Annotated in this window: 32 protein-coding genes; 15 read left to right on the top strand and 17 right to left on the bottom strand. The window is 67.2% G+C overall.

The features are described from left to right. Window positions 1-165: 165 nt before the first annotated feature. The 4 genes from HMPREF2791_RS08440 to HMPREF2791_RS08455 are packed head-to-tail and all read right to left on the bottom strand — an operon-like array spanning window position 166 to window position 12,877. Window positions 166-1,962 carry an acetyl/propionyl/methylcrotonyl-CoA carboxylase subunit alpha gene (locus tag HMPREF2791_RS08440; RefSeq protein ID WP_070845012.1) on the bottom strand — a complete coding sequence of 599 codons (1,797 nt, stop codon included), beginning with the start codon at window positions 1,960-1,962 and terminating at the stop codon, window positions 166-168. Between the two features lie 12 nt (window positions 1,963-1,974). Next, on the bottom strand, window positions 1,975-2,163 hold the full coding sequence (locus tag HMPREF2791_RS08445; protein WP_070476000.1) for a hypothetical protein: 189 nt from the start codon (window positions 2,161-2,163) through the stop codon (window positions 1,975-1,977). Between the two features lie 24 nt (window positions 2,164-2,187). Next, window positions 2,188-11,220, bottom strand: a complete 9,033-nt coding sequence (locus HMPREF2791_RS08450) for a type I polyketide synthase (protein ID WP_070845013.1) — start codon at window positions 11,218-11,220, stop codon at window positions 2,188-2,190. Between the two features lie 22 nt (window positions 11,221-11,242). Next, on the bottom strand, window positions 11,243-12,877 hold the full coding sequence (locus tag HMPREF2791_RS08455) for an acyl-CoA carboxylase subunit beta (RefSeq protein ID WP_070476006.1): 1,635 nt from the start codon (window positions 12,875-12,877) through the stop codon (window positions 11,243-11,245). 124 nt (window positions 12,878-13,001) lie between these two features. Here HMPREF2791_RS08455 and HMPREF2791_RS08460 point away from each other — a divergent pair, with 124 nt between their 5' ends. Next, window positions 13,002-13,394 carry a holo-ACP synthase AcpS gene (locus tag HMPREF2791_RS08460; protein ID WP_070476009.1) on the top strand — a complete coding sequence of 131 codons (393 nt, stop codon included), beginning with the start codon at window positions 13,002-13,004 and terminating at the stop codon, window positions 13,392-13,394. A 205-nt stretch (window positions 13,395-13,599) separates the two neighbouring features. On the opposite strand, the gene HMPREF2791_RS08465 is transcribed toward HMPREF2791_RS08460, so the two are convergent. From HMPREF2791_RS08465 to HMPREF2791_RS08470, 3 genes are all read right to left on the bottom strand, one after another. Beyond that, complete coding sequence (locus HMPREF2791_RS08465; RefSeq protein ID WP_168160633.1) at window positions 13,600-14,202, bottom strand: type 1 glutamine amidotransferase; 603 nt, start codon at window positions 14,200-14,202, stop codon at window positions 13,600-13,602. An 83-nt stretch (window positions 14,203-14,285) separates the two neighbouring features. After that, window positions 14,286-14,447, bottom strand: a complete 162-nt coding sequence (locus HMPREF2791_RS11905) for an RNA helicase (RefSeq protein ID WP_141741409.1) — start codon at window positions 14,445-14,447, stop codon at window positions 14,286-14,288. Then, window positions 14,444-14,857, bottom strand: a complete 414-nt coding sequence (locus tag HMPREF2791_RS08470) for a hypothetical protein (RefSeq protein WP_141764952.1) — start codon at window positions 14,855-14,857, stop codon at window positions 14,444-14,446. The genes HMPREF2791_RS11905 and HMPREF2791_RS08470 overlap by 4 nt, the downstream gene beginning before the upstream one ends. A gap of 83 nt (window positions 14,858-14,940) precedes the next feature. Here HMPREF2791_RS08470 and trpS point away from each other — a divergent pair, with 83 nt between their 5' ends. Both trpS and HMPREF2791_RS08480 read left to right on the top strand, forming a co-directional pair. Beyond that, window positions 14,941-15,951 (top strand): tryptophan--tRNA ligase, encoded by a 1,011-nt coding sequence (gene trpS, locus HMPREF2791_RS08475; protein ID WP_070845015.1) that lies wholly within the window; start codon window positions 14,941-14,943, stop codon window positions 15,949-15,951. Between the two features lie 241 nt (window positions 15,952-16,192). After that, window positions 16,193-17,287, top strand: a complete 1,095-nt coding sequence (locus HMPREF2791_RS08480; RefSeq protein ID WP_070476021.1) for a YhjD/YihY/BrkB family envelope integrity protein — start codon at window positions 16,193-16,195, stop codon at window positions 17,285-17,287. Here the strand turns inward: HMPREF2791_RS08480 and HMPREF2791_RS08485 are convergent. Together HMPREF2791_RS08485 and HMPREF2791_RS08490 are read right to left on the bottom strand one after the other, a co-directional pair. Next, window positions 17,247-18,488 carry a D-alanyl-D-alanine carboxypeptidase family protein gene (locus HMPREF2791_RS08485; RefSeq protein ID WP_083327946.1) on the bottom strand — a complete coding sequence of 414 codons (1,242 nt, stop codon included), beginning with the start codon at window positions 18,486-18,488 and terminating at the stop codon, window positions 17,247-17,249. The genes HMPREF2791_RS08480 and HMPREF2791_RS08485 overlap by 41 nt on opposite strands. After that, the gene (locus tag HMPREF2791_RS08490; protein WP_210400165.1) at window positions 18,489-19,625 is read right to left on the bottom strand and encodes a trimeric intracellular cation channel family protein; all 1,137 of its coding nucleotides are present in this window, start codon (window positions 19,623-19,625) and stop codon (window positions 18,489-18,491) included. Window positions 19,626-19,789: 164 nt separating this feature from the next. On the opposite strand from HMPREF2791_RS08490, the gene HMPREF2791_RS08495 reads away from it, so the two are divergent. From HMPREF2791_RS08495 to HMPREF2791_RS08505, 3 genes are read left to right on the top strand one after another with little or no spacing between them, the layout of a single operon-like run. Beyond that, complete coding sequence (locus HMPREF2791_RS08495; RefSeq protein WP_070845016.1) at window positions 19,790-20,353, top strand: DUF4956 domain-containing protein; 564 nt, start codon at window positions 19,790-19,792, stop codon at window positions 20,351-20,353. Beyond that, entirely contained in the window at window positions 20,354-21,070 is a 717-nt protein-coding gene (locus tag HMPREF2791_RS12195; RefSeq protein WP_070845017.1) for a polyphosphate polymerase domain-containing protein, read from the top strand. It begins immediately after the preceding gene. Continuing rightward, the gene (locus HMPREF2791_RS08505; protein ID WP_210400166.1) at window positions 21,063-22,883 is read left to right on the top strand and encodes a carbohydrate-binding domain-containing protein; all 1,821 of its coding nucleotides are present in this window, start codon (window positions 21,063-21,065) and stop codon (window positions 22,881-22,883) included. Before HMPREF2791_RS12195 ends, HMPREF2791_RS08505 begins: the two co-directional genes overlap by 8 nt. Here HMPREF2791_RS08505 and HMPREF2791_RS08510 read toward each other — a convergent pair. Genes HMPREF2791_RS08510 through HMPREF2791_RS08525 form a run of 4 tightly spaced genes read right to left on the bottom strand, consistent with a single transcriptional unit; the run spans window position 22,880 to window position 26,046 of the window. Then, window positions 22,880-23,407 carry a MarR family winged helix-turn-helix transcriptional regulator gene (locus tag HMPREF2791_RS08510; RefSeq protein WP_070476027.1) on the bottom strand — a complete coding sequence of 176 codons (528 nt, stop codon included), beginning with the start codon at window positions 23,405-23,407 and terminating at the stop codon, window positions 22,880-22,882. The two genes, HMPREF2791_RS08505 and HMPREF2791_RS08510, sit on opposite strands and share 4 nt — an antisense overlap. Window positions 23,408-23,424: 17 nt before the next feature. Beyond that, window positions 23,425-24,663 carry a hypothetical protein gene (locus tag HMPREF2791_RS08515; RefSeq protein ID WP_070476030.1) on the bottom strand — a complete coding sequence of 413 codons (1,239 nt, stop codon included), beginning with the start codon at window positions 24,661-24,663 and terminating at the stop codon, window positions 23,425-23,427. Window positions 24,664-24,673: 10 nt separating this feature from the next. Continuing rightward, window positions 24,674-25,768, bottom strand: coding sequence for a C40 family peptidase (locus HMPREF2791_RS11645; RefSeq protein ID WP_246825491.1), 1,095 nt, complete (start codon window positions 25,766-25,768; stop codon window positions 24,674-24,676). After that, window positions 25,765-26,046 carry a hypothetical protein gene (locus tag HMPREF2791_RS08525; RefSeq protein ID WP_141764953.1) on the bottom strand — a complete coding sequence of 94 codons (282 nt, stop codon included), beginning with the start codon at window positions 26,044-26,046 and terminating at the stop codon, window positions 25,765-25,767. Before HMPREF2791_RS08525 ends, HMPREF2791_RS11645 begins: the two co-directional genes overlap by 4 nt. A gap of 86 nt (window positions 26,047-26,132) precedes the next feature. On the opposite strand from HMPREF2791_RS08525, the gene upp reads away from it, so the two are divergent. Further along, window positions 26,133-26,768 (top strand): uracil phosphoribosyltransferase, encoded by a 636-nt coding sequence (gene upp, locus HMPREF2791_RS08530; RefSeq protein WP_070476205.1) that lies wholly within the window; start codon window positions 26,133-26,135, stop codon window positions 26,766-26,768. A gap of 105 nt (window positions 26,769-26,873) precedes the next feature. Then, entirely contained in the window at window positions 26,874-27,293 is a 420-nt protein-coding gene (locus tag HMPREF2791_RS08535) for a helix-turn-helix transcriptional regulator (RefSeq protein ID WP_070845019.1), read from the top strand. A gap of 11 nt (window positions 27,294-27,304) precedes the next feature. Here the strand turns inward: HMPREF2791_RS08535 and HMPREF2791_RS08540 are convergent, their stop codons facing one another. Beyond that, on the bottom strand, window positions 27,305-27,760 hold the full coding sequence (locus HMPREF2791_RS08540) for a hypothetical protein (RefSeq protein WP_070845020.1): 456 nt from the start codon (window positions 27,758-27,760) through the stop codon (window positions 27,305-27,307). A gap of 110 nt (window positions 27,761-27,870) precedes the next feature. On the opposite strand from HMPREF2791_RS08540, the gene HMPREF2791_RS08545 reads away from it, so the two are divergent. Both HMPREF2791_RS08545 and HMPREF2791_RS08550 read left to right on the top strand, forming a co-directional pair. Then, window positions 27,871-29,052, top strand: a complete 1,182-nt coding sequence (locus HMPREF2791_RS08545) for an amidohydrolase (RefSeq protein ID WP_070476042.1) — start codon at window positions 27,871-27,873, stop codon at window positions 29,050-29,052. Window positions 29,053-29,117: 65 nt separating this feature from the next. Next, complete coding sequence (locus HMPREF2791_RS08550) at window positions 29,118-30,524, top strand: NAD(P)H-quinone dehydrogenase (protein ID WP_070476044.1); 1,407 nt, start codon at window positions 29,118-29,120, stop codon at window positions 30,522-30,524. Window positions 30,525-30,531: 7 nt separating this feature from the next. On the opposite strand, the gene HMPREF2791_RS08555 is transcribed toward HMPREF2791_RS08550, so the two are convergent. After that, a complete protein-coding gene (locus HMPREF2791_RS08555; RefSeq protein WP_070476047.1) occupies window positions 30,532-31,791 on the bottom strand; it encodes a helix-turn-helix domain-containing protein in 1,260 nt (419 codons plus the stop codon). Between the two features lie 168 nt (window positions 31,792-31,959). On the opposite strand from HMPREF2791_RS08555, the gene prpD reads away from it, so the two are divergent. From prpD to HMPREF2791_RS08575, 4 genes are all read left to right on the top strand, one after another. After that, window positions 31,960-33,471 (top strand): 2-methylcitrate dehydratase PrpD, encoded by a 1,512-nt coding sequence (prpD, locus tag HMPREF2791_RS08560; RefSeq protein WP_070476050.1) that lies wholly within the window; start codon window positions 31,960-31,962, stop codon window positions 33,469-33,471. Continuing rightward, window positions 33,471-34,394, top strand: coding sequence for a methylisocitrate lyase (gene prpB, locus HMPREF2791_RS08565; RefSeq protein ID WP_070476053.1), 924 nt, complete (start codon window positions 33,471-33,473; stop codon window positions 34,392-34,394). The genes prpD and prpB overlap by 1 nt, the downstream gene beginning before the upstream one ends. 37 nt (window positions 34,395-34,431) lie before the next feature. After that, complete coding sequence (locus tag HMPREF2791_RS08570; protein WP_070476056.1) at window positions 34,432-35,577, top strand: bifunctional 2-methylcitrate synthase/citrate synthase; 1,146 nt, start codon at window positions 34,432-34,434, stop codon at window positions 35,575-35,577. A gap of 155 nt (window positions 35,578-35,732) precedes the next feature. Further along, a complete protein-coding gene (locus HMPREF2791_RS08575) occupies window positions 35,733-39,161 on the top strand; it encodes a pyruvate carboxylase (RefSeq protein WP_070845021.1) in 3,429 nt (1,142 codons plus the stop codon). 290 nt (window positions 39,162-39,451) lie between these two features. Here HMPREF2791_RS08575 and HMPREF2791_RS08580 read toward each other — a convergent pair whose 3' ends face one another. Next, window positions 39,452-39,955 carry a GNAT family N-acetyltransferase gene (locus HMPREF2791_RS08580; protein ID WP_070476209.1) on the bottom strand — a complete coding sequence of 168 codons (504 nt, stop codon included), beginning with the start codon at window positions 39,953-39,955 and terminating at the stop codon, window positions 39,452-39,454. A gap of 23 nt (window positions 39,956-39,978) precedes the next feature. Between HMPREF2791_RS08580 and HMPREF2791_RS08585 the strand changes: the two genes are divergently transcribed. Continuing rightward, a complete protein-coding gene (locus HMPREF2791_RS08585; protein ID WP_141741412.1) occupies window positions 39,979-40,911 on the top strand; it encodes a chymotrypsin family serine protease in 933 nt (310 codons plus the stop codon). Between the two features lie 9 nt (window positions 40,912-40,920). Here the strand turns inward: HMPREF2791_RS08585 and HMPREF2791_RS08590 are convergent. Beyond that, window positions 40,921-42,362, bottom strand: a 1,442-nt coding sequence (locus HMPREF2791_RS08590) for an acetyl/propionyl/methylcrotonyl-CoA carboxylase subunit alpha (protein WP_070845023.1), incomplete at its 5' end; no start/stop codon positions are given.

Consider the following 42,362-nt stretch of genomic DNA (forward strand, 5'->3'; position numbering starts at 1 on the left):
GCTTACCCCAGGATGCTTACTTCTCGAGTGTGGTCGGCCGGTGGGGAGCGCGCTACTCGACAAGTAAGCATCCTGGGGTAAGCATCCTCGGACTGGGGGCGGGGAATGTGCCGCGGAATGGGCGTGGATTGGCCCCGGATTCGGGCGAGCTAGGCCGTGCCCGGTCTAGCTCGCCGACGAGGCGTCCGAGATTTCGAGCAGCGCCTCGCCCTTCTTCGCGTTCGCGCCCTGTTGGACGCAGACCCTGCGCACCACGCCGTCGCGATGGGCCTTCACCGGGTTTTCCATCTTCATCGCCTCCAGCACGACAACGACGTCGCCGGCAGAGACCCGGTCGCCCTCGCCCACGTTGAGCTTGACCACGGTGCCCTGCATCGGGGCGGCCAGCGCGTCGCCGGACGCGCCGCCCTTGGCGCCGCCGGAGCCTGCGCGTGCGCGGCGCTTGCGTTCGCGCCGACGCTGCGCCACCGCGCCGAGGAGCAGCGGCTCCGGCAAGGTGATGTCGATGGAGCGGCCGTTGACGCTCACGGACACGGTCCGGGTGCGCCGGCCTGAATCGGGTTCGGTGTCCTCGGCGGAGTTGCCGTCGTAAGGCGAGATGTCCGGGTCCCACTCCTCCTCGATCCAGCGCGTGTACACCGAGTAGTTGCCGTCCGGGGCGGCAAACGCCGGGTCTGCGAGCGTGCGCTGGTGGAACGGGATGACGGTGGGCACCCCTTCGACCTGGAACTCGGCGAGCGCCCGTCGAGCTCGGGCGATGGCCTGCTCGCGCGTCTCGCCGCGCACGATCAGTTTGGCCAGCATGGAGTCGAACTGCCCGCCGATTTCGGCGCCTTCGCGGATACCCGAATCCACGCGCACACCAGGGCCCGCGGGCTCGGCGTAGCGCGTCACGCTGCCGGGTGCGGGCATGAAGTTCGCACCCGCGTCCTCGGCGTTGATGCGGAACTCGATGGCGTGGCCCGTCGGGGCAATATCGCCAGCGAATCGTAGGGGTTCGCCTGCAGCGATGCGGAACTGTTCCAGCACCAGATCCACCCCGGTAGTTTCCTCCGTGGTGGGGTGTTCCACCTGCAGGCGGGTGTTGACCTCCAGAAACGAGATCAGCCCGTCGGCGCCCACCAGGTACTCCACGGTGCCGGCGCCTTGGTAGCCGGCCTCGCGGCAAATAGCTTTGGCGCTGTCGTGGATGCGATGGCGTTGCTCGTCGGTGAGAAACGGGGCGGGGGCTTCCTCAACGAGTTTTTGGAAGCGGCGCTGCAACGAGCAGTCGCGAGTGCCAGCAACGACGACGTTGCCATGCTGGTCCGCCAGCACCTGGGCCTCCACGTGGCGGGCGCGGTCCAGGTAGCGCTCCACGAAGCACTCGCCGCGGCCGAACGCCGCTGTGGCCTCACGGGTGGCGGACTCGAACAGCTCGCGCACCTCGCCGCGGGTGCGTGCGACCTTCATGCCGCGGCCGCCGCCGCCGAACGCCGCCTTAATCGCCACGGGCAGGCCGTGTTCGTCGGCGAATGCGAGTACCTCGTCCGCGCTGGAGACAGGCTCCTTCGTGCCGGGCGCCATCGGCGCATCCACGTCTTCGGCGATGCGCCGGGCGGTGACCTTGTCGCCGAGCAGGTCGATCGCCTCCGGCGGCGGGCCGATCCAGGTCAGGCCGGCGTCGATGACGCGCCGGGCGAACTCGGCGTTCTCGGACAAAAACCCGTACCCGGGGTGGACGGCGTCCGCGCCGGAGCGGGCGCACGCGGCAAGCACCTTGTCGATGTCCAGGTAGCTCTCCGCGGAGGTTTCCCCGCCGATGCTCAGTGCCTCATCGGCGAGCTGCGTAAACGGCGCGTCTTTGTCCGGGTCGGCGTAGACGGCCACCGACGCTAGTCCTACATCGCGGGCAGCGCGGATGACGCGGACGGCGATCTCGCCGCGATTGGCCACAAGGACCTTGGAGAAGGGGAATTGCATGGGCGGTCCTTCCTAGAAGTAGGTGACGTTGCCAGCCGCGGCAGCCGGCGCGAAAGCAGGGACAGCAGCAGGGCAGGGAAGCGGTGACGGCGCCAGGGACGCGTCGACGAGCTGTGCTTGCGCCTCGGCGATCACGGTCGTCAGGGCTGCCAGCTCATCGTCGGTCAGCGAGTTGTCCGGTGTGCTGAAGATCGGGGTCATGAAAGTTTCTCCTTCTCTGGGGGGTTACCGGGTAGCGGCGGGGTAGGTGCCGTCGGCGCCCAGGCGGGCGTCCGGGTTGAGTAGCAGGGCGATCTCTGCGTCGTGCAGCGCGTCGGCGTCGCCGGTGAAGCGGCGGTTGTCCACCGGCTCGAACAGGGCGGCGCGGCCGACCATGCCGGCCTCTAGGCGCGCGGCGCCGTCGCGAAGCCTTTGCGCGGCCCGCTTGCGCCAGGCGCTCGCCGCGGCCTCGCCGGAGGCAGTGGTGAGTGCCGCTTCGAACACGCCCGGGTGGGCGAGTACGACCAGCGCGCCGACATGGCCGAAGCCGAGCGACGTCAGCGCGGCGGCCTTCACTTGGCCCGCGCCGAGGGCGAGCGGGGCGCGCAGCCACACCAGGTTGGCGGCCTTGTCGTCGATCAGCGGGTCCACGCAGTCCAGCGACGCGTTCGGAGGCAGCTCGCCGGTGGCCAGCACATCGACAAGCCCGCCGATCTGGAACAGCGCGGCGCCGGCCTTCGCGTGCCCGGTGAGCGTCTTCTGGCTGATCACGTACAGCGGGGCGCGCACGTCGCGGCCGACCGCCGGCCACAGCAGCGAGTGCAGCTCCGACTCGTTCGGGTCGTTCGCGTTGGTGGAGGTGTCGTGCTTGGACACCACGCGAACATCGTCGGGGCTCAAGCCTAACGACGCCAAGGAGCGCGCCAGCCTCGATTTTTCCCCGCCGCGGCCGGCTGCGAGCACGCCGATGCCCGGCGCGGGGATGGAGGTGTGCGCGCCGTCGCCGAAGGAGGAGGCGTAGGCCACCACGGCACGCACCGGAAGACCCAACGCGGCTGCCAGCGAGGCGCGGGCGAGGAGTACGGTGCCGCCGCCTTCGCCCTCGAGGAAGCCGCCGCGGCGACGGTCGTTGGCACGGGAGATGAAGCGGTCGTCGATGCCCTGCGCGGTCATTTTCGCGGTCTCCGCGGTGGCGTTCATGTCACCGAAGCCCTGCAGGGACTCCACCTGCACGTCGTCGATGCCGCCGGCGACGACGAAGTCGGCCTTGCCCAGCGCGATCTTGTCCACCGCCTCTTCGACGGAGACGGCGGCGGTGGCGCACGCGCCCACCGGGTGGATCATGGAGCCGTAGCCGCCCACAAGCGACTGCATGGTGTGCGCGGCAACCACATTCGGCAGCGCCTCCTGCAGGATGTCGCTTTGGCGTTCCTCGCCGATGAAGCGGGAGACGAACACCTTGTGCAGCGACTCCATGCCGCCGATGCCGGTGCCTTGCGTGGTGGCCACGTCCGCCGGGTGGATGGCGCGCAGCAGCTCGGCGGGGGAGAACCCGGCGGTGATGAACGCGTCGACGGCGGTGACCAGGTTCCACGCGGCCATGCGGTCCATCCCGTCGGCCATCTGGGTGGGAATACCCCAACGCACCGGGTCGAATCCGTCCGGGATCTGCGCGGCGACGGTGCGGGTGAGTGTGGCCTTGCGCGGCACGTGCGCGGTGGCGCCGCTGAAGCGGGTGACCGTCCACTCGCCGTCGACTTCGCGCACCTGCGTCTTCTCCGGGTCGGCCCGCTCGATGTCGCAGGCCTCGGCCTCCGTGGCCACGGTGAAGGTGATGTCGCGGTCCAGGTAGACCTGCTCTAAGTCCACGGAGCCCTGGTCCGTGAGGAAGTACTTGTCCGTCAAGCGGCGTACGCCGGAGCGGGCGACGACCTCGTCGCGGAAGCGGTCGTAGATGTCCTCCTCGGCGACCTCGGCGCCGTCCGTGTCGTACCAGCCCGGGCGAGGGTCCTCGGCCCAGCTGATCAGCCCCATCATCCACGCGAGTTCCAGCACACCGGCGGCAGTGAGTTCCACGCTGCCGTCGCGGCCCATGCCGTACTCCGCCTCCCGGCGGGTTCGGCCGGAGCCCCAGCTGGAGACCTCGCCGACGCCGACAACGACGACCATGTCGTCGAGCGGGCAGGTCACCTCGCCCACCTCGGCCGGTTCCGGCTGGGTGGTGCGCGCCGCGTTCGGCAGGGCCCGCACCGTTGCCGGTGCGCCGGTCGCGGCGCCGGTGGTGTCGGCGGCGTCGTGTGCGCGCTGCGCGGTGCGGGCAAGCTCCGCGATGGAGACCCCGGAATCAGCCAGCCCGCCGGTGAGATCCAAATCAAGCGGGGCCGCCAACGCCTGCTCGCGGCTTTCCGGCGAGGCCAGCCCCATCAGCTCCTCAGCGATCTCGTCCGGGCTCCAGACGTGGATGCCGGCGGCCTCGGCTTCCGGCACGAGTGCGTCGTTGCCGCCCATCAGGTGCGTGCCGGCAACCCAACCGATGCGCGCCTGCGCCAGGGTGACACCGTCGGGCCAGCCGGCCTCGGCGGACCACTTGTTCACAATCGCGTCCATAGCCGCCTTGACCTCGCCGTAGGCGCCGTCCCCGCCGAAGGTGCCGCGGTTCGGCGAACCGGGCAGCACCACGTGGGTGCGGGTGTGCGGGAAGCCGTCGCCGGCCTGCGCCAGGTCGGACAGCCCGGCGATGGTGCGCTCCACCGACCACAGCAGCAGGCGGGCCTGCGTCTCCGCGTTACCGCCGACATCCGCCAGCGAGCCGCTCACACTCGGTGCGGCGAAGGGGAAGGCCAACGTCGGCGTGAGCGCAGGTTTGATCACCTTGACGTCCTTGCCCACGGTTTCCTTCTGCTCGGTGCCGATCCAGCTCAGCAGCGCGTCGATGTCGCGGTAGGACGACAGGTTCGCCGGCACCAGCCACAGCGCCGCGTTGACAGAAGCGTTGTCGGCGTACAGCGTGCGCGCGAACTCCTTGCGCGCCTGCGAGACGTTGGAAGCCGTCATGATCACTGTTGCGCCGCCCGCGAGCAGTTTCTTCACCAGTGCGGTGGCGATCGAGCCCGGCGCCGCGCCCGTGACCAGAGCGATGTCTTCGGCGTAGGGCTCTTCGGGTGCTTCCAAAGCCGCAGCAGCAATCTCCGCCAGCGGGCCGGCATAGCCGTTGTCCGCGTACCACCGCGCCTGCTGCGCCACCGTGTCCCCGGTGCCGGCGAAGTGCGCGGGTTCCAGCGTGTCGTGGCCGAGCGCGACTCGGGCGAGGTCTTCGCGGGCGGTCGCCCACTTGTCGTCGAAAAGCACGGCCCTGCGGGCGTCGAAAACGGGGCTGACCTGCCGCGCCCAGCCAACGCCGAGCTCCGCCTCGATCGTCTCTACCACCGTGGTGTCCGGGGCCTCGACCTCGACGGATTCGTCTTCGATGCCGAGCTTGAACAACAGCGTCCGGGCGGTGGCGACCAGCGTGTCGGTGACTTCCGATTTGTACGCGTCCAGCGCCGCGGAATCCACCACACCGCCAGAGGTCGCGCCACCCGCGGACACCGGGGCGACGTCCACGCCGTGGCGGGCGGCGACGTTTTCCACCGCGCGGTCGATCAGTGCGTGCACCTCCGCCTTCGACGAGGCCTCAGGCAGCGTGGCAAGCGCGCCGCCGCGCACCGATTCTTCCGTGCGTGTGCCCAGCAGGATCTCCGCCTCCACGTGCGCGGTCCACGAGTCCGGCAGCGCCCACACCGCAGCCAGGTGCTCTCCCACGAACGCGGGTTTCAGGCCCGCGCTGCCGAGCAGCTGGCGCAGGCGCGCTCCCACGGCTTCGCCGAGCACCGGGCCGAACGGGCAGTAGCCGGGCGCGGCCGTGCTCACACGCTCGCGCAGCGTGGCCACATCCGACTCGGCGGCGCCGTCGATGGCGGGAACGCCCAGCTCCGCGGACATGTCCATGAGCAGCTGGTTGCGCCGCGAGGACACACCGCCGGTGAGCTCCTCGATCGTGTCGGAGGTGTTGATCTGCTCTGGGCGGATCTTGTTCTGCAGCGCGAACAGCACCCCGATCGCCTCCGCTGCGTCGAACGGCAGGTCCGAAGCAGGGGCGGCCTGCTTGGCGACGGCCTCCGCCGCAGGCTGTTCCGGTGCAGCCTGCTGCGAAGTCTGCTCAGTCTGCGCAGCCTGCTCCGTCTGCTCGGGCGCAGCTGGCGCGGGGGTGGCGGAGCCGTCGTCAAGCAACTGCTCCTCAGGCTCCGGGGCGGCGACCGCATCGGCGAACATCACCTGCTCCTGGTTGACCTCCACGTTGTAAACCGGCACGTGGATGCCAATCACATCCATCTCGCGTTTAGCCAGGTTGGTCAGCGTCGGCGAGGAGGACAGGCCGACCTCGATGATCTGGTCCACCCGGGAAAGCAGCAGGTCTTGGGTTTCAATCCAGCGCACAGGGGAGGCGAACTGCCAGGCCAAAAGCTCGATGAGCAGCACGCGGGCGAGCTCGTTCTCGCCCGTGTTGTCAGGCGTGACGCCTGCGAGGCGCTGCGACGGCACCTCGGCGCACACGGCGTCGATGAAGTCCTGGGTCAGCTCGAACGGGCGCGCCACCAGGTTCGGGATGTAGCGGCCCACCAGGCGCTCCACGTCGATCTGCGCGGGCAGCATTTCATCCAGCTTGGCGGCGAAGTCCGGCACCCCGTCGCGCAGCACGCGGGAGTGGAACGGCACGTCGATGCCGGGGACGGTGACGTAGGCGCGCGGGTTGACCGCGTTGGCCTTGGCCTTCAGCGCGGCCAGGCCGCGCTTCGAGCCGGCGACGGAGTACTGCTGGCCGGAGATGTTGTAGTTGACGATTTCCAGGAACTCGCCGGTGTCCGCCGCGATACCGTCCACGTACGCGCGGACCTCGTCCGGGCCGACGCCGATCATGTTCGGGCGCAGCGCGCCCATGCCGTAGTCGGAGTTGCCCTCGGCGTCGCGCGGGACCAAGGTGCCCATGGCGGAGCCGCGGGAGTACACCACGTCGATGACGGCCTCGAGGTCGAAGATGTTGGCCAAAGACGCCAGTGCGGTGTACTCGCCCAGCGAGTGACCGGCGTAGAACGCGTCCGCCGCCAAGCACTCGGCCTCGCGCAGCCGCTCCGTTTGCGCGTAGGCGACCACCGCCAGTGCCACCTGGGTGAACTGGGTCAGGTGCAGCACGCCGTCCGGGTGCTTGAACTCGGTGCCGCGGACCGTGATGCGGGTGGGGTTGTCGTCCACGATGCGCTGGATGGAAAAGCCGTGCGTCTGGCGCGTGTGGCGGTCCGCGCGGCGCCAGATCTCGCGCGCCGCCGCGGACGCGCCCCGGTCGCCCGCTCCCATGCCCGGGGTCTGGATGCCCTGGCCGGGGTAGACGTACGCCGTGGTCGGCTGCGCTAGCAGCGCCTGGCCACGCGAGACCACCTCGCCGCCGATGCGGCAGGTGACTTCAACGGCTTGCCGCACCCCTGCGCGGCCGACGCGCTCGGCGGTGATCTCCACCACGTCGCCCAGCTGCACCATCCCATACATGGAGTAGGTCCAGCCGATGACCTTGCCGTGGCGGCCGGCCACGTGCTGGGCTGTGGCGGACAGCCACATCCCGTGCACCAGCGGCGCCTGCAGGCCCACCAGGTGGGAGGCGTTATATGAGGTGTGGATGGGGTTGTAGTCGCCGGAGACCAGCGCGAACGGGGTCATGTCCGCAGGCGCGTGCACCACGGCCCGGTCCACGAAGGAGCGCGGCGTCGGCTGCACCTCATCGGCGAGCGCGCCGCCGCCCCACTGCGGCGCGGGCACCGGCGTGGCGCTGCCCGTGGCGCGGCCGCGGATGGCGAACCGCTGCATCTGCGTGGCCACTACCTGGTCCCCGGAGCGCAGCTCGAGCTCCACGGTGACGATGCGCCCGGAGACGGATTCGGCGATGGATGTGCACTTGGAGGCCACGTCGATGCGGCGGCCGTCCGCAAGCTGGGCCAGCGGCACGCGCAGGTCGATGACGTGGTCTAAGTGCACCGCGTTGAGCAGGCCCTCGATGACGGGGTAGCCGTCCTCCAGCAACCCGGATCCCAGCGCGGTGTAGATCGCCGGCCAGCACGGCCCGACCAGTGCGTCCGGGGTGCCCACGCCGCAGTCTTCGCCGAGCGCAGCGCCGGTGACCGCCGTGTGTGCGCTGAGCAGCGACGCCGGCAGGGTGAACGAATCGTGCGCCACGCCGAACGGCGCGTCCTCGCTGACGGAGCCGTCTTCGATCACGGGCATCGTCTCGATAACGTCGCCCGCCTCCGAGGTCGAGCCCACGCCGGCAAGCCCCTCAAGCAGCGTGAACACGCTCTCCGGCAGCCGCTCGTCGGACACGACGGGGGAAGCGCCCGTGCCCGCGCCGGCCGGGATGTCCACCGGGATGGTCACCTCGCGCACGTAGAAGGGGCGCTGCTGCTCGGGCAGGTGGCCCCAGGCGGAGTCGGAGATGATGCGGATCGACCACTGCCGTTCGCCGTCTCCCTCCTCGGAGACCAGCTCGAACGCGTCGGGCGCCATGGTGTGGGCCGGGTTGTCCATCAGATGGCCGTGCCACATCAGCGTCGGAGCGGCGCGCAGGTACGCCTGCTCATCCGCCGCGTTGTTGAGGCGCGCGAAACGGGGCTCGGGGGCGGCGCCTTCGTCGAGAAGCATTTGCGTTGCGGCGTCCTCGAACCTGCCCAAAAGCTCCGCGACCGGCTCGTTTTTCTTCGTGATGCCCGCGACCGCAACCGGGCCGGGGATGATGCGCACCTGGTCCGCGGTGTAGCGCGGATCCTGCGCCTGCCACAGCGTGTCCTTGCCAAACCACATTTTGAGGTCCCCGTCGAGCGCCGGCACCCACGGCATCGGCTTCGGGTATTCGTAATGCAACCCGATCCACCAGGCGGCGTCGCGCGGGGAGACCAGCGTCTCGCGTGCTTGCGGGTAGGTGCGCAGCAGCTTTGCGACGTCCTCACGGGGATCCCCGCCAGCCGCAAACACCGACGCGATCTCGCCGTGGTCCTGCGGGTGCAGCCTCGCCTCGATGCGGCGCAGCAGGGCGGTGAAACGTTTGTTCCAGCTCTCGTCGATGAACGGGTGGGCCAGCTCCACGAAGCGCTCGACCCATTCGGCGTACGTCATTTCCTGCACGTCGCCGAAGTACGGCTTGGACGTTGTCGCCAACGCCGCGATGATTTCCTCGCGGTGCTCGTCGTACGCGTCGATGTCGAGCGAGGCGATCAAGCGGGAGGCCTTGGCAAAGGAGTTGTCCAGGTCGTGCAGGTCCGCCAGCAGGTGGGACTGGCTTGAGGCAACACCGTGGTTGCCCGTGCCGCGCGCGACCCAGCCGCCGTTGACGTCCGGACTGAGCCCGGGCGTGTCCACCAGCAGCTGCTTGACCGAATCCGTGGCCTTGGCTTCCTTCGTGGCCATCGCCACCGTGCCCACGAACACGCCGTCCACCGGCATGTCCGGCAAATGGTGCCTTGCGGCCCAGCGGCCGGTGATCAGCTCCGCGGCGCGGTCCGGGGAGTACACCCCGCCGCCGACGGTGAGCACCACGTTGTCCAGCGCTCGGATCTCCGCGTACGTCTCCAGCAGCATGTCCTCTAAGTCCACCCACGAGTGGTGGCCGCCCGCGTGGCCGTCTTCCACCATGAGGATCACGGCGTCGCGCGGATTCGCTTCCGCGATTGCCAGCGCGTCGCGGATCTGCTTGGTGGTGCCGGGCTTGAAAGCGATGAACGGGAAGCCGTCGGCGTGCAGCTGCGCAATCAGCTCGGTGGCTTCCTCCACTTCCGGGATGCCGGCGGAGACGCACACGCCGTTGAACGGAGCGCCGGCCGCGCGGGCCTTGGGCACCATGCGGTGCTGCCCGAAGTGCTGGTTCCACAAGAAGCGGTCGAAGAACATGGTGTTGAACTGGGCGGTGCGCCCCGGCTCAAGCTGCGCGATCAGCGTGTCCTTGTGCTGCTTGAACACCTCCTCGGAGTACATGCCGCCGCCCGCGAGCTCCGTCCAGTAGCCGGCGTTAGCGGCCGCGGCGACAATCTCGCCGTCCGCGGACGTCGGCGTCATGCCGCCGAGGATGATGGGAGACAGGCCAGTCAGCGCGGAGAACTTCGTCTGCGTGTAGGTCTTGCCGTCCGGCAGCGTGATCACGCGCGGGGCGAAGCCGGAGTAGTCCACCGCCTCCGGCAGCGTGAAACCCGGGCGCGCCAAGTTGTCGCGCTTGGCTGGGGTGGACGCGTCGATGACGGGCACCCCGGCGCCCTGCATCAGCTGGGTGGTCATTTTGTGCAGCGCGGGATCCAGCGACAGCAGGTGCGTCGCCCCGGCGTCCACCAGACCGCGCACGGTCGCGGTGAAGTCGAACTGGTCCACCAGGATGTGTTGGGCGAGCTCGCGCGGGGTGGTGGTGTCGAAGGTGATGCCGCAGGCATCCGCCCACTCGGCGGCCAGCTCCACAGCGGCGTGGTTGCCGTGTTCGTGGAAAGGGTAGGCGACGTCGAGGAAGTCGAATGCAGGCTGCATCTCGGAGCCGCCGAACTCCGCCTTCTCCAGCCGCGCGTTGTACGCGGCCGCGTCCTGCGCAATTGCGCGTTGTGCCTCGGCGAGCTGCTCCGGGGCGCCGGAAAGCACGACGTGGTTACGGCCGTTGACCACGGCCAGCGACGGCGCACCGCCCGCAGGGAAACGCTCCGCGAGGTTTCTGGCAGAAAGGCCGCGCACGGACAGCATGCGGCTGCGCGAATCCGTGGCCCCGTAATTGTGGGAAGCGGCGGCGCCCATGATGAACGCGAACGCGAGCGCCTTCGCCGGTGCGTCGTCGCCGCCGCGCATGGCGACGGTGCCCAAGATGCCCTGTGAGTGGCCGTCCATCAACGCGGCGTCGAGGTCGAGCCCGAGGTCGCGCAGTTGCTCTGCGGCCGCGATCTGCGCCAGCAGGATACCCGGCGCGCTGACGGCCGGAAACGCGTCAACGTCGCTGCGCTGAGTGTTGCCGTCCAACCCGGCGCGCAGCCGTGCCTCCGCGCCGGGGACCACAGAGGCAAGCGGCCTGGCGACGGGGCCGGTGAGCACTCGAGCCTGGTCGAGCAGCGCTTCCATCCGGGCACGCGCGTCGGGAGCGGCGGCTGCGTCGGCGAGCGCCTGCTGCCAAGCGGTTGCCTGGCCCGGGAAGATCAGCGCCGGGCGGGTGAGGGAGGAAAGAGGAGTCGGGTTCATCGAAGAGAAGTCCTTTTGGGAATTAGAGGGGAATGTTGCCGTGCTTGCGGTTCGGGCGGGCTACAACCTTGTCGCGGTAGAGGCGCAGGTTGGCGGCGATGTGGGCTCTGGTTTCGGACGGCAGAATGACGGCGTCTATCAGCCCGCGTTCTGCGGCCTTGTAGGGGTTGAGCACGGTGTCCTCGTACTCGCGCTCGAACGATGTGACCAGGGCGGCGAGGTCGGTCTCGCTCATTCCCGATTCGCGTGCGGCTGAGATCTCCTTGCGGTTGATGAAACCAACGGCGCCGGCCGCGCCCATCACTGCAATCTGGGCCGTCGGCCACGCCAGGTTCACGTCCGCGCCGAGGCCTTTGGAGCCCATCACGCAGTAGGCGCCGCCGTAGGCCTTGCGCATGGTCACGGTGATTTTTGGCACGCTGGCTTCGCCGTAGGCGTAGAGCAGCTTCGCGCCGCGGCGCAGAATGCCCGCGTGCTCCTGGTTCGCGCCGGGGAGGAACCCCGGGACGTCGACGAGCATGACGATCGGGATGTTGAACGCGTCGCAGGTGCGCACGAAACGCGCGGCCTTTTCGGAGGAATCGATGTCCAAGCAGCCGGCCAGCACCATCGGCTGGTTGGCCACGAAACCGACCACCTCGTCGTGGATGCGCCCGTACGCGCACACCACGTTGTCGGCGCGCTGCTCCATGATTTCGAAGTACTCGCCGTCGTCGACCACGCACTCGATCACGTCGCGCACGTCGTAGGGGGTGTTCGGCGAATCCGGAATGAGGGTGTCCAGCTCGTCGCAGCTGTGGTCCGTCTCCGGTTCCGGAAGAACCTGGGCGGTCGCGGTGCCAGGGCTGCGCAGGCGGTTGTTGGAGGGCAGGTAGTTCAGCAGCTCCGCCACCCAGTCGAGCGCGTCCTCGTCGTTGTCGGCTACGTAGTGGCAGTTGCCGGCGTCGCGCATATGCGGCCAGGCGCCGCCGAGTTCTTCCTGCGTGATCTCCTCGCCTGTGACCGTCTTGATCACGTCGGGGCCAGTGACAAACATCTTTGAGCTCTGGTCCACCATGACCACGAAATCGGTCAGAGCGGGGGAGTAGGCGTTGCCGCCGGCGCAGGCGCCCATGATCACGCTGATCTGGGGGACCACGCCGGATGCTTCGATGTTGTGGCGGAAGGTGCGCGCGATCCAGTCCAGGGAAACGGCGCCGTCCTGGATGCGCGCACCAGCGCCCTCGTACAGGCCGATCAGTGGGCGACCGGTGGCCACGGCAAGCTGCTGGATCTTGGTCATTTTCTCGCCGTAGACCTCGCCGAGCGCGCCGCCGAAAACGGTGCCGTCCTGGGAAAAGACGCACACTTCGCGGCCGTCGATGGTGCCGTGGCCGCACACGATGCCGTCTGTTGCCGGGCGCTTGGCCTGCATGCCGAAGTCGTGGGTGCGGTGGCGGACCAGCTGGTCGGTTTCCACGAAGGAGCCCTCATCGAGCAGATAGTCCAGACGCTCGCGTGCGGTGAGGCGGCCGGTGGACCGGACTTTGTCCAGGGGTTTCGGCCCCAGCGGTTCGTGTGCCTCGGTGCGCAGGCGCCGCAGTTCCGCTATTTTGTCGGCTGTTGACGCCGGTGGTTTTTCATCCAAAATAGTTTCTGGTGCAAAATTAACTGCCATGCGGGCATAGTAAACCTACTGAGCCGTAAGTAAAAGAATTGACCCCGATTCACAGACAATGGCCAGTATTTCTTGCGCAATCGCAAACGAACCGAAACCGCAACTATCGACGGAAGGAACGCCCATGCACATCGGCACCGACCTGGTCCATATCCCCGGATTCGCGCAGCAGATACAGCTTCCGGGATCCACTTTCGCGCGGGTGTTTACGGACCGGGAGTGGCGTGAGTGCGCCACTAAGTCGAACGCGAACGCGTCGCTCGCCGGCCGCTGGGCAGCGAAGGAGGCCTACGTCAAAGCATGGGCCTCCACCCGTTTCGGGCAGCCGCCGGAAATCCCCCGCGACGACTTCGACTTCGCAGAGGTGGAGGTGGTCCAAGACGCATTCGGCCGCCCAGCGATTCGGCTGCGCGGCCGCGCCGGGGAGGTTGGGCCGCCGGTGTCCAGCGTGAGCATCAGCCACGACGGCGACTATGCCGTGGCGGTGGTTGCGGTGTCGGGCTCCGGAATGCCCTAGTCGCTTACCCCAGGATGCTTACCGGGCCTAGATGCTTACCCCAGGATGCTTACCCTTCGAGAGCGGTCGGCCGGTGGGAAGCGCGGCACTCGAGAAGTAAGCATCCTGAAGTAAGCATCCTCGGAATGGGAGCGGAATGGGGGCGGAATGGGGCACAGGGGCCGGGGGAGCGGCGGCCGGGGAGCGGGGGCGGCGACCAGAGTGGTCAGCGCCAGGCGCGGGCCGCGGCGACGAAGCCCTCGGCCAGCGTTTCGCCGGTGCGGGTGAGATGGTCGTCGTGGCGCAGCAGCTCCGCTTCGACCACGGCACCGTCGTGGCCGCCGTTCGCCGCCCATCGGCCGGCCACCTCCGGGGAGCATTCCGGGTGAAACTGCACCGAGACGATCGACCCCAGCCGCATGGCCTGGACAGGGCAGCGCTCGCTGGATGCCAGTAGCGTCGCGCCGGGTGGCATCGTCACCACCGCGTCGTGGTGGGATTGCTCGACCACTAAGGATGCGCCGAGCGGTCCGAGCAGGGGATCGCCCACGCCAGCGTCGGTCAGCGTCACCGGGGTGGCGCCTTCCTCGTCCTGCGTCGCTAGGCCGACGGAGACTTCGCCGCCGAAGCAGTCGGCGATGATCTGGTGGCCCAAACAAATGCCGAGCACGGGCGTGCCCGATTCAAAGGCGCTATGTAGTAACTCGTGTACCGCCGGCAGCCAGGGCGAGGCGTGCGTGTCCAGCGCATCTGCGCGTCCGCCGAGGAGGATGAGGGGGTCACCGGAGGCGTCGATAGGCAATGGCTCCCCGAGATCGGCGGTGCGCAAGGTGGCGCCGGCGCGCTCGAGCCACGGGCCGAGGCGTTGCAGTGGCGCGAGAGAATCGGGCTGCAGGACGGTGATGCGCATGGCTAGAGGTCGAAGGATGCTGTGCGGAGAATGTCCGGCGTCATGGGGACCTTGCCTTTTCCTTCCTTATCGCGCTTCACGATGAGCTTGGCCGCGGCGATCTGGCTCCGGGAAAACTCCGGCTTCGGAGACTGAATTTCTCTAGCTTTGGATCGGGCTGTCATCGCTGCTCCTCAAAAGGCGTGTTGGGATTTCGAAACACGGCGGTCAAGATCGCGTCGATTACCTCGTGCTGGTCGGCAGGGATTTCCTGCTGTCTGTCGATGGAATCGAGAATAGCAATCCCCGCCTCAACTTCACGCTCGCTCGAGGCGTTGCACATGTCAGTCGCCCAGCGAAGCATCGTGTGCCACTCCTTAACGTGGTCCAGCTTTTGCGAGTTATCGAGTGGTTGCGAAACCCCGAGCCAAGCAATGCAAGCAGCTCCAAGAGGCCCGGTGATGCGAGACGCGAAGTCGAGCACCATCCAGGCTTCTTCGGCCGAACGTGTCGCATTACTGACAGCAAACCCGAGAGAAACAGCAACTGCGAGCGCTGTAAGCAACCAAGGTCTGTCAGATTTTGTAAGAGGCAACGTGTGCTCCTTCTGTGGACGGCTATAAAGAGTTAGACGCGTCCGCACCGCCCCCGGTTCCCTCCACGCACCGGCCCACTACTATGAACCCCATGCAACGCGTGCTTTCCGGAATCCAGCCCACCGCCGACTCCTACCACCTGGGTAACTACCTCGGTGCGCTGAAGCAGTGGATCGACCTGCAGGACGGCTACGACGCCTTCTACTTCATCCCGGATCTGCACGCAATCACCGTGGACCAGGACCCGGAGGAGCTGCGCCACCGCACCCTCGCCGGCTGCGCCCAGCTGATCGCGCTCGGCATCGACCCGGAGCGCTCCACCTTGTTCGTGCAGTCGCACGTGCCCGAGCACGCCGAGCTGACTTGGGTGCTGCAGTGCCTGACCGGCTTCGGCGAGGCCAGCCGCATGACGCAGTTCAAGGACAAGTCGGCGAAGCAGGGCCAGGACCGCACCTCCGTGGGGCTGTTCACTTACCCGGTGCTCATGGCCGCGGATATCCTCCTGTACTCCCCGCAGCTCGTGCCGGTGGGCGAGGACCAGCGCCAGCACCTGGAGCTGACCCGCACGTTGGCGGAGCGCTTCAACTCCCGCTACGGCACAACCTTCACTGTGCCGGAGGGCATGATCGTCGAGGGTGCGGCGAAGATCTACGACCTGCAGGATCCCACCTCGAAGATGTCCAAGTCGGGCGCGAACCCGAAGGGCATCGTCAACCTGCTCGACGAGCCGAAGACCTCCGCCAAGCGCATCCGCTCCGCTGTCACCGACAACGACGGCGTGATCGCGTTTGATAAGGAGAACAAGCCGGGCGTGTCCAACCTGCTGGTCATCCAGTCCGCGCTCACCGGCAAGCCTATCGACGAGATCGTCGCAGGCTACGAGGGGCAGGGCTACGGTGCGCTCAAGGTCGACACCGCAGAAGCGCTCGAAAGCTTTACGACGCCGCTGCGCGCCTGTTTCGACGAACTCATGTCCGACCGCGGCGAGCTCGAGGCCATCCTGGCCCGCGGCGCTGAACGCGCCCGCGAGGTTGCGGCACCGCTGCTGGCGGACGTGTACGACAAGGTCGGTTTCCTCGCGCCGAAGCGCTAGGGGCCGCGCACCCCGATCTCATCCGCGGATCCAGCTAGTAGGACCTCGTTTTTGGCCCAAAAACGGCGATTAGCTGGGTCCTGATAGCTGGAAACTCGCGCGGGGTGGGGTCGAGCGCGCGCGGAGGCTGTCTCCGGCGCTGTAGAGCGCGCGCCCAGTACGCGCAACGCACCTCGCGTCACCATCACACAGCCTCCTCTACGATGTGTTTGGTAAATGACACATATTTGAAGGGACGTCGATGGCTACCTCGACCGCGCCGCGCAAGGCGTACACCGACGAACACGGCATTGAGCGCGCCTCGAAGCAGCAGAAGGACGGCTTCGAGGACAAGGTGGAGAAGAAGTCTCCCGCCGCCGCTCACGTGCTGCGCATGAACGAGCGTTTCGGCGCTGAGGGCGGAAACCAGATGGCCGCCGGCATCACGTACTTCTCGGTGCTGGCTTTGTTTCCGCTGCTGATGCTTGTTTTTGCGGGACTCGGTTTCTTCCTCAACGCCCGTCCGGATCTGATGGACGACATCCAAAACCAGATCGCCAACTCCCTGGACGGGGACTTGGGCGACATGGTCAACGAGCTGGTGCAAACCGCCATCGACCAGCGTGGCGCAGTCGCCGGCATCGGCCTGCTCACCACCTTGTGGTCTGGCCTGGGGTGGATGAACAACCTGCGCGTCGGCGTGTCCGCGATGTGGAAGGTGGACGCGAATGAGGGCGGCAACTTCGTGACCAAGAAGCTCGCGGACCTGGTCGGCCTGATCGTGCTGATCGTGCTGTTCCTGGTCGCCGCCGCGGTGACCGCGGTGGGCTTGTCCAGCTGGACAAGCACCGCCATGGACCGGCTGGGCATCGGCGATTTCCCGGGATCCCGCGCGGTGGTGTGGGTTGTCGGCTTCCTGGTCAGCGTGCTGGCCAGCTTCCTGGTCATGCTGTGGGTGAACATGTACATGCCGCGCACGAAGGTGCCGGCGAAGTCCGGTCTGAAGGGCGCGCTGCTCGGCGCGGTCATCTTCGCCATCTTGCAGCAGTTCGCAGGTCTGGTCATTTCCTCGGCGACCGGCAACCCGGCGGGTGCGATCTTCGGCCCGATCATCACGCTGATGGTCATGCTGTACCTGATCTGGCGCGTGGTGCTTTACGTCGCGGCGTGGACCGCCACCACCGACGAGTCGCTCGCCTTGGCGCCGGCGGAGGTGCCGGAGCCGGCCGTGATCAACGTCCGCGCGGGTGCGGTCCGCGGCAAGGAGGAATCCAAGCCGTCCGGCAAGGCGCTGGGCGTCGGCGCGGCGCTGGGCGCTATCGGCGTCGGCGTGGTTTCTCTCCTGTCCCGAGACTAAACGCGGTGGTCAGTGCGGCGAGCGCGAGCACGGCCGCCACAATCACATAGGACCACCAGCGGTTCCAGGTCGTCTCCTCCCCAGCCTGCTCAGGTGCAGGCTCTGGGGTGGGGGCGGCCGTTGTCGTTTCGGGGGTCTTCTCAGCGAGGGGCTCAAGCTTTGCGACGGAGCTTCGCACCCCATACGCCTCGTGCAACAGCATCTGCGCCTGCTCCCATGGGCGGTGGTCGTAGGCCGTGGTGTCCAGAATGATCGCCACGAGGCGGCGGCCCTCGTGGTTGACGGCGCCGACGAACGTGTGGTTGGCGTCGTCGGTGTAGCCGGTTTTGCCGCCGATGCCGTCCGGGTCGTTGAGGTAGAGCTGGTTGTCGTTCCACAGCTCGAAGGGCGGCAGGTCGTCGAAGCCGGGGAAGGTGGTGTGCTCGGTGTCCACGATGCGAGTGAAGGTGGGGTCGGCGAAGGCCGCGGTGTAGGCCAGGCCCATGTCCCAGGCGGAGGTGGACATGCCGGCGCCGTCCAGGCCGGAATACGACGTGGCACGGGTATCGGCCATACCGAGTTTCTTGGCCAGCGCGTTGACCTTGCCGAGAGCCAGCTCGTCGCCGCCGAGGGCCTGGGCGAGTGCGTGGGCGCAGTCGTTGCCCGAGGCCAGCAGCAGCCCGGTGAGCAGGTCTTCGACGGTGTAGTCGCCGCCCTCGCCGATGCCGGCGGCGGAGCCTTCCTGGCCGGCGGATTCCGCGGAGACCGGGACCTTCTGGTCCAGCGGCAGCTCGTCGATGACGGTCAGGGCAAGCAGCACCTTGATGATGGAGGCGGGCCGGTAGCGCCCGTGCGGGTCCTTCATCGCCACCACGTCGCCGGAATCTAAGTCGGCCACCAGCCAGGAGGAGGCGACCACGCCGTCGGGAGCGGTGTAGCCGTCGGCGGCGGTGATGCCGCACGGGCCGTCGAAAAGCACGGGCAGCGGGGAAGGGGAGGACGCGGCGCGCTCGGAGGTGGACACCGGCTCCGGCGGCCAGGTGGCCTGCGGGCAGTTGTCGGTGTCGGGCGCGCGGCCGCGGCTGGGCGGGACCCAGTTGCCGCCCTCGTCGTAGTAGCCGACGGTCGGGCCTGCCGAGGAGGTGGTTTCGGCGTCTTGGGCGTGAGCTGCCGTCGCAAAGCAAAAGCTCAATGCTGTCGCCGCTGCGAGCGCACGCTTCATCTAGGACTCCTTTTGGTCGTAGCGGGCCGCGAGCCGCTCGATGAGCTCGTCGGTCAAAGCCTCGTCGGAGAGAATGATATCCAGCATGTCGGCGTGCATCGCCTCCGTCTCGGCAGGGTCCGGCTCCACGGCGGCGTCCTCCTCGTAGGAATCGCCGGCCAAGTCCACGCCGATGCTGTCGAAGAGGCTTTCGTCCTCCGCCGCGTCCTGCGACGTGGTGCCCACGGCTTCCGCCAGCACCTCGGCGTCGATGGCGGGGAACTGGGTAGTGAACTCGGTGAGGAAATCGTCCGCGTCGCTGACCGCCTCCGCCGGGCGCTTGCCCTTGCGGATCTCCGCTTCAATGCGGCGCTGCAGCGCCTTTTCCATCTGCCGGTGGCGCCAGGAGCGCACACGGGTGGGCTCAAGCTCGCGGGCCACCGCGCGCGACTTGTTCTCCGCCTTCTTGGCCAGGTGCGCCACCTGGGTCGCGGTGGCGTTGACAGTGGTGTTCACCGGCGCGAAATCGGAATCGGTGGAAATGCGCCAGTTGCCCCAGTAGCCGGCGAGGAACAACGCGAAGCTCACCACGGGGCCGACGATCATGCCCAGCGCCAGGTAGCCGGTGGCGTTGCCCAGCAGCGTGATTACCGCGCACGCCACAGCCGGGATCACAGTGGGCTGGTTGCCGCCGAACACAGCTGGCTCGCGCCCGGTGACCACGTCGCGGATCATGCCGCCGCCGGTGGCGGTGAACACGCCCATCATGATGGTGGGCAGGACAGGCAGACCGTACTGGATGGCCTTGGATGCGCCGGTAGAAGCCCACAGGGCGGACACCAGCGCATCACCGTGCGACTGCAAAAACTCCCAGGCTTTGCCCTTGAAATAGGTGAACCGGGCGATCAGCGCGCCGGTAAATGCCAGAATCAGGTATTCCGGCTGACTCATAGCGGCGACGGTGCCCTGGTTGATCAGCACGTCGCGCAACATGCCGCCTCCGAGGGCGGAGAGCATCGCGATGAAGAAGAAGCCCACGATGTCGTAGCCGAGCTGGCGGGCGAGCGTGCCGCCGATGATGCCCATCAGCAGTACGCCGGAGATATCCATCCAGTGATAGATGGAGCTGATGAGGGGGTCGACCTGGTCCACTGCCATAGCTGAAAATTGTAAAGGTGGCACGTTTTGCCGGCATGTCGGGGCAGGGCAGCTCGGCGTACAGCAAACGTACAGTTTTCGCCCTGGAACTCAGCGCGATCTTCTGTGTGACACGTCAGCGAGATACGTGGGTACCTACATAGTTGGGGCGCATACTTCGAGTCATGTTCAATTCACTGACTCTCGCCGCTATCGATCTTGCGGCCATGGCCGTGCTTGTGTGCGGCGTCTACTACCCCCGCTACCGCCGTGGCGACTTGGTCGTCGCCTTCCTCGGCGTCAACGTCGGCGTCCTTGGTGTGGCCACTGTGCTCGCCGCCACCGACGTCGGCGCGGGCATCGGCATGGGGCTCTTCGGCGTCCTTTCCATCATCCGTTTGCGCTCCACTGAAATCTCGCAGCGCGAGGTCGCGTACTTCTTCGCGGCGCTGGCACTCGGCCTAGTGTGCGGTGTCGCCTCCACACCGGCGCTCGCAGGCGCTGTCGCGGTCTTGATTGTGGCGACGCTGGCGATCGCAGACGGCGCGATGAAGGCGACAGATTCGCAACAGGTCGTGGTGGACCGGGCGATCGCGGACATCGACGAACTCACCGAGCGCGTCGAAGCGCTTACAGGAGCCAGCGTTGCGCACCTGGAAGTGCTCAAGCTCGACACCGTCAAAGACACCACGCTCGTCGATGCGCAGTTTCGCCCCAGCAAAATTTCCAACCTTCCGGTGGGGGTCTAAATGGAAACCATCACCCTCGACGAACTCACCAGGGAAGACGCGATGATGACCCGCGTCGACCGGAAGTACCTGCTGCGCACCCGCGACATGGAGCAATTCTGGGAGGAGCTGCCCGGCGGCACGCGCGTCCTCGAGATCGGCGGATCCGTGCACCACGGCTACGAGACCACCTACTACGACACCGACAGCCTCGACTGTTACCTCGACGCCGCCCGCAAGCGCCGCCGCCGGTTCAAGGTCCGCACCCGCACGTACTGCGCCACCGGGGCCAGTTTCCTGGAGTTGAAAACCAAAGGCCCGCGCGGTGTCACGGTCAAAAAGCGCACACCTATCGACGCCTCCGGAAACCACTGGGACTGGTTCAACACGCACGCCAGCGGCACTGGGTGCCGGGCCGAGGATCTCGAGGCGGTGCTGGAGAACACCTACACCCGCACAACGCTCTCGCCGCCAGACACTGGCCGCGCCACCATCGACACGGACCTGGTGTGGCGCAACCAGCACGGTGAGATTGCCGGCCTCGACCTGGTCATCGTGGAGACGAAATCGGGCGCGACCCCGTCTCTCATCGACCGGCTGCTGTGGCACCACGGGCACAGACCGAGACGGCTTTCCAAATTCGGGTGCGGCATGGCCGCGCTCAACCCCGATCTTCCCGCAAACAACTGGCACCGAACGCTTGCCGACCACTTTGAAAGGACCACCACTCATGCGTAAACCCACCCTTGCAATCGCCGCCGCAGCCGCGCTGTCGTTGTCACTGGCGTCGTGCTCCACGGAGGCGCAGATCGAGCCGACGGCGGGTGTGACGTCGATTAGCAACGGCTTCGACACCACCAACCCGCCGACCGCAGACGAGCAACTCGCCGCCCTGTACGAACCCGATGTCGTCACAGCGTCGAGCGACGACGCCGCGGATTGGGACGGCGAGACGATCACCGCCGGTGGCACCTACTGCATTACTGGAGACGTTGCAGATATACACGTCGAAGCCCCAGACGAGACGGTCGTTCTCGTGCTCGACAACGCGAAGGTCGCGGGCCGCATCAACATCGATGCGGGTGCGGCCGCGCTTGTGCTCGAAGGCGATTCCACCATTGCGGCGGCAGGACTGGCCACCGACGAAGGCGCGGTCCATGCCACCGGTGATCTGACCGTCACCGGAACCGGGGCCCTTGTAGTCGAGTCCGACGGCGACGGCATCGTGGCCAAAGACGACCTTGTGATCGCGGGCGGTTCGTTGACGGTCAACGCCGGCGACGACGCCATGCGCGGCACCGACTCCGTCACCGTGCGCGACGGTGCGTTGCTCAACCTGACCGCGGCCGGCGACGGCATTACCGCCACGAAAGATGACGACGAGGCCAAGGGCTGGATCCACATCGACGGCGGTGAGGTGACGATTGACGCGGGCGACGACGCGATCAGCGCCTACAACGACGTCATCCTCACCGGCGGCGACCTCGATGTGACCGCAACGGACAAAGGCATCAACGCTGGCCGCTACATCCTGACTTCGGCCGGGCAGGTGCGTGTTGACGCCGCCGACGACGCCGTCCACTCCGACGGTGCGCTCCGGCTTACGGGCGGCGACGTCGAAGTCACCGCGCAGGACGATGGTGTGCATGCCGAGGTCGCAGCGGTACTTGACGGGGCGAAGCTCACAGTGCTGAATTCCGAGGAAGCGCTCGAAGCCGGACTCATCACCATTTCCGACGGCGAGATCGACCTCACCGCCACCGACGACGGCATCAACGCCTCCGGGTCCACAACCGTCGAGGACGGCCTCGCCGCCAAGGAGTCAGCGGACTCGAGCACGGAATCCCCCGCAGAAGGAGATGTCGGGCCCACCGGCATGGAGCGAGGCGAGATGCCGGAGCCGCCGAGCGGAATGCAAAGCATGCCGGAGCCGCCGAACGGCGGCGGGAAGGCGGGCGGTGGCCCCATGGGCGAGAACACCGGCGAGCAGCTGACGATCACTGGGGGAACGGTGGTGGTCGATGCAGGCGGCGACGGGCTGGATTCCAACGGCGACGCCACCATCTCCGGCGGTGCGGTGACAATCTTCGGCCCGACCAACAACGGCAACGGCGCACTCGACACCAACGGAGGGTTGAGCGTCACTGGCGGCGAGCTGTGGGCGGTCGGTTCTTCCGGGATGGCCGAGACGCCGAACAGCGCGGACGGTCAGGCGTGGGTGCAAGCGGGTGTCGACGTGCAAGCTGGCGATGACGTGACCGTGACTGATACGGACGGCAACACGATCGCGACGCTGACCGTTGAGAAGGACGCGCAAAACGTCGTCTACTCGTCGCCCTCGATCGATGCAGATGGGACGTACACGGTCAACGGCACTGAGACACAAGCCAACACTGCCACCCAGGGCAGCGCGGGTGGGCCTGGCGGCATGGGACGTGAGCAGGGCGGAGCCGGTTTCGACGGGATGCCCAACGGCGCGCCGGGCGCCCCGCCCGCACGGGGCAACCGGCAGGCGGCGGTGCTGCCCCAAGATCGGCGCGAAACCGCCTAGCGCGGAGGCTGAAGGCCGGGTGGAGGCGGGGGCGGTCCCCAAGTCCTTCCCGGCGGCGGAGGTGGGGGCCACTGCAGCGGAGCGGGAGGAAACTCCGACGGGGACATCTCCGCTTCAACCCCCGCGATGAGCTTGCGCAGTATCGTGTCGAGCTCGGTACGTTCGGTATCGCTAAGCGTCGAGAACGGGTCGAACTCGTCGTCTGTGCTCCGCTCCAGCTCGCGAGCAGCAACCTGGCCGTCTTCGGTAAGCGACACGATGCTCGTGCGGCGGTCTGCCGGGTTCGGTTCCCGGGAAACGAGCCCTTTCGCCTCCATCTTGGTCAGCAGTTCCGCGAGCGACTGCGACCGGATTCCGAGCACGTACGCGAGTTCTTTTTGCGCGACGGGGTTGTTTAGCGCAAGCAGCTTCAACACGCGTCCTTGGCCGGAAAACGTGTCGCGCCCCTGCTGCTGGTCGCCCGTGACGCGCATCAGGTGCATGAAGTGCCGCAGGTGCGAGCGCAGTTCGTCAGACGTTGCCATAACGCGGCCGCGGGCGCTTAGAACTTGGAGAAGCGCTTGATCAGCTGGTTTTCCATCTCGGTCCACGCCTCCGCCTTGTCGGTGAACGGCGCGGACGGCACGTAGCCTGCTGCGCGGGTGGAGCCGAGCATGTACGCCAGGTAGTCCTGCATGCGCGGGTTGGCCAGCAGCAGGGAGTTCAGCGAGTCGTCCTGCGCCCAGTCCGCGGCGTCCGCGAGCAGCTCGTAGGCCTTGGACATCTGTGCCGTGTCCACCGCGTCGGTGCCCTTGTTGATGTCGGCGGCGATGCCGTTGAAGGAGTACGAGTTGTCCGGGTGGACCTCCACCTTCAGCTCGCCCGCGTTGGCGGTGTCGATGAGGTCCTGCCAGGTGGACACACCCGCCAGGTCGTGGTCGTCGTGCTCGAGGATCCAGCGGCCCAGGTGCTTGGTGGAGGGGAAGGTGATGATCTCGCCGTACTTACCCAAAAACACCGGGGCGCCGCGCAGGTAGGTGCGCAGCGTGTACACGCTCTGACCCTGGATGGAGATTTTCACCGGGTCGATGCCGGCGCGGCCCCAGGCGGAGGAGTCGTACGGGTCTTCCGCGGCGGCGCGCGCTTCTTCGTCCGCGCGTGCTTGCTCAGCGGCCGCGGCGCGGGCTTCGGTGGCGGCGGCGATGGCGGTGCCTGCGGCTGCGACGCGTTCGGCGTCGAGCTCTTGCGTATCGACGACACGGACAGACTCGTCCAACGACTTGACCACGTTTTCCCAGTTCGCCAGCACAACGCGGCCGACGCCGGACCACTCGGAGAGGCCGTTTTCACCCGCGTAGTGGTCGGAGCCGCGGTTGACGTTGCCCAGGATGGAGTGGGAGGCGAAGAAAATCTGTGCCTGCTCGGCAGAGGCCACGTCCGCCAGGGAACGGGAGATCTGGAACACCCGCGACAGGCGCGAGACGTTTTCGTGGCTCGGGCGGCCAGCCAGGAACTCGGGGGCGCCGATGATGTCGAAGTGCTGCTTGTCGTTCGGCACCACGCGGTCGTCGCCCTGGGCTTGGAACTGCTGCCACTTGGGGTGGTCCGCCAGGTCGTGAGCGTTGGTTGTTTCCAGGTAGGCCAGGAGTTCCTCGGGCGAGTGGAAGGCCAGCACGGCTTGGTCGTCGCCGAGGAAGGCCTGCCACTCGGTGCCCTTTTCCTTCCAGGTGGGTGCCCACAGGGTGTAGAAGTCGCCCTCGGTTAAGGAGAGTTTGACGGGGAGAATCGCGCGCGTAGTCATGCGGGAAACTTTAGCCGGTCGGCCTCCAGAATCCGCGGAAGGTCATGCCCACATTCTCTGTGCGCACCGGGTTCATCTGCACGGGGTTGCCCGCCTCGATCATCATCCCGTCACCCGCGTACATCGCGGCGTGTCCGGACCACAGCACCAGATCCCCGGGCTGCAGCTCCTGATACGACACCTGCCTGCCCACGGTCTGGTCCGCGGCGACGCGTGGGATTTCCAAACCCGCCTGACTGTACGCCCAGGAGGTCAGGCCGGAGCAGTCGAAGCCGCCGGGTGCGGCACCGCCCCACACGTACGGTGTGCCGAGCTGGCTTTTCGCGGCGTCGACGGCGGCGGCGCCGACAGCGGATCCTGTCTCTTGCGACGGAACAGGCTCCGGCGGCGGGGCAGACGCTTGCTTGTGCTCCGGCGGCGGAGGTGGGGCGACAGTGGAGGCTGGTTTCACCACCGGTGGCGTCGGCTCTGGGGCTTCCTTCGCGGAGGGCGCAACCAGGGAAGCCAGACGCTGCAGTTCTCCGTGGGCCTTCTCTGCGGCCGGGCCCGCGCCGGGGATGGCGCGGTTCATCGCGGCGGACGTGGCAGAAGTGAGCGTGTCCGCAACCGCTCGCAAATCCTTCTCCAGTGTTTTGAGCACCAGGGTGGCGTCCTTGATGGCGTCGGCGATGAGCCCGACCACGTACGCGGCGGCGCCGAGCAGGCCCGCAGGCGAAGCGGCGATTGCCGGCGCCGCCACAGCGTTACGGATGAGCTCGCCGGCGATAGTGCCCAGCTCGAAGGCCGCAGTGCCGATGAGCATGCCGCCGCGCATCACACCGTCGCTGATGGTTGCGCGGTAGTCCGCCAGGTCCGCCGCGGCGCCCACACGTGATGCCCCGGACGTATTTGCCACTGCTGCCAGCGGGTCGAAGTCCTTGAAGTCCGGCATGACGAAACCCGGCAGGGTGGGCAGGTCAAAGGGGAGGAGCTTCACCAGCAGGTTGGCGGTCGCGTGCACATCCAGGCTGACATTGAGCAAGTCGCTGCCCGCCACATCTGATGAGCCGGCGATGCGGTCCAACAGGTCAATTGCGTTGCCGAAGTCGGTTGTCACGGAGCTCATAGCGTGACCCCCAACTTTTGGCAGGTGCAGGTGTCCACGGCCGCGGCGGCATCCACGGCGAGGTCCATCACTTCTGCGATGCGGTGGGCCTCGGCGCGCAGCGCCTCCGCATCTGTGTTCGCTTTGGCGATGGATTCGTTCACCGCGGCGCTGAATTCGCCGAGGGGCCAGGTGCGGGGAAAGGGGACGTCGTGAAGCAATTGCAATTTGGCTGCGTCGTCGCGCAGCGAATCGGTCATGGCGGATACGGCAGCGGAATCAATGTGGAAAACAGTCATGGCCATTGGACGCGGAAAACCCCGCCCCGGTTCCCTCGACGCGAAAAAAATTTTCGCGGCCCGCAGAGTGAACTAGCATGGCCGGCATGGATATCACGGTTGTCAACCACCCACTCGCCGCGTCCCGCCTGACCATCATGCGCGACAAGCGCTCCAACAACGCAGCCTTCCGCGCGGCGCTGGCGGACTTGGGCGCGATGCTCATCTACGAAGCGGCGCGCGACCTTGAGGTGGAGGAATTCGACACCGAAACCCCCGTCGCCACCGCCCGCGGCGCGCGCCTTGCCACCCCGCCGATCATCGTGCCGATCATCCGCGCGGGCCTGGGCATGGTGGACCCGTCGCTGTCCATGATCCCGGACGCGCAAGTGGGCTTTATCGGCCTTGCCCGCGACGAAGAGACGCACGAGCCGGTGCCGTACCTGGAAGCCCTGCCGCAGGATTTGTCCGGCCAGCCCGTGTTCCTTGTGGATCCGATGTTGGCCACCGGCGGTTCGCTGATTCACGCCATCGACCTGTTGGTGGAGCGCGGCGCCGACGACATCACCTGTATTTGCATGGTTTCCGCCCAGCCGGGCGTGGATAAGCTCGAGGCGCACGGTGGCCTGGTGCGCCTGGTCACCGCCACCATCGACCCGGCGCTGAACGAGGACGCCTACATCGTCCCCGGCCTGGGAGATGCCGGCGATCGCCTGTACGGCCCGCGCAACATCGAGCTTTAAGCTTGTCGACGCAGCTGCGGTAGCGCACCCGCCAATCCCGCGCTACATTGCGTGGCAGAACTAGTTGACCGTTCAAGGGGAGCGCCGACACACGGGGGAAAGACTATGGGGGAAGTACTGCCGCAATCGCACTGGGCGAGCTACGCACTGGGATTGGGGGAGCGCGTGCGCGCCATCCGGCTTATGCGGGGCCTGAGCCAAACACGCCTGGCGGAGCTGGCGGGCGTGTCGCGCTCGCTGATCTCGAATCTGGAGCGCAACGACTACAACTCCAAGGTGGCAGACCCCACCTTAAGCACCTGCTACCGGCTGGCCTCAGCACTGCAGGTGCCGCCGGCGGCGCTGCTGCCCGGCGCCGCGGAGAACGTCCAGGGCTATTTTCTGATGTCTGGGGATTCCGGGGCCTCTGGGGCGGAGGCCCCTGCACCGATCAGGTTCCAGTGGCCGCGCAGCGCGCAAGACACCGCCCGGTTCCACGACACGTATCTGCGCCGCGGCGCCCCGCAGGGCACGCCCGCGTTCTAGTTGCCGGCGCTCTAACGGTCTACGTCGAGAACGAGGCCGTCTGCGTTGATGTCGACCTCGATGTCGCGCCACTCGATCTCCCAATAGCCGTCGTCGTCCCACTCGACCTCGGCCTCGCCGTTGCGGGCGGCGGTCAGGGCAGCTTCGACGTCCGCTTCGCTCACGCCCTCCTCGGCCATCTCCGCGCGGGCCTCCTGGGTGTAGTCGGTCACCGCCGTGGGCAGCTCGCCAGCGGCGGCGGGTGCTGCGGGAGCCGGGGCCGCGGCGCCGGCGTCATCGGCGTCGTCAACATCGTCGGCGTCATCCGCGCCCGTGGTCACCGTGACGGTCTCCGGCTCGACGCTTGCCTCAGCGCTTGCTTCAGCGTTCGTCTCGGGGGCAACCTGCTCGGCGGATTCGCCGCACGCCGTGAGGCTGGCGAGCGCCAGGGTCGCGGTGGTCAGTGCAACAGTTGTCCTGGAAGTCATGTGAGCCACCGTAACAACACCTTCCGCACCGCTTTGTCTACTTTGGAGGAAGTGCGCGTACACTCTTGACAACACAACCTGATAGCCGAAGCTGACAAAGGGGAGCGCACGTGGAGAACGCTGGAATCGCCGCTGCGGTGGACCGCTGGTTCACCGACAATCAAGAGCGCGTGATTGGCTGGCGCCGCCACATCCACTCCCACCCGGAGCTATCCAACGAAGAGGTCGCCACCACCGACTTTCTCGTGGAGACGCTGGAAAGCTTCGGGCTGCACCCGGTGCGATTCCCGGGCACTGGCCTGTACGTGGACCTCGGCCCCGCAGAAGGTAAGCGCCTGGCGTTTCGCGCGGACATCGACGCGCTTCGCGTGCCGGAGCAGACGGGCTTAAGCTTCGCATCCTCCAACCCGGGCGTGTCCCACTCCTGCGGCCACGACATACACACCACAATCGCCTTGGGATTGGCCTGCGCGCTGTCCACGGTGGAACTGGAGCACCCGGTCCGTATCATCTTCCAACCAGCCGAGGAAGTCATGGGCGGCGGCGCACTGGACGTGATCAAGTGGGGCGCCCTCGAAGGCGTCGGGGCCATATACGCCGTGCACACCGAGCCGCACATCAAGGTCGGCGAGATCGGCGTGCGCACCGGGGCGATCACTTCGGCTTCCGACGTCATCCGCATCGAAGTCCACGGCCCCGGCGGGCACACCTCGCGCCCGCAGCTGACCGCGGACGTGGTCTACGCCATGGGCGCGCTGATCACCCAGCTGCCAGGCTTGCTGTCGCGCAGGGTGGACCCGCGCACCGGCACTGTGCTGGTATTCGGCCACGCGGAGGCGGGCGACGCCGCCAACGCGATTCCGAAACGCGGCCTGTTGGAGGGCACGCTGCGCACCTCGGATATCACTACCTGGCGCCAGAACGAGGACCTGCTCACAGACCTCATCGACCTCATCGTTGCGCCCACGGGCTGCACCTACCACCTGGACTACATCCGCGGGGTGCCGCCGGTGCTGAACGACGACGCCGCCACCGCGTTGGCAGTCGAGGCCGCCCGCGCGGTGGACCCGCAGTCGGTGGTGGCGGCCCCGCAGTCCAGCGGCGGCGAGGATTTCTCCTGGTATCTCGAGCACGTGCCGGGCGCGATGATGCGCCTCGGCGCCTGGAGCGGGCAGGGCGAATACCAGGACCTGCACCAGGGGAATCTGAACGTGGACGAGCGAGCCATCGGGGTTGGCGTGCGGCTGTTCGGCTCCATTGTGGAGGAGTACTTCCGCCCGGGCGAAGAATAAAACTTCTCTGGGTAGACTGTCACCCAGTTTTGGTTCCCGTCACCCAACCCATGAGGAGTGCTGTTTTGTCCAAGAAGATTGTCATCATCGGTGGAGGCCCGGGCGGCTACGAGGCTGCGCTGATGGCGTCCAAGTACGGTGCGGACATCACCATCGTCGAGGACAGCGGCGCTGGCGGCTCAGCGATCCGGAAGGACGTCGTGCCGTCGAAAAGCTTCATTGCGGGCGCGAACATCAAAAACGACCTGCGCCGCGCGGACGACATGGGCTTGAGCCACGCGCTGGGCGATTCGAAGCTGTCGCTGTTGGCGCTCAATGAGCGCGTGAAGGCGCTCGCCGGCAAGCAGTCGGACGACATCCGCGCCCAGCTCGAGCAGGGCGGCGTGCGCTTCATCGAGGGCCGCGCGCGCTTCGCGGACGAGCAGAAGGGCCACACCACCCACAACATCGAGGTTCAGGCTGCAGACGGGTCGACGGAGACGCTGACCTGCAACATGGTGCTCGTGTGCGTCGGCGCGAGCCCGCGCGTGCTCAAGGGCGCGGAGCCGGACGGCGAGCGCATCCTGAACTGGCGCCAGATGTACGACCTGAAGGATCTGCCCACCCACCTGATCGTGGTCGGCTCCGGCGTCACCGGCGCGGAGTTCGTCTCCGCGTTCGCCGAGCTCGGTGTGAAGGTGACCATGGTCGCCTCGCGCGACCGCATCCTGCCTCACGACGACGCCGACGCCGCCGACGTGCTCGAGGACGTGCTGGCGGACCGCGGCGTGCAGCTGGAAAAGGACGCCCGCGTGGAGCGCGTGGAAAACACCGGCGAAGGCGTGGTTGTGCACACCACCGACGGCCGCGCCATCGAAGGCTCGCACGTGATGATGTCCATCGGCTCCATCCCGAACACCGCCGACCTCAACCTGGAGGCCGCCGGTGTGGAGGTCACCCCGTCCGGCCACATCCACGTCGACCGCGTCTCCCGCACCAACGTCGCCGGCATCTACGCCGCCGGCGACTGCACGGACCTGATGCCGCTGGCGTCCGTGGCCGCGCAGCAGGGGCGCATCGCCGTGGACCACGCGCTCGGCGAGGGCGTCACCCCGATCCGCCTGAAGACCGTGGGCAACGCCGTGTTCACCCGCCCGGAGATCGCCGCAGTGGGCGTGACTGAGCAGCAGATCCGCAACGGCGAGGTCGACGCCGACATCTACAAGCTGCCGCTGGCGACCAACCCGCGCGCGAAGATGCGCTCGCTGCAGTACGGCTTTGTCAAGATCTTCGCCCGCAAGGGCTCCGGCCAGGTGCTCGGCGGCGTGATCGTCGCGCCGACCGCCTCCGAGCTGATCCTTTCGCTGACCATCGCCGTGGCCAACAACCTCACCGTGCGCCAGCTCGCCGGCTCCATGGCGGTCTACCCGTCGCTGTCCGGCTCCATCACCGAGGCTGCACGCCGCCTGGTCACCAACACCGACCTGGACTAGGTCCGGACTAGTACTCCGGAAACGCCCGCTGCGGACACTTCGTGCGCGGGCATGTAGCGCACCCGGGGCCGATCGGGGTGGCGGATGCCGGGTCCACGTCCAGGCCGTCGGCGTAGACCAGCTCGTGGGCGTGCGCGGCGTCGCAGCCCAGCGCCACCGCGTGCTCGCGCCGTGGAAGGCCGAAGCCGACAGCCGGCCCCTGCACCATCCGCGCCACCCACAGCTGCGTTCGCCCGTCCGGGGTGGTGGAGACCTGCCTGGTCACCCGGTTCGGGGTTTCAAAGGCGCGGTGCACCACCCACAGCGGGCACGTCGCGCCAGAGCGCGAGAAGTGGAACCCGGCCGTGGCCTGGCGTTTGGACACGTTGCCGGCGCGGTCCGTGCGGATGAACACGAACGGCACCGCTTTCGCGCCCGGGCGCTGCAGGGTGCCCAGGCGCTGGCAGGTGGATTCGAAGCCGGTGCCGAAGCGGGCGGAGACGACGTCGATGTCGTAGCGCGTCTCTTTTGCTGCGGCGAGCACCTCCGCGTACGGCATGGTGACAGCTGCGGCGTAGTACTGTGCCAGGCCGTGGGTGGTGACGTTGCGGGCCGGAGGGTCGTCGATAGGCGATGTGAGCTCCGCGATCTCTCGGTCGTGCGCGAGCGCGCCGTAGTGGTAGGCCAGCTCGAAGCACTGTTGCGCTTCAGTGAGTCCAGCCCGCAACCGGATCTCGCGGGGCTGCCTATCGACGGCACTGCGCCCTCGAACGTCCTGGTTAAAGCGCACGGGGTAGCCGAAGTCCTTATCTAGCGCCGCAGCTAGACGAGTCAGGCGCATCTGGCGGCCGCCGAGGTGCTCCGCCAGGGACTCCGCGGCCGTGTCCAGCGCGTGGAAGTAATTGCCGTGGTCCTGGAAGAAGTTGCGCGTGGCTTCGTACGGGTTGGGGGAGCTGTCTTGCAGCCGCGCGGGGATGCCGCGCACCTTGTCCGCGATGCCCGGGTACGCGCGGGCGAAGGCGGCCAACTCGTGTTCGGGGGTGTCGGGGATGAGCTCCGCCAAGTCCGCGGCGGCGGCGCGCTCAGCCGCGCCGGAGAAGTACGCCGCGTCCACCCCGAACGTGGCGGTGAGCTGCACAAGCACACTCGCGGTCAGCGGTCGCTGGTTATTCTCCAGCTGGTTGAGGTAGCTGGGGGAGAGCTCCAGCATCTTGGCCATCTCCGCTTGCGTGAGGCCGCGAGTGGAACGCAGCGTGTGAATTTGTCCCCCCGCGTAGAGCTTCGCCATAGCCGTCTTACCTCTCAGATTCCGCTGTTGCGCTGCCGATTTACAACACTTTGCAAATCGGCCTGATTTTGGACGCAAGAATACACACAAATGACTATGACCCGCGACACATTCACGGCCTTAGTATGAGGCACACCATCACGGCCGGTTTTGGAAGGAGCCTCACGCATGATCAACCACAAAGTACGCACCCATAAGTCCGCCGAGGACTTTCCCATCGAAGAGCATCTGGCGTACAAGATCGCCAAGGTCGCAGTCGACCCGGTTGAGGTGCCGGAAGACACCCGCGAGATGATCATTAACCGCATCATCGACAATGCCTCCGTCGCCGTCGCCTCCTACAACCGCCGCCCCGTCGCCGTGGCCCGCGAAATGGCCAAGGCGCACCCCGCCGACAACAACGGCGCGCTCGTCTTCGGCGAGGACGGCACCTACTCCGCCGAGTGGGTCGCCTTCGCCAACGGCACCGCCGTGCGCGAGCTGGACTACCACGACACCTTCCTCGCCGCCGAGTACTCCCACCCGGGCGACAACATCCCGCCGATCCTCGCCGTCGCCCAGCACAAGGGCCTGGACGGCAAGGCTCTGATCCGCGGCATCGCCACCGGCTACGAAATCCAAGTCAACCTGGTCAAGGGCATCTGCCTCCACGAGTTCAAGATCGACCACGTGGCCCACCTCGGCCCGTCGGCAGCCGCAGGCATCGGCACCATGCTCGGCCTGGACGTGGACACCATCTACCAGGCTGTGGGTCAGGCGCTGCACACCACCACCGCCACCCGGCAGTCCCGCAAGGGGCTGATCTCGTCGTGGAAGGCCTCCGCCCCCGCGTTCGCCGGCAAGATGGCCATCGAGGCCGTGGACCGCGCCATGCGCGGCGAGGGAGCGCCCGCACCGATCTGGGAAGGCGAAGACGGGTTCATCGCCTGGATGCTGCACTCCCCGGAGCGCACCTACACCGTGCCGCTGCCGGCGGACGGCGAGGAAAAGCGCGCGATCCTGGAGACCTACACCAAGGAGCACTCCGCCGAGTACCAGGCGCAGGCCCCGATCGACCTGGCCCGCCGCATGAAGCAGACCATCGCAGACGCCGGCAAGACCACCGCCGAGATCGAGTCCATCGTGCTGCACACTTCGCACCACACTCACTACGTCATCGGCACCGGCGCGAACGACCCGCAGAAGATGGACCCGGCCGCCTCCCGCGAGACGCTGGACCACTCCATCATGTACATGTTCGCAGTCGCGCTTGAAGACGGCGGCTGGCACCACGTGGACTCCTACACCCCGGAGCGCGCAGGCCGCCCGGAGACCGTCGAACTCTGGCACAAGGTCTCCACCGTGGAGGACCCGGAGTGGACCCGCCGGTACCACTCAACCGACCCGGACGAAAAGGCCTTCGGCGCACGCGCGGTGATCACCTTCCAAGACGGCACGGTCATCGAAGACGAGATGGCAGTCGCGGACGCGCACCCCTACGGCGCGCGCCCGTTTGTACGCGAAAACTACATTGCCAAGTTCCGGACGCTGGCCGAAGGCATCGTCGATAAGCAAGAGCAGGACCGCTTCCTTAACGCGGTGCAGGATCTAGAAAACCTCACCGACCTGACCGAGCTGAACATCCGCGTCAGCGACGCCACGCGCGACGCGGCCGAGGAGATCCCGGGAGGCATCTTCTAATGTTCGCACCCGAGAAAACCCCGAACGAGCGCCGCAAAGCACTGCGCGCTTCGCTTAACGACGAGCGCATCACCACCCTTCCCGGCGCGTTTAACCCGCTGACGGCCCGCCTCATCGAAGACATCGGCGCGTTCTCCGGCGTCTACGTCTCCGGCGCTGTGGTAGCCAACGACCTGGGTCTGCCGGACATCGGCCTGACCACCCTGTCCGAGGTGGCCAACCGCGGCGGCCAGATCGCCCGCGCCACCAACCTGCCCGTGCTCATCGACGCCGACACCGGCTTCGGCGAGCCCATGTCCGCCGCCCGCACCGTCGCCGAGTTCGAAGCCGCAGGCCTGGCCGCGCTGCACCTGGAAGACCAGGTCAACCCGAAGCGCTGCGGCCATCTCGATGGCAAGGAAGTCGTGCCCACCGGCCTGATGGTGCGCCGCATCACCGCCGCGGTGCGCGAGCGCCAGGACGACGACTTTGTCATCTGCGCGCGCACCGACGCCGCAGGCATCGAGGGCATCGACGAGGCCATCGAACGCGCCAAGGCCTACGCGGACGCCGGCGCCGACCTGATCTTCACCGAGGCGCTGTACTCCGAGGCGGACTTTGCCAAGTTCCGTGAGGCCGTCGATACGCCCCTGCTTGCGAACATGACCGAGTTCGGCAAAACCGAGCTGATGAGCGCCAAGCAACTGGAAGACCTCGGCTACAACGCCGTGATCTGGCCAGTGACCACCTTCCGCATCGCCATGGGCCAGACCGAGGAGATGCTGCGCGACATGGCCGAAACCGGCACGCAGGTGCCGTGGCTGGACAAGATGCAGCACCGATCCCGGCTCTACGAGCTGGTCCGGTACGACGAATACAACCAGTTCGACCAGTCCGTTTTCACCTACTCCAAGGACACCTACAGCTCCACCTTTGAGAAGTAGGCCCCCACCAACCCCCAAGAACGAGGAGAGATCCATCATGACCGAGCAAGACATCCGCAAGGGCCTCAACGGTGTCGTCGCAGACTACACCGCCGTGTCCAAGGTGAACCCGGAGACCAACTCGCTGCTCTACCGCGGCTACCCGGTCCAGGAGCTGGCCGAGCACTGCTCCTTCGAGGAAGTGGCCTACCTGCTGTGGAATGGCGAGCTGCCCAACGACGAGCAGCTGGCGGAGTTCCGCGGCGGCTGCATGGAAAACCGCGACATCGACGAAGAGCTGATCCAAGTGATCAACTTCATGCCGAAAGACTGCCACCCGATGGACGTGCTGCGCACCGCAGTGTCCTACCTGGGCGCTGAGGACCCGGAGAAGTTCACCCCGAACTCCGACCATCTGCGCGGCATCGGCCGCAAGCTGCTGGCGAAGCTGCCCACCATCGTCGCCACGGACATCCGCCGCCGCCAGGGCAAGGACTACATCGCGCCGAGCAAGGAGAAGGGCTTTTCCGAGAACTTCCTCTGGATGGTCTTCGGCGACGGGGAGAACTCGCCGGCGAGCATCCCGTCCGACATCGAGGCGTTTGAGAAGACGATGATCCTCTACGCGGAGCACTCCTTCAACGCCTCCACCTTCACCGCCCGCACCATCGCCTCGACCATGTCCGACGGCTGGTCCGCCATCACCGGCGGCATCGGCGCGCTCAAGGGGCCGCTGCACGGCGGCGCCAACGAGTTTGTGATGCACCACATGGAGGAAATTGGCGACCCGGCCAAGGCGGAGCAGTGGTGCCTGGACAAGCTGAAGAACAAGGAGCTTGTCATGGGCTTCGGCCACCGTGTGTACAAGAAAGGCGACTCGCGCGTGCCCACCATGGAGGCCGCGTTTAAGAAGCTCGCCGCGGAGCACCCGGAGAAGGACGCCCAGAAGTGGGTGGAGATGTACGACATCATGGCCAAAACCATGTACGAGAACACCTCCATCAAGATCCGCCCGAACCTGGATTTCCCGTCGGGTCCCGCGTACTACATCCTCGGCTTCGACATCGAGTTCTTCACCCCGCTATTCGTGATGTCCCGCATCACCGGCTGGACCGCGCACGTCATCGAGCAGTTTGAGAACAACTCGTTGATCCGCCCGCTGTCCGCCTACAACGGGCCGGAGGAACGCCACATCGAGCGCTAAATCGTTCTACCCCCGAAACGCGGGCTGTCGCTTGTCGACGGCCCGCGTTTTTCCACCCCCATGCGGGCCCCCAAAGTGCCCCGAAAATGATGTGATCTGTATTAAACTTGTCCTATCCGTATGACCGCTAAAACTTCCTTTGTGAAAGGAAACCGATGAACCCGGATAACCTCCCGCTTCACGACCTGCCCGCCTTCAGCAAAATCCTGGTGGCCAACCGCGGCGAAATCGCCGTCCGCGCCTTCCGTGCAGCATTCGAGACCGGCGCGAAGACCGTCGCCGTGTACCCCCGCGAGGACCGCAACTCCTTCCACCGCCCCTTCGCGGACGAGGCCGTCCAGATCGGCGAACCTGGCCAGCCGGTGAAGTCCTACCTGGACATCGACGAGATCATCCGCGCCGCGAAAGAAACCGGCGCGGACGCCATTTACCCGGGCTACGGGTTCCTGTCCGAGCGCGCCGACCTGGCGCGCGCCTGCCGCGACAACGGCATCAAGTTCATCGGCCCCACTCCGGAAACGCTGGACCTGACGGGCGACAAGTCCGCCGCCGTCCAGGCCGCGGAGCGCGCCGGCCTGCCGGTGCTGAAGGACTCCGAGCCGTCTGCCGACCCGAAGCAGCTGGCGGAGTACGCCAAGGACTTCGAATTCCCTGTCTTCGTCAAAGCGGTCGCCGGAGGCGGCGGGCGCGGCATGCGCTTTATTGAGCGACCGGAGGACGTCGAGAAGCTTGCTGCTGAAGCCTCCCGCGAAGCGGAGGCCGCGTTCGGCGACCCGAACGTCTACATCGAGCGCGCCGTGATCCGCCCGCAGCACATCGAGGTGCAGATCATGGCCGACTCCCACGGCAACGTCGTGCACCTGTTTGAGCGCGACTGCTCCGTGCAGCGCCGCCACCAGAAGGTCGTGGAGATCGCTCCGGCCCAGCACATCACCGAAGAGCAGCGCCAGCGCATCTGCCAGGACGCGGTGAACTTCTGCAAGGAGATCAATTACGAGGGCGCCGGCACCGTCGAGTTCCTCGTGGACGAGTCCGGCAACCACGTGTTCATCGAGATGAACCCGCGCGTGCAGGTCGAGCACACCGTGACCGAGGAAGTCACCGGCATCGACATCGTGAAAAACCAGATGTACATCGCCGCCGGCGCGAAGCTGGAGCAGCTCCACCTCACCCAGGACCTCATCGAGGTCAACGGCGCCGCCCTGCAGTGCCGCATCACCACCGAGGACCCCGCCAACGGCTTTAGGCCGGACTCCGGCGTGGTCACCGGCTACCAGTCGCCGGGCGGCGCGGGCGTGCGTCTCGACGGCAACGTGGCCGTCGGCACCACCATCACCCCGAACTTCGACTCGCTGCTGGTGAAGATGACCTGCCGCGGCCGCAACTTCCAGGTCGCCGTAGACCGCGCACTGCGCGCCCTCAACGAGTTCACCATCAACGGCCTGTCCACCAACATCGGCTTCCTGCGCGCCCTGTTGAGCGAGCCGGAGTTCCGCCACGAGCGCATCAACACCGGTTTCATCGCGGACCACCCGCACCTGCTGGAGGCGCCGGCCGCAGCCGATGACGCCGGCAAGATCCTCAACTACCTGGCCTCCGTGACGGTGAACCAGCCCAACGGCCCGCGCCCGACCAACATCCGCCCGTCCAAGAAGCTGCCGGAAGCCAAATACGGCGACCTGCCGCGCGGCTCCCGCGACGAGCTGCTCGAGCTCGGCCCGAAGAAATGGGCGGAGAAGCTGCGCAACCAGACCGCGCTGGGTGTCACCGAGACCACCTTCCGCGACGCGCACCAGTCGCTGCTGGCCACGCGCATCCGCACTAACACCCTGGTCGCTGCCGCGAAGCACGTCGGCCACCTCACTCCGGAGCTGACCTCCGTCGAGGCCTGGGGCGGCGCCACCTACGACGTGGGCATGCGCTTCCTCCACGAGTCGCCCTGGATGCGCCTGGACGAGCTGCGCGAGGCGATGCCGAACGTGAACATCCAGATGCTGCTGCGCGGCCGCAACACCGTGGGCTACACCCCGTACCCGGACTCCGTGACCAAGGCGTTCGTGCGCGAGGCCGCCACCTCCGGCATCGACATCTTCCGCATCTTCGACGCGCTCAACGACGTCTCCCAGATGCGCCCGGCCATCGACGCGGTGCTGGAGACCAACACCACCGTCGCCGAGGTGGCCATGGCCTACTCCGGCAACCTGATGGACCCGGCGGAAGACCTGTACACGCTGGACTACTACCTCAAGTTGGCCGAGGAGATCGTCGACGCCGGCGCCCACGTCCTAGCTATCAAGGACATGGCGGGCCTGATGCGCCCGGCAGCCGCCGCCAAGCTGGTCACCGCGCTGCGCGAGCGCTTCGACCTGCCGGTGCACGTGCACACCCACGACACCGCGGGCGGCCAGCTGGCCACCTACCTGGCGGCCGCGAACGCCGGCGCCGACGTGGTCGACGTCGCCTCTGCGCCGCTGGCGGGCACCACCTCCCAGCCGTCCATGTCCGCCCTCGTCGCCGCGTTCGCGGAAACGGAGCGCGACACCGGCATCGACCTGCAGGCCGTCTTCGACATGGAGCCCTACTGGGAGGCCGTGCGACAGGTCTACGCCCCGTTCGAGTCCGGCATCCCGGGCCCGACCGGCCGCGTGTACAAGCACGAGATCCCGGGCGGCCAGCTGTCCAACCTGCGCACGCAGGCCAAGGCGCTTGGTCTGGAAGACCGCTTCGAGCTCATCGAGGACTACTACGCCGGCGTGAACGAGATTCTCGGCCGTCCGACGAAGGTCACCCCGTCCTCCAAGGTCGTCGGCGACCTGGCGCTGCAGCTGGTGGGCCAGGGCGTGAGCCCGCAGGAGTTCGCCGAGAACCCGCGCAAGTACGACATCCCGGAATCCGTCATCGGCTTCCTGCAGGGCGAGCTGGGCACGCCTCCCGGCGGCTGGCCGCTGCTGCGCGACAAGGCGCTGGAGAACCGCAGCGAGGTCGACCACACCGTCCAGGTGCCGGAAGATCTGGCCGCTGACCTTCAGTCCGAGGACCACGACACCCGCCGCGCCGCCCTGGACAAGCTGCTCTTCCCGAAGCAGTACGCCGAGTACCAGGAGCACCTGCGCACCTACGGCATCACCGACCAGTTGGGCGACAAGGCGTTCTTCTACGGCCTCGAAGAGGGCGAGGAGACCATGATCTGGTACGGCGAGATCGACGAGAACCGCCCGCCGCTGGTGGTCAGCCTCGACGCTGTGGGCGAGCCGGACGAAAAGGGCATGCGCCAGGTCATCCTCACGGTCAACGGCCAGGTCCGCCCGATCACGGTGCGCGACGAGTCCGCCGAGTCCTCCGTCGCCGAGGTGGAGAAAGCCGACTCCTCCAACCCGGGCCACGTGGCAGCACCGTTCGCCGGCGCAGTGACCGTGACCGTCAAGGAGGGCGACGAGGTCAAGGCCGGCGACCCGGTGGCCACCATCGAGGCCATGAAGATGGAAGCCGCGATCTCCGCCACCAAGGACGGCAAGATCGAGCGCATCGCGTTCACCCAGCCGACCAAGGTGGAAGGCGGCGACCTCGTGGTAGTCATCGCCTAACGGGGGCAGTGTTGTCAGCACCGCGCGGACCGTCTAGCGGCCGCGCGGTGTTTGTTTTGCTGTCCGGGGTTTGCGGATCTGTTAGTTCGCCGCGACGGGCTGCTAGCAGATCAAGTGTTCAACTTTGGGTTTCTCCAGGTGGTGTTGGAAAAGACTGCCAGTAACAGCGTGATCTGCTAGTTGCCCGACCAAGGCGGCGCGGGGAACTAGCAGATCCGGTGACGAGGCGTGTGCGGAGCGGTGCCGAGGCGCGGTCGAGCACCGGTCGGTCGCGCGCCGGCGGCGCGAGCCTACGCCGTGAAGTCCTCCACGTCCACGGCCATGACGTTGTCCTGGCCCTCGACATTCTTGAAGCCGAACTTCTCGTAGCGGTGGCGCGCCCGGTCGTTGTCCGGGTCCACCCACAGCGCCACCTTCGGCGCGCCTTGGCGCTTGGCCAGCTCGACCGCGGCCCGCAGGAGCTTCACCGCGAGGCGGTTGCCCGCGTAGCGGTTTTCCACCGCGATGGCGATTTCGGGGATGTTGGGGCCGAGGTTCGCGTGGCCGTCGTCAGGCGACTGCCAGTACCGTAACCACACACCACCTGCAGGGACGTGGAACTGGTCGAATGCGATGATGCCACTTTCGCGCTCTGGGTCCCACTGGCCTACGTAGCTTTCGGAGCCTTCGCGCTCGCTTTCGCCCAGGTCGCCGTCCTCGTTGCCGAAGACATCGGTGAGGTAATTCAGCCGTCGCAGGTAGGTGCGGTCGGACTCTGTGGCCTCGCGCAGTTGGAACTCGGGTGTGTAATCCATGCGCTCCACGTTAATCTTTCTCCATGCTTCGACGCATTTGTCTATCGACGTCCACCGCCCTGGCCCTCGCCGCTACCCCCGCATTCGCCGTGGCAGCGCCCGTGGTCAAGGACGCGCCGGCGACCGCCGGGGTTGAATCCGGCGCCACCCCCGTCGTGCGCCAGGGCGACTTGGTGGATGTTTTGGGCAAGGGGCGCTGCACCCTCGCGTTCAACGACCGGGGCCAGAACGTCAGCTACACCGCCGGTCACTGCGGCCAGGAGGGGGATCGTGCTGTGGTTGTGGGCAAAGGCTTCCGGGCAACTGGCACGTTTCACCCCTCTGCAGCGATGAACGAGGACGAGGGCACTGCCAATGACTGGGGTGTGATCCGCTGGGACGACGGCGTGAAACTGGGCGCAAACGGGATTTCCGGTGATTCGGTGGTGGCGCCGTCGCTGATGCGCTCGGGCGACCCGGTATGCGTGTATGGCGCCGCCAGCAAGAAGACCACCTGCGGCAGCTTCGCGGGCGTCCTCGGTAACAACCTGTACTGGGACGGCCCGTCCGGCAAACCCGGGGACTCCGGCGGCCCGGTGTGGGTGGAGGGCAAAGGCTTTTTGTCCATCTACACCGGCGTGAGCCTGGCGGTGGGGAGCAACGGCGAGGAAGGGCGTCTCAACCGCAGCTCCGTGCCGGACAACGGCCCACAGGTGAGCCCTGAAGAGGAGCTGGAGCTGCTGGCGGAGGCGAAGCGCATCAAGACACCCGTGGCGCACGAGACAGCGGTTCCGGGAGGCACACCCGAAAAGGTGAAAGCCGGCAGCGGCAGCTCTGACGTGAGCGCGGTGGGGATCACCGCGATCGTGCTCGTCGCGCTCGCCGGGGTGCTGTTCGCGCTGCCGCAGATTGTCAGCGCGCTGCCGCCGCAGTACCGCGAGCCCGCGCTGCGGATCATGCAGGGCTGGGGCTCGTAACGGGAGGGGCTACTTCAGCTCCATCAGCACGGCGCCCTTGTTTACCTGGCCGCCAGCCTCGACGGCCAGGCCAGTCACGGTGCCGGCCTTGTGAGCCTTGACCGGGTTTTCCATCTTCATCGCTTCCAGCACGACCAGCACGTCGCCCTCGGCGACCTCCTGGCCTTCCTCCACGTTGACCTTGATCACGGAGCCCTGCATGGGGGAGGCGACGGCGTCGCCGGACACGGCTGCCTTGCCCGCCCGGCGCTTCTTCGGCTTGCGCTTGGCCGGGCCTGCGGCGACGAGCTCCTCGGGCAGGGCGACCTCGATGCGGCGGCCGTCGATCTCCACCGCGAACGTGCGGCGTGCTGGGGCTTCGGTCTCCGCGTCCTCGTCGGCTATCGGGGTGGTGGGCAGCTCGCCGTCCCACTCCTCTTCGATCCAACGGGTGTAGACGCCGAAGCCGTCCTCGTCGCCGACAAACGCCGGGTTGTCCAGGATGGCCTGGTGGAACGGGATCACGGTGGGGAAGCCGGCCACCATGTACTCGCCGAGGGCGCGGCGGGCGCGCTCGATCGCCTCCTGGCGGGTTGCGCCTGTAACGATCAGCTTGGCCAGCATCGAGTCGAACTGTCCGCCGACCACGGAGCCTGCGCGCACACCGGAATCCACGCGCACACCCGGGCCGGCCGGCTCCGCGTAGGCGGTGACGGTGCCCGGCGCCGGCATGAAGTTCGCCGCCGCGTCCTCGCCGTTGATGCGGAACTCGATGGCGTGGCCGTGGGGGACCGGGTCGGCGTCGATACGCAATTGCTCACCGCGGGCGATGCGGAACTGCTCGCGCACCAGGTCGATGCCGGTGGTGGCCTCAGTGACGGGGTGTTCCACCTGCAGGCGGGTGTTGACCTCCAGGAAGGAGATCAGCCCGTCGGAGCCGACCAAGTACTCCACGGTGCCCGCGCCGAAGTAACCGGCTTCGCGGCAGATGGCCTTTGCGGACGCGTGGATGCGCTCGCGCTGCTCGTCGGTGAGGAACGGCGCCGGGGCCTCTTCCACAAGCTTCTGAAAGCGGCGCTGCAGGGAGCAGTCGCGCGTGCCGACGACCACGACGTTGCCGTGCTGGTCCGCCAGCACCTGCGCCTCCACGTGGCGCGCCTTATCCAGGTAGCGCTCCACGAAGCACTCGCCGCGGCCGAACGCGGCGGTGGCCTCGCGGGTGGCGGACTCGTACAGCTCCGGGATCTCCTCGAGTGTGTAGGCCACCTTCATGCCGCGGCCGCCGCCACCGAACGCCGCCTTGATCGCCACGGGCAGGCCGTGTTCTTCAGCGAAGGCGACAACCTCGTCGGCGCCGGCAACCGGGTCCTTCGTGCCCGGCGCCATCGGGGCCTGCGCGGCCTCGGCGATGTGGCGGGCGGTGACCTTGTCGCCAAGTGCTGCGATCGCCTCCGGCGGCGGGCCGATCCAGG

It is taken from the genome of Corynebacterium sp. HMSC034A01, assembly GCF_001838175.1.
In the GTDB taxonomy this organism is placed as follows: domain Bacteria; phylum Actinomycetota; class Actinomycetes; order Mycobacteriales; family Mycobacteriaceae; genus Corynebacterium.

What these genes read in the sequence shown, in the direction of transcription:
- HMPREF2791_RS08440 (WP_070845012.1), bottom strand. Translation starts at nt 1,962, where the DNA reads ATGCAATTCCCCTTCTCCAAGGTCCTTGTGGCCAATCGCGGCGAGATC.
- HMPREF2791_RS08445 (WP_070476000.1), bottom strand. Translation starts at nt 2,163, where the DNA reads ATGACCCCGATCTTCAGCACACCGGACAACTCGCTGACCGACGATGAG.
- HMPREF2791_RS08450 (WP_070845013.1), bottom strand. Translation starts at nt 11,220, where the DNA reads ATGAACCCGACTCCTCTTTCCTCCCTCACCCGCCCGGCGCTGATCTTC.
- HMPREF2791_RS08455 (WP_070476006.1), bottom strand. Translation starts at nt 12,877, where the DNA reads ATGGCAGTTAATTTTGCACCAGAAACTATTTTGGATGAAAAACCACCG.
- HMPREF2791_RS08460 (WP_070476009.1), top strand. Translation starts at nt 13,002, where the DNA reads ATGCACATCGGCACCGACCTGGTCCATATCCCCGGATTCGCGCAGCAG.
- HMPREF2791_RS11905 (WP_141741409.1), bottom strand. Translation starts at nt 14,447, where the DNA reads ATGACAGCCCGATCCAAAGCTAGAGAAATTCAGTCTCCGAAGCCGGAG.
- trpS (WP_070845015.1), top strand. Translation starts at nt 14,941, where the DNA reads ATGAACCCCATGCAACGCGTGCTTTCCGGAATCCAGCCCACCGCCGAC.
- HMPREF2791_RS08480 (WP_070476021.1), top strand. Translation starts at nt 16,193, where the DNA reads ATGGCTACCTCGACCGCGCCGCGCAAGGCGTACACCGACGAACACGGC.
- HMPREF2791_RS08485 (WP_083327946.1), bottom strand. Translation starts at nt 18,488, where the DNA reads ATGAAGCGTGCGCTCGCAGCGGCGACAGCATTGAGCTTTTGCTTTGCG.
- HMPREF2791_RS08490 (WP_210400165.1), bottom strand. Translation starts at nt 19,625, where the DNA reads ATGGCAGTGGACCAGGTCGACCCCCTCATCAGCTCCATCTATCACTGG.
- HMPREF2791_RS08495 (WP_070845016.1), top strand. Translation starts at nt 19,790, where the DNA reads ATGTTCAATTCACTGACTCTCGCCGCTATCGATCTTGCGGCCATGGCC.
- HMPREF2791_RS12195 (WP_070845017.1), top strand. Translation starts at nt 20,354, where the DNA reads ATGGAAACCATCACCCTCGACGAACTCACCAGGGAAGACGCGATGATG.
- HMPREF2791_RS08505 (WP_210400166.1), top strand. Translation starts at nt 21,063, where the DNA reads ATGCGTAAACCCACCCTTGCAATCGCCGCCGCAGCCGCGCTGTCGTTG.
- HMPREF2791_RS08510 (WP_070476027.1), bottom strand. Translation starts at nt 23,407, where the DNA reads ATGGCAACGTCTGACGAACTGCGCTCGCACCTGCGGCACTTCATGCAC.
- HMPREF2791_RS08515 (WP_070476030.1), bottom strand. Translation starts at nt 24,663, where the DNA reads ATGACTACGCGCGCGATTCTCCCCGTCAAACTCTCCTTAACCGAGGGC.
- HMPREF2791_RS11645 (WP_246825491.1), bottom strand. Translation starts at nt 25,768, where the DNA reads ATGAGCTCCGTGACAACCGACTTCGGCAACGCAATTGACCTGTTGGAC.
- HMPREF2791_RS08525 (WP_141764953.1), bottom strand. Translation starts at nt 26,046, where the DNA reads ATGACTGTTTTCCACATTGATTCCGCTGCCGTATCCGCCATGACCGAT.
- upp (WP_070476205.1), top strand. Translation starts at nt 26,133, where the DNA reads ATGGATATCACGGTTGTCAACCACCCACTCGCCGCGTCCCGCCTGACC.
- HMPREF2791_RS08535 (WP_070845019.1), top strand. Translation starts at nt 26,874, where the DNA reads ATGGGGGAAGTACTGCCGCAATCGCACTGGGCGAGCTACGCACTGGGA.
- HMPREF2791_RS08540 (WP_070845020.1), bottom strand. Translation starts at nt 27,760, where the DNA reads ATGACTTCCAGGACAACTGTTGCACTGACCACCGCGACCCTGGCGCTC.
- HMPREF2791_RS08555 (WP_070476047.1), bottom strand. Translation starts at nt 31,791, where the DNA reads ATGGCGAAGCTCTACGCGGGGGGACAAATTCACACGCTGCGTTCCACT.
- prpD (WP_070476050.1), top strand. Translation starts at nt 31,960, where the DNA reads ATGATCAACCACAAAGTACGCACCCATAAGTCCGCCGAGGACTTTCCC.
- prpB (WP_070476053.1), top strand. Translation starts at nt 33,471, where the DNA reads ATGTTCGCACCCGAGAAAACCCCGAACGAGCGCCGCAAAGCACTGCGC.
- HMPREF2791_RS08570 (WP_070476056.1), top strand. Translation starts at nt 34,432, where the DNA reads ATGACCGAGCAAGACATCCGCAAGGGCCTCAACGGTGTCGTCGCAGAC.
- HMPREF2791_RS08575 (WP_070845021.1), top strand. Translation starts at nt 35,733, where the DNA reads ATGAACCCGGATAACCTCCCGCTTCACGACCTGCCCGCCTTCAGCAAA.
- HMPREF2791_RS08580 (WP_070476209.1), bottom strand. Translation starts at nt 39,955, where the DNA reads ATGGATTACACACCCGAGTTCCAACTGCGCGAGGCCACAGAGTCCGAC.
- HMPREF2791_RS08585 (WP_141741412.1), top strand. Translation starts at nt 39,979, where the DNA reads ATGCTTCGACGCATTTGTCTATCGACGTCCACCGCCCTGGCCCTCGCC.